At 68.1% G+C, this 41,925-nt stretch carries 40 protein-coding genes and 1 pseudogene; 14 read left to right on the plus strand and 27 right to left on the minus strand.

Annotated features, from left to right (window positions below):
- Positions 1-551: 551 nt before the first annotated feature.
- Genes rpsN through rpmB form a run of 3 tightly spaced genes read right to left on the minus strand, consistent with a single transcriptional unit; the run spans position 552 to position 1,265 of the window.
- Positions 552-857, minus strand: a complete 306-nt coding sequence (gene rpsN / locus AC1DBL_RS16285; RefSeq protein ID WP_043485315.1) for a 30S ribosomal protein S14 — start codon at positions 855-857, stop codon at positions 552-554.
- A 4-nt stretch (positions 858-861) separates the two neighbouring features.
- Positions 862-1,029 carry a 50S ribosomal protein L33 gene (gene rpmG / locus AC1DBL_RS16290; protein ID WP_056737121.1) on the minus strand — a complete coding sequence of 56 codons (168 nt, stop codon included), beginning with the start codon at positions 1,027-1,029 and terminating at the stop codon, positions 862-864.
- Entirely contained in the window at positions 1,029-1,265 is a 237-nt protein-coding gene (gene rpmB, locus AC1DBL_RS16295) for a 50S ribosomal protein L28 (protein ID WP_011693744.1), read from the minus strand. The genes rpmG and rpmB overlap by 1 nt, the downstream gene beginning before the upstream one ends.
- Before the next feature lie 473 nt (positions 1,266-1,738).
- On the opposite strand from rpmB, the gene AC1DBL_RS16300 reads away from it, so the two are divergent.
- Genes AC1DBL_RS16300 through AC1DBL_RS16310 form a run of 3 tightly spaced genes read left to right on the plus strand, consistent with a single transcriptional unit; the run spans position 1,739 to position 4,465 of the window.
- Positions 1,739-3,181 carry a ferredoxin reductase family protein gene (locus AC1DBL_RS16300; RefSeq protein WP_476926479.1) on the plus strand — a complete coding sequence of 481 codons (1,443 nt, stop codon included), beginning with the start codon at positions 1,739-1,741 and terminating at the stop codon, positions 3,179-3,181.
- On the plus strand, positions 3,178-3,675 hold the full coding sequence (locus tag AC1DBL_RS16305; protein ID WP_476926480.1) for an FMN-binding protein: 498 nt from the start codon (positions 3,178-3,180) through the stop codon (positions 3,673-3,675). Before AC1DBL_RS16300 ends, AC1DBL_RS16305 begins: the two co-directional genes overlap by 4 nt.
- A complete protein-coding gene (locus AC1DBL_RS16310; RefSeq protein ID WP_476917595.1) occupies positions 3,659-4,465 on the plus strand; it encodes an FAD:protein FMN transferase in 807 nt (268 codons plus the stop codon). Before AC1DBL_RS16305 ends, AC1DBL_RS16310 begins: the two co-directional genes overlap by 17 nt.
- 51 nt (positions 4,466-4,516) lie before the next feature.
- Here AC1DBL_RS16310 and AC1DBL_RS16315 read toward each other — a convergent pair whose 3' ends face one another.
- Genes AC1DBL_RS16315 through AC1DBL_RS16330 form a run of 4 tightly spaced genes read right to left on the minus strand, consistent with a single transcriptional unit; the run spans position 4,517 to position 9,149 of the window.
- The gene (locus AC1DBL_RS16315; RefSeq protein WP_441419300.1) at positions 4,517-5,929 is read right to left on the minus strand and encodes a GH1 family beta-glucosidase; all 1,413 of its coding nucleotides are present in this window, start codon (positions 5,927-5,929) and stop codon (positions 4,517-4,519) included.
- Between the two features lie 50 nt (positions 5,930-5,979).
- Positions 5,980-6,741, minus strand: coding sequence for an SGNH/GDSL hydrolase family protein (locus AC1DBL_RS16320; RefSeq protein ID WP_476926481.1), 762 nt, complete (start codon positions 6,739-6,741; stop codon positions 5,980-5,982).
- Between the two features lie 56 nt (positions 6,742-6,797).
- Positions 6,798-8,615 carry a glutaminase A gene (gene glsA, locus AC1DBL_RS16325; protein ID WP_476926482.1) on the minus strand — a complete coding sequence of 606 codons (1,818 nt, stop codon included), beginning with the start codon at positions 8,613-8,615 and terminating at the stop codon, positions 6,798-6,800.
- A gap of 45 nt (positions 8,616-8,660) precedes the next feature.
- A complete protein-coding gene (locus tag AC1DBL_RS16330) occupies positions 8,661-9,149 on the minus strand; it encodes a MarR family winged helix-turn-helix transcriptional regulator (protein WP_441419297.1) in 489 nt (162 codons plus the stop codon).
- Between the two features lie 91 nt (positions 9,150-9,240).
- Between AC1DBL_RS16330 and AC1DBL_RS16335 the strand changes: the two genes are divergently transcribed.
- Positions 9,241-9,528, plus strand: a complete 288-nt coding sequence (locus AC1DBL_RS16335) for a YciI family protein (RefSeq protein WP_441419296.1) — start codon at positions 9,241-9,243, stop codon at positions 9,526-9,528.
- A 1-nt stretch (position 9,529) separates the two neighbouring features.
- On the opposite strand, the gene AC1DBL_RS16340 is transcribed toward AC1DBL_RS16335, so the two are convergent.
- The 6 genes from AC1DBL_RS16340 to AC1DBL_RS16365 form a co-directional block, all read right to left on the minus strand.
- Positions 9,530-10,354: an SGNH/GDSL hydrolase family protein gene (locus AC1DBL_RS16340; protein WP_441419295.1), complete on the minus strand. Its 825-nt coding sequence runs from the start codon at positions 10,352-10,354 to the stop codon at positions 9,530-9,532.
- A gap of 78 nt (positions 10,355-10,432) precedes the next feature.
- Positions 10,433-11,503, minus strand: a complete 1,071-nt coding sequence (locus tag AC1DBL_RS16345) for a siderophore-interacting protein (RefSeq protein ID WP_476926483.1) — start codon at positions 11,501-11,503, stop codon at positions 10,433-10,435.
- A complete protein-coding gene (locus AC1DBL_RS16350; protein ID WP_476926484.1) occupies positions 11,500-12,396 on the minus strand; it encodes an ABC transporter ATP-binding protein in 897 nt (298 codons plus the stop codon). Before AC1DBL_RS16350 ends, AC1DBL_RS16345 begins: the two co-directional genes overlap by 4 nt.
- A gap of 1 nt (position 12,397) precedes the next feature.
- Positions 12,398-13,426: a FecCD family ABC transporter permease gene (locus tag AC1DBL_RS16355; RefSeq protein ID WP_476926485.1), complete on the minus strand. Its 1,029-nt coding sequence runs from the start codon at positions 13,424-13,426 to the stop codon at positions 12,398-12,400.
- Positions 13,423-14,499 (minus strand): FecCD family ABC transporter permease, encoded by a 1,077-nt coding sequence (locus AC1DBL_RS16360; RefSeq protein WP_476926486.1) that lies wholly within the window; start codon positions 14,497-14,499, stop codon positions 13,423-13,425. Before AC1DBL_RS16360 ends, AC1DBL_RS16355 begins: the two co-directional genes overlap by 4 nt.
- A gap of 9 nt (positions 14,500-14,508) precedes the next feature.
- Positions 14,509-15,540: an iron-siderophore ABC transporter substrate-binding protein gene (locus AC1DBL_RS16365; protein WP_476909683.1), complete on the minus strand. Its 1,032-nt coding sequence runs from the start codon at positions 15,538-15,540 to the stop codon at positions 14,509-14,511.
- A gap of 524 nt (positions 15,541-16,064) precedes the next feature.
- Between AC1DBL_RS16365 and AC1DBL_RS16370 the strand changes: the two genes are divergently transcribed.
- Positions 16,065-16,559, plus strand: a complete 495-nt coding sequence (locus tag AC1DBL_RS16370; protein ID WP_441419290.1) for an FBP domain-containing protein — start codon at positions 16,065-16,067, stop codon at positions 16,557-16,559.
- Positions 16,560-16,593: 34 nt separating this feature from the next.
- On the opposite strand, the gene AC1DBL_RS16375 is transcribed toward AC1DBL_RS16370, so the two are convergent.
- From AC1DBL_RS16375 to AC1DBL_RS16385, 3 genes are read right to left on the minus strand one after another with little or no spacing between them, the layout of a single operon-like run.
- Positions 16,594-20,079, minus strand: a complete 3,486-nt coding sequence (locus AC1DBL_RS16375) for an ATP-binding protein (RefSeq protein WP_476926487.1) — start codon at positions 20,077-20,079, stop codon at positions 16,594-16,596.
- Positions 20,076-20,981: a DUF4194 domain-containing protein gene (locus tag AC1DBL_RS16380; protein ID WP_476926488.1), complete on the minus strand. Its 906-nt coding sequence runs from the start codon at positions 20,979-20,981 to the stop codon at positions 20,076-20,078. The genes AC1DBL_RS16375 and AC1DBL_RS16380 overlap by 4 nt, the downstream gene beginning before the upstream one ends.
- A gap of 2 nt (positions 20,982-20,983) precedes the next feature.
- Positions 20,984-22,432, minus strand: coding sequence for a DUF3375 family protein (locus tag AC1DBL_RS16385; protein ID WP_175324001.1), 1,449 nt, complete (start codon positions 22,430-22,432; stop codon positions 20,984-20,986).
- 303 nt (positions 22,433-22,735) lie between these two features.
- Here AC1DBL_RS16385 and AC1DBL_RS16390 point away from each other — a divergent pair, with 303 nt between their 5' ends.
- The 3 genes from AC1DBL_RS16390 to AC1DBL_RS16400 all read left to right on the plus strand — a co-directional run bounded on the left by AC1DBL_RS16390 (position 22,736) and on the right by AC1DBL_RS16400 (position 26,218).
- Complete coding sequence (locus AC1DBL_RS16390) at positions 22,736-23,050, plus strand: hypothetical protein (RefSeq protein ID WP_441419286.1); 315 nt, start codon at positions 22,736-22,738, stop codon at positions 23,048-23,050.
- A 64-nt stretch (positions 23,051-23,114) separates the two neighbouring features.
- Complete coding sequence (locus AC1DBL_RS16395) at positions 23,115-25,130, plus strand: acyl-CoA dehydrogenase family protein (protein ID WP_441419285.1); 2,016 nt, start codon at positions 23,115-23,117, stop codon at positions 25,128-25,130.
- A gap of 167 nt (positions 25,131-25,297) precedes the next feature.
- Positions 25,298-26,218, plus strand: a complete 921-nt coding sequence (locus AC1DBL_RS16400; RefSeq protein ID WP_476926489.1) for a YrzE family protein — start codon at positions 25,298-25,300, stop codon at positions 26,216-26,218.
- Here AC1DBL_RS16400 and AC1DBL_RS16405 read toward each other — a convergent pair.
- Positions 26,215-26,643 (minus strand): YchJ family protein, encoded by a 429-nt coding sequence (locus AC1DBL_RS16405; RefSeq protein ID WP_441419283.1) that lies wholly within the window; start codon positions 26,641-26,643, stop codon positions 26,215-26,217. The genes AC1DBL_RS16400 and AC1DBL_RS16405 overlap by 4 nt on opposite strands.
- Before the next feature lie 273 nt (positions 26,644-26,916).
- Between AC1DBL_RS16405 and AC1DBL_RS16410 the strand changes: the two genes are divergently transcribed.
- From AC1DBL_RS16410 to AC1DBL_RS16425, 4 genes are all read left to right on the plus strand, one after another.
- Positions 26,917-27,540, plus strand: coding sequence for a hypothetical protein (locus AC1DBL_RS16410; RefSeq protein WP_476926490.1), 624 nt, complete (start codon positions 26,917-26,919; stop codon positions 27,538-27,540).
- Positions 27,541-27,580: 40 nt separating this feature from the next.
- Entirely contained in the window at positions 27,581-28,585 is a 1,005-nt protein-coding gene (locus AC1DBL_RS16415) for an aldo/keto reductase family protein (protein WP_476926491.1), read from the plus strand.
- A gap of 3 nt (positions 28,586-28,588) precedes the next feature.
- Positions 28,589-29,443, plus strand: a complete 855-nt coding sequence (locus tag AC1DBL_RS16420; protein WP_476893421.1) for an SDR family oxidoreductase — start codon at positions 28,589-28,591, stop codon at positions 29,441-29,443.
- Positions 29,444-29,581: 138 nt separating this feature from the next.
- Positions 29,582-30,679 (plus strand): sulfite oxidase, encoded by a 1,098-nt coding sequence (locus AC1DBL_RS16425; protein WP_476926498.1) that lies wholly within the window; start codon positions 29,582-29,584, stop codon positions 30,677-30,679.
- 46 nt (positions 30,680-30,725) lie between these two features.
- Here the strand turns inward: AC1DBL_RS16425 and AC1DBL_RS16430 are convergent, their stop codons facing one another.
- The 9 genes from AC1DBL_RS16430 to AC1DBL_RS16470 form a co-directional block, all read right to left on the minus strand.
- Positions 30,726-31,505, minus strand: a complete 780-nt coding sequence (locus tag AC1DBL_RS16430) for an SDR family NAD(P)-dependent oxidoreductase (protein ID WP_441419279.1) — start codon at positions 31,503-31,505, stop codon at positions 30,726-30,728.
- Between the two features lie 96 nt (positions 31,506-31,601).
- Positions 31,602-32,411 (minus strand): anti-sigma factor domain-containing protein, encoded by an 810-nt coding sequence (locus AC1DBL_RS16435; RefSeq protein WP_476926492.1) that lies wholly within the window; start codon positions 32,409-32,411, stop codon positions 31,602-31,604.
- Positions 32,398-32,973 carry an RNA polymerase sigma factor gene (locus AC1DBL_RS16440; RefSeq protein ID WP_441419277.1) on the minus strand — a complete coding sequence of 192 codons (576 nt, stop codon included), beginning with the start codon at positions 32,971-32,973 and terminating at the stop codon, positions 32,398-32,400. Before AC1DBL_RS16440 ends, AC1DBL_RS16435 begins: the two co-directional genes overlap by 14 nt.
- A gap of 50 nt (positions 32,974-33,023) precedes the next feature.
- Positions 33,024-33,806, minus strand: a complete 783-nt coding sequence (locus AC1DBL_RS16445) for a class F sortase (RefSeq protein WP_476926493.1) — start codon at positions 33,804-33,806, stop codon at positions 33,024-33,026.
- 76 nt (positions 33,807-33,882) lie between these two features.
- Positions 33,883-34,719, minus strand: coding sequence for a DUF4397 domain-containing protein (locus tag AC1DBL_RS16450; protein WP_476926494.1), 837 nt, complete (start codon positions 34,717-34,719; stop codon positions 33,883-33,885).
- A 194-nt stretch (positions 34,720-34,913) separates the two neighbouring features.
- Positions 34,914-36,617 carry a DUF4389 domain-containing protein gene (locus AC1DBL_RS16455; protein WP_476926495.1) on the minus strand — a complete coding sequence of 568 codons (1,704 nt, stop codon included), beginning with the start codon at positions 36,615-36,617 and terminating at the stop codon, positions 34,914-34,916.
- Positions 36,614-37,063 (minus strand): flavodoxin family protein, encoded by a 450-nt coding sequence (locus AC1DBL_RS16460; protein WP_441419273.1) that lies wholly within the window; start codon positions 37,061-37,063, stop codon positions 36,614-36,616. Before AC1DBL_RS16460 ends, AC1DBL_RS16455 begins: the two co-directional genes overlap by 4 nt.
- A complete protein-coding gene (locus AC1DBL_RS16465) occupies positions 37,060-38,115 on the minus strand; it encodes a zinc-dependent alcohol dehydrogenase family protein (protein ID WP_476926496.1) in 1,056 nt (351 codons plus the stop codon). Before AC1DBL_RS16465 ends, AC1DBL_RS16460 begins: the two co-directional genes overlap by 4 nt.
- Positions 38,112-38,492 carry a DEAD/DEAH box helicase family protein gene (locus AC1DBL_RS16470; RefSeq protein WP_441419271.1) on the minus strand — a complete coding sequence of 127 codons (381 nt, stop codon included), beginning with the start codon at positions 38,490-38,492 and terminating at the stop codon, positions 38,112-38,114. Before AC1DBL_RS16470 ends, AC1DBL_RS16465 begins: the two co-directional genes overlap by 4 nt.
- Before the next feature lie 360 nt (positions 38,493-38,852).
- Between AC1DBL_RS16470 and AC1DBL_RS16475 the strand changes: the two genes are divergently transcribed.
- On the plus strand, positions 38,853-40,403 hold the full coding sequence (locus AC1DBL_RS16475; RefSeq protein WP_476926497.1) for an amidohydrolase: 1,551 nt from the start codon (positions 38,853-38,855) through the stop codon (positions 40,401-40,403).
- 21 nt (positions 40,404-40,424) lie between these two features.
- Here the strand turns inward: AC1DBL_RS16475 and AC1DBL_RS16480 are convergent, their stop codons facing one another.
- Positions 40,425-40,949, minus strand: a complete 525-nt coding sequence (locus AC1DBL_RS16480; RefSeq protein WP_476917615.1) for a hypothetical protein — start codon at positions 40,947-40,949, stop codon at positions 40,425-40,427.
- A 107-nt stretch (positions 40,950-41,056) separates the two neighbouring features.
- Here AC1DBL_RS16480 and AC1DBL_RS16485 point away from each other — a divergent pair.
- Positions 41,057-41,925: pseudogene (locus AC1DBL_RS16485) on the plus strand (13E12 repeat family protein); the annotation flags it as partial.

Below are 41,925 nucleotides of genomic sequence, written 5' to 3' on the forward strand. Positions count from 1 at the left end.
TGGCACACTATTGAGTTCTCAAACAACAGACACACCCGGCACCACCCAAACCCAACGGTCCAGGATCGCTCCGGAGCAACTTTTCAAACTTACCCGAATCCATGAAGCTTTGCAAACCGGCGTTTCCGCCATTCACAATTCCACAGGGGTCCCCACCCTTATAAAGCGCGCAACATTCCGCGCCGTTTTCCAGGCCGTTTATCAGGGGGGTCGGTCGCTATCTTTCCGCTTCAGCGGCGGCGACTCGAACTACTTTACACACCAACCCGACCCCATACAAATCGGACCCCGCAAGCACCTCCCCGCGCCACAAACCCCGGAAATCCGCGCCAAAACGGCCCGCGGGGCGCGGGAAGTCGAGGTCCGGCATCCAAAGTCGTCGGTGTGGGCTCCGTCACCGGGCCACGCGTGGTGCCGACACCGTGGGCGGCGGTGGGCGGAGGCCGAGGGACGAGGAGCCGGCGTGCGCAACACCGGCTTAAACGCAAGAAGGGCCGGCAACCATTTGGTTGCCGGCCCTTCTTCAAGCCACTGGCTTCAGGAGTGCTGAATTACCAGGAAGACTTCGTGATGCCCGGGAGCTCACCGCGGTGAGCCATGTCGCGGAAGCGAACACGGGAGATACCGAACTTCTGGAACGTGCCGCGGGGGCGGCCGTCGATGATGTCGCGGTTACGCAGGCGGACCGGCGAGGCGTTGCGGGGCAGCTTCTGCAGGCCGAGGCGTGCAGCTTCGCGTGCTTCGTCGGTTGAGTTGGGGTCAACCAGAGCCTTCTTCAGTTCGAGGCGCTTTGCAGCGTAACGCTCGACGATGACTTTACGCTGTTCGTTCTTAGCGATCATTGACTTCTTAGCCATGTGTTTAGCGCTCCTCTCGGAATTCGACGTGCTGGCGGATTTTGGGATCGTACTTCCGCAGGACCATGCGGTCCGGGTCGTTACGACGGTTCTTGCGCGTCACGTAGGTGTAACCCGTGCCCGCGGTCGACTTGAGCTTGATGATCGGACGTACGTCCTTGTCCTTTGCCACTAGAGCTTCACTCCTCGTGCCAGGATGGCGGCGACGACTACGTCAATGCCGCGTACGTCGATGGTCTTGATGCCACGTGCAGAGACCTGCAGGGTGACATTACGGCGCAGGGACGGGACCCAGTAGCGCTTCTTCTGGATGTTCGGGTCGAACCGGCGCTTGTTGCGGCGGTGCGAGTGCGAAATGCTGTGTCCAAAGCCCGGCTCGGCTCCGGTCACCTGGCAGTGTGCTGCCATGACGACTCTCCTAATGAAAATAATATGAAACGGCTGGCGGAGTTCCGCATAGCCGTGCGATCGGCGGCGTCCGCAGCCAGCCCCACCTGCGTTCCGCAGCAGTCCGACAGCCGGCTGAACCGGCTGCAGTCCTCACTGCGGCGAAGATTGTGGGTCACAGGCACCGGGCGGCGATAACCAAAAGGAATCACTGCGAAGTGCCGGGATACTGGGCGAATACAGGAGTGCACGCAACTTGAGCCCCTAACTACCGGCCACCGGGAGTGCCTGATTCCTCAGCCATTTCCGCCAACCGGAGCAATTGCACACGCTCCGCGCCACCTAGCGCCTACCAAGTCTACGAGCTTGGCGAATTAAAGACCAATCCGGGCCCGCAGGGTGTATAAGCGGCGGCCGTCCCCGCGCAGGCAAGTCACATCAGCGGCGCAGTCCTTTCACAGCAAAATGAAAGGCAACGGGCAGATTCTGGATTCATGAACACACCAACCCAGACTGCCTTGCAGCCCGCGGCCCGACGGGCGCCTGCCGCCGGCAACCCCTTCAAGGGGCAGTACCGCAAACGGCTGTTCAAGGCAGACCTGCTCACCGTGATCGCATGGGCGTCGGTGGCCGGTGCCGTGGCGTTGTGGCTGGCCGACGGCGGCGTCGCCGGATTCTCAAGCGTCGCCGGAGCGTTCACGGCGATGGGGATCGTCGCGGGGCTCGCCGGGATGGACCTGGTGCTGCTCATGCTGCTCCTCGCCGCACGCCTCCCCGTCATCGACGGGGCTGTTGGCCATGACCGCGCCCTTGAATTCCACCGAAAACTCGGCAAGCCGTCCCTGTACCTACTGCTGGCGCACGGCGTTCTGATCGCGCTCGGCTACGGGCTGGCAGAGGGGCTTGACCCGATCAGCGAGTCAGTGGCCCTGTGGGTCAAGGTCCCCGACATGTGGCTGGCGTTCGTGTCCATGGCACTTTTTATCGCCGTCGTCGTCACCTCCCTGGTCGCCGTCCGCCGTCGGTTTCCCTATGAGTTCTGGTATGTCGTCCATCTGCTGACCTACGCCGCCGTGCTGACCTCACTGCCGCACCAGTTCAGCGTCGGTGGACTCTTCGCCGAAGGCACCTGGCAGCGCTGGTATTGGCTTGCGATCTGCATCGCGACGGGCGCCGCGCTGCTGCATTACCGGGTTCTCGAGCCCATTGTCGCCACGGTCCGGCATCAGCTGCGGGTAAGCCGGGTGGTGGCCGCCGGTCACGGCGTGGTCAGCATCGAAATGACGGGCCGGCATCTCGACGAGCTGGCCGGCAGCGGTGGACGGTTCTTCATCTGGCGCTTTCTCGCCCCGGGGCAGTGGTGGCACCCGCACCCGTTCAGCCTTTCCGCTGAGCCCTTGCAGTTCGACGCCGACGGCGGTGGCCGGCTGCGGATTACGGTCCGGAACCTTGGCAGGGGCTCCGCGAGCCTGGCCCGGCTGAAGCCCGGTACCCGGGTGGCAATCGAAGGCCCGTACGGGCTCTTCAGCACCGCCGCCCGCAGCCGGCAGCACGTTGTGATGATTGGTGCCGGCATCGGCATCACCCCCATCCGCGCGCTGCTGGAGAGCACTCCGTTCGCGCCGGGCGATGCGACCGTGATCCTCCGCGGCCACAGCCGGTCCGGTCTGTACCTCGGCGATGAAATCCTCGAGCTCTGCCAACGCCGTGGCGCGACCTTATTCCATCTGACCGGGCGCCGGCCGCGGGGCGTCCAAACCTGGCAACCGGAAACCGAAGCTCGCTCCGGTTACCGGCTGGCGAGCTACGCACCAAACCTCACCGACGCGGACGTCTACGTCTGCGGCCCCGCGGACTGGGCAAGAAACGTCCTGGATGACGCGCGCCGGGCGGGCGTGCGGGAAGAGCAACTCCACTACGAAAGGTTCGACTGGTGAGAATTCGCGCAGTAGTTTCAGCAACCCTGGCCTCGGTCGGGATCCTTGTGGCCGGCTGGCAGTCGGGAGCGCATGTAGCGAACACGGCCAGCGCCGTCGGCACCACGGCGGGCACCACCGGGTCGGGCTCGAGCGGTTCGGCGGGGAGTTCCGCGCCGTCCTCGGGAGCCACGGGAACCACGGGTTCCTCCAGCTCGACCGGCGCGGCAGCGAAGGCCGGAGGAACCTTTACCGGCGACGTCGTGCAGACCCGCTTCGGTCCGGTCCAGGTGCAAATCACCGTCAGCGGCGGCACCATCTCGGATGTCACCGCACTCCAACTCACCGACGACGGCGGCCGGTCGGTACAGATCAGCGACTACGCCGCACCCCTGCTGCGCGCTGAGGTGCTCCAGGCCCAGTCGGCCAACGTGCAGACCATCAGCGGAGCCACCGTCACCAGTGATGCTTACCTGACCTCGCTCCAGGCGGCCCTCGATGCAGCCCACGTCTGAGCTGGTCCGGCCGGAGCTGAAGGCCAAGACCTTCCGGTGCATGGGGACGGTCGTCAGCCTTACCGTTCCCCTCGGACCAGAGGACTGGACGGCGGACGCCGAAGCGGCGCTGGCGGAGGCCGCCGGCGTCGTCGAACGGCGTTTCGGGGAACTCGACGCCCGCTTCAGCCTTTACCGGCCCGGTTCCGAGGCCAGCAGGCTGGCGGCCGGGGAGCTCTCGCTGCGGGAGGCCTCGCAAGAACTCCGGGACTGCTACGCCGACGCGGCCGAATGGCGCCTCCAGACGGAGGGCGCGTTCACGCCGGAACGTCCGGACGGAGTGCCGGACCTTTCCGGGCTGGTGAAAGGGCTCGCGATCAAGGAAGCGGGGGCCCTCTTGCAGTCACGGGGGCTGGCCGACTGGTGCCTGAACGCCGGCGGTGACGTGTTGGTGGCCGGTTCACCCATCGTGGGCAGCCGGGCGGCGTGGCAGGCCGGCGTCGTGGATCCGCAGGACCGCACGACCCTGATCGCCGCTTACCCGTTGGGCGGCAGCACCGGCATCGGGGCCCTGGCCACCTCCGGCTCCGCCGAACGAGGTGACCACATCTGGACCCGCGGCTCCGGCGTCAGCGAGTTCAGCCAAGTCTCGGTCGCCGCGGCGGACATTCTCACCGCCGATGTGCTCGCGACCGCCATCGTGGCGGGCGGGGTCCGCATGCTCAACCGGGCGACGAGCGGCTGGGACGTTGAGGTGCTCGCCATTCGGACCGACGGGGGCATCCTCGCGACGCCGGGGTTCCGCGCCTGACTTGGGTTCGGCGCGGGCGCTCCCCCCACCCGTCGCTGTTGACCGGGCCGGCTACCCGCCCGCGGCTGGCAGCGCGTTCGACGCCGCAACACGCGAGTACCAAAGACCGCTCGCCTTGGGGATGCGGCGCTGCGTCTCGTAGTCCACCCGGACCAACCCGAAGCGCTGGTGATAGCCGAAGGCCCATTCGAAGTTGTCCAGCAGGGACCATGCGAAATATCCGCGGACGTCCACGCCGTCCGCCAGTGACTCGTGGACTGCCCGCAGATGTTGATCGAAGAACGCCAGCCGTGCCTGGTCATCCACGAAGCCATCTGCGTCCGGAACGTCTTCGAAGGCGGCGCCGTTTTCCGTGATGTAGATCGGGACCCCGGCCGGCCCGGTGTATTCACGCTGCAGCCGGTTCAGCAGCCGGCGGAGGCCCTCGGGCTGTATTTCCCAGCCCATTCCGGTGACGGGCAGTCCGCGGGGCACCTGCCGGACGCCGTCGGCCGCGACCAAGGGCGACGCGGGAGCTCCTCCGGCCGGTCCGGGGTGCGGCGCCGGATCCTTGGTGAATGCGTCCCCGTGGTAGTAGTTGACGCCCAGCAGATCGAGGGGCTGCGAAATGATGTCGAGATCCCCGGGCCGGACGACCTCGGCCATGCCGAGGTGGGCCACGTCGGCAAGCACATCGGCCGGGTATTCACCCCGGAACAGCGGGTCCAGGAACATCCGGTTCGACTGTCCGTCAACTCTCCGGGCGGCGTCGAGGTCCCCATCCCGGCCCGGGTCGGCCGGATCGGCCACCGTCAGGTTCAACGTGATTCCCAGGGTCGCCTCAGGATCCTGCCGGCGGAGCGCGCGGACGGCCAAGCCATGGCCCAGCAGCAGGTGGTGGACCGCCGCGAGCGCCGCGGCGGGGTCCTGCCGTCCGGGGGCGTGGATGCCCGCAGCATAGCCGAGGAAGGCCGAGACCCAGGGCTCGTTGAGCGTGGTCCAGATCCGGACCCGGTCACCGAGGGCCTCGTGCATCACCGCGGCATAGTCGGCAAAGCGCTCAGCCGTTTCCCGCGCGGCCCAGCCGCCCTTGTCCTCCAGCGCCTGCGGCAGGTCCCAGTGGTACAGCGTGATCCAGGGCGTGATGCCCGCAGCGAGCAGTTGATCGACCAGCCGCGAGTAAAACGCGATGCCCTCGGGGTTCGGCGTCACACCGTCGGGCATGCAGCGGGCCCAGGAGATGGAGAAGCGGTAGGCGGCCAGGTTCAGGTCCCGCATGAGCCCGACGTCCTGGGCCGAACGGTGGTAGTGGTCGCAGGCGACATCGCCGTTGTGCGCATCCGCGACCGCCCCGGGCACGCGGCAGAAGACGTCCCAGATGGATTCCCCGCGGCCTCCCTCGTGGGCGGCTCCTTCGATTTGGTAGGCCGCGGTGGCAGCACCCCACAGGAAGCCGGCAGGAAAGGTGAGGGGGCTGCTGTTCATCCTGTTACTGCTCCTTGGGGCGGGAGTGCGTCGGGCCAGAGGGCGTCGTACTAGAGACGGGTGAGCTGAGGATACCGCGGCGAGAGGCCGTCGCCGGAGGACTTGCCGGTGACCCGGCGCACCACCCAGGGCCCGGCGAACTCGCCCACCCAGCGGGCATTCGCACGGAGCGCCTCGGAGCGGCTGAGCTCCGGGACCGGCGTCATCGGCGGCACATCGATCGAGTGGTCGTGCTCCAGCACGGTGAGGACGCGCCTGGCCATGTTGGCATGGCCGGCAGCGGACATGTGCATCCGGTCGGTCGCCCACATGCCCCAGTCGTAGTACTCGTTGAAGCGCCAGTAGTCCACCAGCAGGGCATCGTGGTCTCCGGCGATGCCGCGGACAAGTTCGTTGTAGATGGCGGTCCGCCCCCGCATGGTCCCGAAGACTTTGGAGCCGCGCGCGTCGAAACCGGTAAACATCACCACGGTGGCACCGGTGGCCTTCAGTTTCCGGATGCCGGCGTCGTATTCCACCAGCAGGTCATCGATGTCGATCTTGGGACGGAGGATGTCATTCGCGCCGGCGTAGATGCTCACCAGGGTGGGTTTGAGTGCGACTGCGGCGTCCACCTGTTCGGCCATGATCTGGCGGAGCTTCCTCCCGCGGATGGCGAGGTTGGCGTAGCCGAAGCCCGGGTCGGCCGCGCCCAGCTGCTCTGCCACCCTGTCGGCCCAGCCCCGCACGCCGTTGGGGCGGGCCGGGTGGTCGTCGCCGACGCCTTCGGTAAAGGAGTCTCCGAGTGCAACGTAGCGGGCTGTGAAATCCATGGATTCAGTCTGCCAGAGCCCCCTGGGTGGGTCACACCGGGGAATCGCCGCAGCTGCTACTCGCGGATCCGGACCGCCGTTTCTCGCAGGTACTGCTCCACCCGGGTGTAAGCATCCCGGGTCAGGGCTTTCCACAAGGCAATGGCCAGGTGAGGGTCGGCGGCTTCCAGCTCGGCGATCGCCTCCACACTGAGCACCATGACCTCTACCGGCCCCACTGCCCGGACGGTGGTTTCCTGCCGGTTGCCGCTGCCCAGCGCCAGTTCGCCAAAGGTCATCCCGGCGCTGAGGGTGTTCAGCTTGACCCGGTCCGCGGTGGGCCCGGGCGACGTGCTGCTGACTTTTCCGGAGGTGATGAAGTAGACCCCGCCGAACCGCAAACCTACACGCCGGATTACGTCGCCGTCGCCATAGGATTTCGGCGTCATCAGCGCTTCCAGCGCCGCCGCCTCCGCTTCCTCCAGGGGCGCCAGCGCGGGCGAGGCGGTGACGGGAACGTGGTCCGGGATCAGCAGATGGTCCCCGTGGCGCTCCAGCAGGCGGTTTTCGCAGTATTCGACGGCGGCGCTCCGTGTTGTGAAGGACGGAACCGGGCGCTCGCTTGACGTTGCCAGGGCTTCGGTGACCGACCCGTCCGCCTCAACCAGCACCAGGTCGCGCCCGGCGTCGGCCATCCCCTGCCTCATTCTGGCCAGCGTACGCACTGCAACCTCGCTGACTTGGTCCGTGCGCCGCATGTCCAGGATCACCAGCGCGACGTCGTCGGCCAGGCCGCTGACCTCACGCACCATGGATTCAGTCCCGGCGAAGAGAAGGTCGCCGTTGAGTTCGATCACCCGGGCCCGGTGGCCGTGGGCACGCAGGACATCGGCGGCCTCGTCGTTGCGGCGGATGCCCGAGGGTGTTTCGGTGACGTCGTAGGCGGCGAGGATGGCGGACCGGCCCGCCCGGGCCGCCCGGACGAAGTGGAGTTCCATGTCGCGGGAGAGTCGCTGCGCGGTGGCCAGCCCGCGGACGCTGCTGCCGTGCTCATCCAGCGGCGGTGAGTAGACCGCCAGGCCCACCTGGCCGGGCAGCACGGCGATGATGCCGCCCGCTACCCCGCTCTTGCCCGGCATCCCCACGCTGCTGATCCAGGCGCCGGCGTCGTCGTACATGCCAGAGGTCATCATGACGGACAGCACTCGCTCCACCGGCCCGATCTCAAGCACCTGTTTGCCGCTGAGCGGGTTCCGGCCGCCGTTGGCCAGCGTGGCCGCCATGATCGAGAGGTCGAAGCAGTTGACCAGGACCGAGCACTGCCGGAAGTAGTCCTGCAGAACCGGTGTCGGGTCGTCTTCGATGATGTTGAAGGAGCGAAGCAGGTAGGCGAGGGCTGTATTGCGGTGGCCGTGTTTGAGCTCGGATTCGTAGACCTGCTCGTTGACCGAGAGCTGACGGCCTGCGAACCCGGAGTACGTGCTGAGTATCCGTTTGAACCCGGACTGCCCGCCTGATCCCCTAATCAGGGAGGTGGCGGTGAGGGCCCCGGCGTTGATCATCGCGTTGGCAGGCCGCCCCGTCCCTTCGGCGAGGGAGATCTCGTTGAAGGAATCACCTGACGGTTCCACGTCGACCTTGGCGTCCACGGCCTCGGCGCCAAGGTCCTCGAGTGCCAGTCCGTAGGTGAAGGGCTTGGAGATGGACTGGATAGTGAACTCCTCGCGGGTGTCACCGATTTCGTACACCTTGCCGTCAACGGTCGCGAGGGCGATGCCGAAGTTGTCCGGATCCACGTTGGCCATGGCCGGAATGCTGCTGTAAGGCTTGCCGTCCTTGAGCAGCGAGATCTCGGCGTGGATCTGGCGGAGATAGCTGTCGATCGGCGATTCCATAATGCCAAGACTAGGGGACACCGGGCCGCTGGCCGCCCCCGGGTCTCAGGCCCGTTTGTTCTCCCGCAGGATCCAGTGGCCGGCGTCGAGCCGGGACACGATCTTTTCGCCGATACGGGCCAAGGCCGCGATGTCGTCCGGATCGAGTGCGTCCAGGAACAGTGCGCGGACCGCTTCGACATGACCCGGGGCGAGCCCCTCGATGGTGGCCATGCCGGCCTCGGTGAGGTGTGCCGTGGTCACGCGGGCGTCGCCGGGGTGCGGCCGGCGTTCCAGCCATCCGCGGTTCTGCAGTTTGGTGACCACGTGCGAGAGCCGGGACAGCGAGGCGCTGGTGCGCGCCGCGAGTTCGCTCATCGGCAGGTACCGGCCCTCGGCTTCGGAGAGCATGGCCAGGACGTTGTAGTCGAACAGGGAGAGTTTCCCGGCCGCATGCAGCTGCGTGTCCAGCGCGGCGGGCAACAGCGTGTTGATGCTCAGCTGGGCTAGCCAGGCGCGGCGTTCGTCGGCATTGAGCCAGCGCGGTTCGGTCATGGCTCCATTCTAGGAGCCTCGATGCTTGACGGTTCAACATCGGGCCGGTTTTGGTTCCTGCCTTCTTGCCGCCCGGCGGTAGGCTGGCGCTATGTACGTAGTCTCCCTGACCTACAAGGTGCCCGAAGAGATCGTCGACTTCCACCTGCCGGCGCACGTCGCCTGGCTGCAGGATGCGTTCGACCGCGGCGTCTTTATGGTGGCAGGCCGCAAGATCCCCCGCACCGGCGGCCTCCTGCTGTCCAACGCGGACCGCGCCGACTTGGACGCGGCACTGTCCAAGGACCCCTTCTACGTCAACGGCGTGGCCGACTTCGACGTCGAAGAGTTCCACGCCAGCCGCGTCGCCCCCGGGTACGAAAACCTGCTGGACAGCTAGCTCAGCCGGCCAGCAGCTTTTTCAGCCCGCCTTTGCGCGGGACTCTCACCGGGTCCGGCCAGCGCGGCTTGAGCTCATCCCCCAGCGTGACGCCGCGCAGCTTGCGGCCAAAGAGGGGAAGCACCCAGTCGTGCACCCAGCGGCGCTGCCGGCGTTCCCAGTCCCGGAGCCCGAGCCGGTCCGGCGGCCCCCATTCCTTGGGGCTGATGTTGTGCGGCACGCCGAGCTGGTCCAGGACCTGCGCGGCAAGGTATTTGTGGCCGGCCTTGGACATGTGGAGCCGGTCCGCATCCCACATCCGCGGGTCGTGGAAGGCATCAAAGCACCAGTAGTCCACCAGCACCGCACCGTACCAGGCAGCCAGCTCCCGGACGCGCCGGTTGTATAGGGCGTTGCGCCGCTTCAGCGGCTCCAGCAGCACCGAGACCTTCACGTCAAAGCCCGTGAACAGCACCACCGTGGCTCCACTGGCGGCCAGCTTCGCCACCAGGAATTCGTAATCATCCATCAGGTCTTCGATGTCCGTTCCGAAGTCCAGGATGTCGTTGCCGCCGGCGTACAGGGTCACCAGGGTCGGTTCCATGGCAAGCGCCGGTTCCAGCTGCTCGCCGATGATGTGGCGAAGCCGTTTGCTCCGGATGGCGAGATTGGCGTACTCCCAGCCCGGCTCCGCCTTCGCCAGCTTCTCCGCAACCCGGTCCGCCCAGCCGCGGACCCCGTTGGGCAGGCGCTTGCTGTGGTCCCCCACGCCCTCGGTGAACGAGTCCCCCAGGGCGACGAAGAGCCGCCGTCCATGAGTGCCCGGGGCTGGAAGGTTCTCGGCCATGGCGCCACGGTAGTCCCGCCGGACGACGTCGGGGTTAACGTGGGGGGCACAACGGGTGCGGCGGTCCGGGGAATCGGCCTAGAGTTCCGCTTTCCCCAGCCGCCAGTACCCCATAAACGCGACCTGCTTCCGGTCGATCCCCACGTCCCGCACCAGGTAGCGCCGCAACTCCCTGACGGTGCCCGCCTCACCGGCGATCCACGCGTAGAACGGCAGGGCACCGGCCGGCTTGTCCGGGTTCCGGCCGGTCCTGATGGCCGTCGCGTCCAGCCGTGCCGGGGTTTCCCAGAGGATGTCCCGGTCCACGTTGACGTCCTCGAGGTCCGGTCCGACAGAGCGGGGCTGCGCGGTGGCAGCCACCCAGCCCGGCGGCGGCACGGCCGCACGAACAGCCGCCTGGAGGCGCGCCCCGTGCGGCAGGCGCCCGTGCGCACTCCCGCGGGCCAGCCAGGTGATGGCGACGTCGGCGGGTGAGACGAGGTCCTGGAAGTCGGCGGCGGAGGGCACCTCCAGCAGGGCCTGGCCGCTTAGGTGCGGCGGGAGGCTTTCCAGGATGGCCCCGATCGCCGGAACCGCGGTTTCATCCCCCGCCAACAGCACCCGCTGGGCCAGTCCCGGACGCCATTCAATGCCGGCGTAACTTTCCGCCGTGACACAGTGCGCAGCCCGGTTGTTGGGTCCGATCAGGACCAAGCCGTCACCCGGCCTTGCCCGGGCTGCCCACTCGGCGGCGGGGCCGCCGTGGCCGGACGCGTCGAGGTGCAGCACGAAGTCGACGTCGATCTCGGGGAAGACGGCATCCAGGCGCGCCTGCCGCACGGTGTAGGTGCGCATGGCGCCGCGGACAGCCGGGTCGAGGGCCAGCCATTCGCTGTACCAGGCGGGCTTCTCGGTCCGGAATTCGGGCAGCGGGATGTCGCGGCCGTCGGCGGCCCGGGAGGGAATCATGACCTTGATCCGCAGGTCCAGGGTGTTTCCGTGCACGCCGAAGTGCCGCAGCGAGTAGCCGCCGAAGGTGATCCGGCGGAAGTTCGGGCTGAGCTGTTCCACGGCGGTGACGCGGACGTCGAACGCCGCGGTCATGGGCTCGGCGGCGGGCAGAACTGTCACCGTCGCGGAGGCAGGGGACGGGGAAGGCGTTTCAGTCATGGGATCAGCTCCAGTTGCGGCTTCGGTGCTGCGGCGGAGGGGGCATGGGCGGAGGGGGCATGGGCGGAGGGGGCATGGGCGGAGGGGGCGGGTGCGGTGTGGTGGCGGCCGAGGGGGACGACCAGCGGTGTGCCTGAGGCGGGGTCGGGCACCACCCGGGATTCCAGTCCAAAGACGTCGCGGACTAAGGCCTCCGTGATAACAGCCCCGGAGTCCCCTTCGGCCGCGATCCGGCCGCCCTTCATGGCGATGACGTGGTCCGCGTAGCGTGCTGCGAGGTTGAGGTCATGCAGCACGATCGCCACGGTGGTGCCGCGCCGGCGGTTCAGGTCCGTCAGCAGATCCAGGACTTCCACCTGGTGCGCGAGGTCAAGGTAGGTGGTGGGTTCATCGAGCAACAGAACCTCGGTCTCCTGGGCCAGCGCCATCGCGATCCAAGCACGCTGACGCTGGCCGCCGGAGAGCTGGTCCACGGAGCGGTCCGCCAGGTCCAGGGTGTCAGTGGCGGACATGGCGTTGAGCACCGCGCGCTGATCGTCCGGGGATGCCCCGCCGGACCAGCCGCGGAAGAAGCCCTGATGCGGGAAGCGGCCGCGGCCCACCAGGTCCCGGACCGTGATGCCGTCGGGCGCAGTCGGGTGCTGCGGGAGCAGGCCGAGTACGCGGGCAACCTCGCGGGCCGGCCTCGTGTGGATGTCCTTGCCGCCAAGAGTCACTGTGCCGGACGCGGGTTTGAGCAGCCGGGACAGTGCCCGGAGCAGCGTCGATTTTCCGCAGGCGTTGGCTCCGACGATCATGGTGACTTTGCCCTCGGGAATCTCGGTGCTCAGGTCCTCGATGACGGTCCGCTGATCGTATTTCAGCGTCAGGCCGGAGGCGTTCAGGGTTGCCATCTCAGGCGTCCTTTCGGTTGGCGGTGACCAGGAGCCACAGCAGGAACGGTGCACCCAGGGCGCCGGTAACGACGCCGACGGGCAGTACGGTCCCGCCGAGCACGAGCGGTGCGAGGTTCGCCGCAAGGAAGTCTGCGGCCAGGACGATCAGCGCCCCGGCCAGAGCCGAGGCCGGCAGGCTCGCCTTGCGCACAAAGCGGCGGGAAATCGGACCGGCGAGGAACGCCACGAAGGCGACGGGTCCGGCTGCTGCGGTCGCCACGGCCGACAGGCCAACGGCGGCGACGACGACGGCGAGCCGGGTGCGGCCGACGCGGACGCCCAGGCCCGCAGCGGTGTCCTCGCCGAGTTCCAGGATGCGCAGCGGCCGCGCGAGGACCGCAGCTGCGGGGACCAGCACGAGCAGGGCAAGGCCGAGGACCCCGGCCCGCCCCCAGCTGGCGGCGTTGAGCGATCCGTTGAGCCAGACGAGCGCGTCGGCCGCCGTCCGGATGTCCGCCCGGGTCATGAGGAAACTGACCACGGCCTGCAGTGCGGCGGCAATGCCCACTCCGGCCAGGATCAGCCGGTTGCCTGCCGCGTCCCCGCGGCCTGCCGCGGCGCCGAGTGCCCCGCGCCGGGCGATTGCGTAAATGATGCCGGCAACGGCGAGCGCCCCGGCGAGTGCCGCTCCCGAAACCATGGCCCCGGACGCACTGAAGAGAACGACCGCGGTAACCGCCGCGGCGCTGGCGCCGTAACTGATTCCGATCACGTCCGGACTGGCCAAGGGGTTGCGCAGCATCGTCTGGAAGAGTGCGCCGGATAGGCCAAACGCCGCACCGACCAGGCCGCCCACGACAGCGCGCGGCAGCTTGTGCTCCATCACGATGAAGCTCGCGCCCGGGATCTTGGCTCCGCCGGTGAGGTGGGCGGCCAGAATCCGGAAGAAGTCCGGGACGGTGACGGTGTAGCTGCCCAGCAGGACGGCTGCGGCGAAAATTCCTGCCACGGCGAGGGCCAGGAGGGCCGTGCGTGGTGCGGTCTTCACAGCCCGGCCCCCTTGCTTCGGCGGACCAGCCAGATGAAAACAGGCGTACCAACCAGGGCTGTCATGATCCCGGCTGGAACCTCGCCGGGCAGCAGGACCACCCGGCCGGCGATGTCGGCGGCGAGCAGCAGCACCGGGGCCACAACCAGGGAGAATGGCAGGATCCAGCGGTAGTCGGGTCCGGTCAGGAAGCGGACGGCATGCGGAACCACGAGCCCCACGAAGCCGATGGGCCCCGCCAGGGCCGTTGCCGAACCGCAGAGCAGCACAACACCCAGGGCCGTGATGCCCCGGGTCAGGCCCACCCGCTGGCCGAGGCCGCTCGCGAGGTCCTCGCCCAGGGCCAGCCCGTTGAGGTGCCGGCCAGTCCCCAGCACAATGGCCGTACCGAGCAGCAGGAAGGGCAATCCGGCGTGGATCGCGGACCAGTCACGCCCGGCGATGCTGCCCACCTGCCAGAACCGGAAACGGTCCAGCGTGTCCTGGCTGGAGACCAGGATGACGTTCATGAGCGAATACAGCCCCGCGCTCAGGGCGGCGCCCGCCAGGGCAAGCTTGACCGGCGTCGCGCCGTCCCTACCCAGCGAGGCGATCGCGTACACGAGGGCGGCGGCCGCGGCGGCGCCAAGAAAAGCGAACCAGATGTATCCGGACAGCGTCGAAATCCCAAAGACGTAAATCCCGGTGACGACCGCCAGGGCCGCGCCGGCATTGACGCCGATGATCCCCGGGTCCGCGAGCGGGTTGCGGGCCACCCCCTGCATCGCCGCCCCGGAAAGCCCCAGGGCCCCGCCCGCGAGGAGGCCAAGGACGGTGCGCGGGATGCGGGCATGAACGACCGCGTGGTCGCCGTCCGCTGGATCAAACGCCGTCAGCGCCTCCCACACGGTCCCCAGGCTGAGGCCTCGGGCGCCAATGGCAAGCGATGCGGCGGCCACCATCGCCAGCACGACGACGGCGGCCAGCAGCCACGCGCCCCGGCGGGCACCGGAGCCACCGGACGATGCCGGTGTTTCCGCCCCGGCCGTCGCGGCAGGCGCGTCGGGACGCGCCGTCGTCGTGGGCATGGTCATCGAAGGGACCTATTTCCCCGCGCCGGCGGCTTTGTCCGCTGCGCCGGCCAGCTGCGGCAGGAAGGTGTCCAGCGCCCAGGGCAGGCTCAGTGGAGAGGACGCCGAGATGGACAGTGTGAGCGTGTTGTCCGAGTCGGCGACGAGCGCGCCGTTCTTGATGGCCGGGATCTGGCCCAGCAGGGCGTCGTTCTTGATGGAATCTGCGGTCTTCGCATCCGGGACCCAGCTCACGAAGACGTCCGAGCTGAGCTCGTTGGCCTTCTCGGCCGACCAAGGGATGAAGAATTCCTTGGAGTTCCTGGACTTGTCCGCCACGATGGGCGCCAGCTTCATGCCGATCTCACTGAGGAAGCGCGGGCGGTTGTCATTGGCGGTGTAGACATTGATCCCGTCGCTCTTGGCTGGCTCGAGGTTGCCGTAGATAAAGGTCTTGCCGGCGAGCTGGGGGTACTGCGAGACCTTGTCCTTGATGGTTCCTTCGGTGTCGGCAATGAGCTTGGAGGCCTCCGTCTCCTTGCCGAGCGCCTTGCCGATGATGGCCGTGGAATCCTGCCACGACGTGCCGTAGGCGACCTCGGGCTGGGCCACGACGGGCGCGATCTCGCTGAGCTTCTTGTAGTCCTCCTCCGTCAGGCCCGAATAGGCGCCAAGGATGACGTCCGGGTTGAGCTTGGCGATCTCGGTGAAGTTGATGCCGTCCGCCTCGGAGTACTGGGCCGGGGCTTTCGCCGAGCCGAACCCGGCGCCCAGCCTTTCCAGCGCCGCGTCCTTCCACGGCGTGGACCCCTGGGCGTTGCCGCCCCATTCGTTCTTGGGCACCCCTGCCGGGACCACGCCCAGGGCCAGGGCGACGTCGTCATTGACCCAGGAAACCGTGACGACGCGCTGGGGCTGGTCCTTGATGGTTGTCTCGCCGAAGACGTGCTTGATGGTCACCGGGAACCCCGAGCCGGCGGCCGGAACGGGGGCGGTCGCCGTCGTCGACGCCGGTCCGGTGGAACAGGCCGCCAGGCCCAACCCCACGGCGGCCAGGAGCGCCACGGCCCTGAGTGCTTGGCGGCTTAGGCGACGGAGGGTGGGGCGGCCCGAGGGGCGGGGGAAGTCGGCGGAAGCCACGGAACTCCTTAGGTAAGTGATGCGAACCTAAGTAAGGCTAGCCTATCCTTTGTCTAATTACGCAAGACTTCAGTAACGTAATCACCCTGAGGGCTCGCTGCGCGGGTGTGGCTTGAAACTGGACAGGCGTCAGGGAGGTTTGCAAGGATTGGCCCGACCCGTGAATCCGAACCGGCCGTGGAATTGTGAACTTTGATGGATAGGGGAAGTGAGCATGCGCATCGCAATGATGACTGCTGCCACGGTCAGCGGGGGTGGCCTCTTTGGCCTGCTACGCGGCCGCACAGTTGCCAGCCCTTCCCCGGCAATCCGGTCCCGGCGCGGACTGATTCCGCGGTAACGCCCGGTCCCAACCGGAGTCGAAGGCTGGCAGTCCCCTGCCCACTTACCGGCCCTGGCGCACTTCTTCCCCGCCTGGCTGGAACCATCCGATTCCGAAAGATTCCGTCATGCAAAAACTCACTGCCCAGCAGATCCGCACGTCCTTCATCAATGCGAGCCGGTCAGAAGCCGCCAAACTCAACCTGCCCAAGAACTTCGACATCCTGGACTGGGAAAGCCTGGACTTCCTCGGCTGGCGAGACGGGAAGATGCCGCTGCGCGGCTACCTGGTGCTGCCCGGCGCGAACGGTCCCACCGGAATCATGCTCCGGGCCCCTGAAGGCGGCGCCAAGAAAAACCGCTCGGTCCTGTGCGAGCTGTGCCGCGACATCTTCTCCAAGGACGACGTCCTGCTCTGGGTGGCCAAGCGTGCCGGGCAGTCCGGCCGCAACGGCAACACGGTGGGCACCCTGATCTGCGCCGAATTCGGCTGCTGCCGCAATGTGCGGGTAGAACCTCCGGTGAACGAGATCAACCCGGATCCGGCCGCCGTCGTCCGCCGACAAATCGACGGCCTGGCGGGACGGACCGCGCAGTTCCTGGACCGCGTCCGGGGAACGTAGCGCCGGCAACCGCAGCGCCGGCTGCCCTAACAGGTCAGCGCAGGACGATGTCCACCGGGTTCGCCTCGGAGCGCCATGTGCCCTCCGAGGCGGACCCCGGGGCGATCACCGGGGCCGTCAGGACGCCGGAGCGGTTGGTGCGCTTGTCCCGGAGGATCTCGGTGACCGAGCCGAGGTGCCGGGACAGGTCGATCACGTTTTCCGGCGCGGCCAGGAGCAGCTGGAACCCGAACTCGTGCAGCGCCTTGATGCCGGCGCCGGCGAATTCCTCCGAGGCCAGCACGAAGGCCTCGTCCATCATCACCGTGCCGTACGTGGTGAAGCCCTGCTCCGCGATCCCCAGCTGGTAGCTCAGTGCCGCGGCCATGATGAAAGCCGTGAAGCGCTGCCGCTCGCCGCCGGACATCGAGCCGGTGTCCGCGTGCATGAAGACCTCGGTCTTCTTCTTCCCGCCCTTCGCCGCCGCCTTGGAACCGGACCCCTGCACCTCGCGATGCTCCTTGCACTGGATAAAGAGATGGCCGCGGACGTCCAGCACCTCGGCGCGCCAGCGCCGGTCCTCGGGAGTCTGCGAACCGAGCCGCTTCACGAGCGTTTCGAGTGACTTGTAGCGGCTGGTGAGCTCGGCGTCCTCGTCCGTCTCCGTCCCGGGCGCCCCGGCGGCAGGCACGGCAGCTTTCCCCGTCCGGGTGTGGCGGACCTTCAGCGCGTTTTGGATTGCGTCTTTGAACTGCTTCGCCGTGGCGGGGAGGGTCTGCTTGATGTCGAGTTCCAGGAAACTGCCCTCGTGGAAGTTCACCTCGGAGAGGATGCCGTTCAGCGGCAGGATCCGGCTGGTGATGGAGCGGCGTTCCTCGTCCAGCAGGTGCAGCAGCGTGCTGAAGGATTCGTGCGTGCGCTGGTTGAAGAACTGCCGGAACTCGGCCTCCTGCGCGGGCAGTCCGTCGCTGACAATCGCGTGGTAGCGGGCCTCGAATTCCCCCGCGGCGCCGATCGAAGTGCCGTGGTCCGCGGAGATCGCCGTGCCCCATTCGCGGACAAAGCCCTCGAAGATGCGCGTGAGCCGTTCCGAGGTGGCCTGCCCGCGGGAGTCGGCCGCGTGCAGCTCGGCCAGCAGCCGGGTCCGGACCTGGTTGGCCAAGTTGTCCAGTTCGTGCATCTCCAGCACCTCGCCGAAGTCCGTGAAGTACGGCGCCAGCGCCTCGACCGTGGCGTCCGACGGCGGTTGCTGGGCCAGGCGCTGCCGTGCGGCGTCCAGCAGGGAGTCAGCCGAGGTGAGCTGCGCATCGAGGGCCTTGTACTCGCTTTGCAGCACGGCGGCGGCCTCGGTGCTGGACTGGTGCTTCTGCCGGGCGGCCTCGATGTTGGCACGCAGCGGTTCGAGATCGGCCTGCGCGGCCAGGGCGTCCTTGAGCCGCTGCTCGATCCGGGCGAGCTCGTCGGCTGCGACCGCTGCCGAAACCTGCTCCCAGGTCCGGTGGTCATCCGCCACACGGCGCAGCGCGTCGAGCTGTCGGGTCATGCCCTGGTGGGATTCTTCCCGGCTTTGGGCCAGTTCGGCCGCCTTGGCGAGTTCCTGCTGCAGGTCCTCGACCTGCGCCGCGACAAGTTCGAGCTTGGAGGCGTTGTCGAAGCCGAGGACGTAGTCCTGCCGGGAGGTGAAGCGGTCATCCTTTTCCACCGTGTGGCGGTTGCGCTTGACCACTCCGCCTAGGCTCAGTCCCTTGTCCAGCCGGGCCAGCTCGTCCGGGTCCTCGACGCAGGGGTAGGCGAAATCGAGGGCGATCCGCTCCCGGATCCATTCGCCCGGCTCGGCGGCCGGCCCGGCGGTAAGGATGTCCAGTTTGGTCAGCAGCTCGCCGTCGGCGGCGTCCTGCACGGCCAGCGCACCGCCGGCGAGCGGCTTCGAGACGTCCACGGCGCGCAGCGCGCCGCGGACCGGGTGGTCGTTGAGGTAGCGGGTGACGGCGGCGAAGTGCTCGCCCGGAACCAGCAGCGTGGTGGCCAGGCTGCGCAACGCGCGCTCGGCCGCCGGACGCCACTGCTCTTGGCCGTCGGCGAGGTCGATCAACTCGCCGCCGAAGGGCATCTGCTCCTCGGGAACACCGGTGGCGGCCGCGATGGCGCTGCGGTTTTCGATGCTCGACGGCGGCAGCAGGGACTTGCGCGTCTTGAGCGAGACCAGTTCCTGCTGGGCCGCGGCGAGTTCCCGCTTCCTGGTCGCGTGGCCGTCGAAGGCCTCGAAGCGCAGCTCCTTGAGCGCTTCCGAGTCGTCCTTGAGCTCGGCCGAGCGGGCGGCGGCGTGCTCGTGCGCCTGCTCCCAGCCGGCGGCGGTCCATTCGAGCTCCAGGCCGGCGTCGGTCAGGGCCTTGCGGGCGGATTCCTCCACCTGCTGGCGGAGTTTGAGGCCCACCCGGGCGTTCTCCAGCGACTGCTCGATCGCGGAGATCGCGTTGCCGCCCTGGTTGTTGTAGTCCGCCTCGAGCTGGCGCAGTTCCTTGGCCAGGCCGTCGCGGACGCCGCGTTCAGCCCCCAGTTCCTTTGCTTTCGCCTGGGCCAGGTCCTTGAACCGGGCGAGCGTCTTCTCGTGCACGGTGACGGCGAGTTGCTGCTTATAGGCCTCGAATTCCTCGCCTGCGAGCTCCCGGAGCCGGTTCGCGTCGAGCAGCGACTGCGCATACTCCTTGTTCAGTCCGGGGACCGGAGCGAGCTGGTCGCGCTGCTGCCGGACGTCCTCGAGCCGCTGCCGGATGGACATCAGGTTGCTGAATTCCTCGACGACGTCGTCCGCGGCGGCCAGCGTGGCGGGCGCATCCAGGACCTGGTCGCGGAAGAAGGTGTTGACGCTACCGCCAAGGCCCTTTCCGGCCTGGATGACGCGCAGCAGCGGGAGCGCCTGGTCCGAGTTGATCCCCAGCAGGCGGCGGAAGCGCTCCGCGAAGGCCTTGTGGACGTCGAAGATCTGCGCCTCCGGGAAGAGCGCGTCCAGCGCCGACCTGGTGAACCGCTTCTCCGCGATGCCCTCAAGCGCGGCCAGGTCCAGCGGCCTGTTATCGATCAGGTAGTACCGGCCCACACTGGACTCGGTGCCGTTCTTCGGCAGGTCGAACAGCGCGGAGATGGTCACGCGGGTGCCCGCGGCATTGTCGAAGGTCAGTGCGACGGCGGACCAGGTGGCCCCGGGGCGCTGGAAGGCACTCGCCGAGCCCTCGCCGACGGCCTTGTCCCCCACCTTGCCGCGCATGTACGTGAACGTGGTCCGCTTGTCCTCGACCGCGCCGCCGGCACGCTGGGCGGCGGCCTCGTTGGAGCGCGGCCGGGCGTCGAAGACCCGCAGCATGGCGTCGAACAGCGTGGACTTGCCGACGCCGGAGTTGCCGGTCAGCAGGGTGCCGTTGCGGTCCACATGCATCGTGTGGGCGCCATGGAACGTGCCCCAGTTGACGACCTGGACGAGGGCGAGGCGCATCTGGCCGGGGTTGGTGAGCTCACCCATTGGCAGCATGGTCGCGATGCTCACTTGACTTCCTCCGCTTCTTCAGTGTGGTCGCCTTGCGCGGCCCCACCGGCGACATGCTCTGCATGCTCGCTCGTTCCTCGCTTAGACGCATGCTGCCGCATGTCCCCGGCGTCGCCGTCGTCGTCCGAGTCGTCCTCCTCCGGATGCTCGCCGTCGAGTTCCAGAAGGGGTTCGGTGCCGGAGGGGTCGGTGGAGGCGGCGATCAGGGCCTCGATCTGGGCCGGGATGTCGCCGATGTTTTCGAAGGGGAGGGCGAGCGGGAGGGCGCTGGAGATGGTGTAGACCTCGTCCAGGCCGGTGGTGAGGAGGAGCTGGCGGGCCAGGAGCTTGGTGATGGCGCGATTGACGACGTCGGAATCGCGCAGGGCGTCCTGCTGGCCGGAGGGCTGGTAGTGGGCCACGAGGTCGGCGATTTCCTCCCGCGTGATCGTGGGGTCGGTCTGGGCCGTGACATGGCGGTCCAGCAGCAAGCGCAGGCGGAGCAGCACGATGGTTTCGACCCGGCTCAGGGCCCGCTGTTGGCGCAGGATGCTGGAACGGGTGCTGCCGCCGATCGCCTCGGGGTCCACCGGGCGCAGCACCGCGACCTTGCGTTCGTGGTCCAGCTGAAGCGTCAGGAAGAGCTCGGAGAGCCGGCTGCGCAGGATCAGCTGGTTGTCCAGCAAGGTGGTCCACAGCTTCTCGTCCCGGCCGCCGTCGATGTACGGGCCTTTGAGGAGCTTCACGAGGGCCTGGCGGACCTTCATCGGGAGCACACCGGTGTCCCCCGGGAAGAGGGCGGCGCCGTCGACGAAAGTGTCCCGCGGGGTGACGGTGAAGGGGTCGGCGGGCACGTGCTGAGGCTCCTGCTGCGGCTCCTGGTCCGGCTCCAGCTCGTGCACTTCCTGGGAAAGTTCGGTCATCTTCAATCCTTCTTGAGCGTGACGACGGGCAGGTAGGCGGTGCGGGTGGAGCCGTCGATTTGTTCGAAGTCCAGCGGCTCCCAGGCCTCGCGGTCGAAGCCCGCGCCCTGGTGCAGGGCGTGCGAGAGCAGGGCCCGGATGGAGTTGATGTGGCGTTCCCCCTCCGGCAGCTGCGCCCAGGCCTCGGCCAGCGTGGAGGCGCCGGCGGACGCGGCGCGGATCGCCTCGGGGCTGGCCTTGCCGGTCCGCGGCGAGCGCACCCGGTCCGAGTCGCTGAACGCGATCGGGTCGGCCAGCTTCGGCGGCGCGGCAAACTCGTCCGGGTCGAAGAGCTTGACCATGGCCAGGGATTCGAAGCCGGCGTTGAAGAGCACCGGGCCGCGGACCAGGCCGGGTCGTTCGCGCTCGTAGGGCAGCGATCGGATTGCCTGCTCGGCCTCCCGCAGCACTTTTCGGAGCCGGACGGACTGGCGGTAGTCGTCGCTCTGGACATAGGTATTGAGGCTTTCGCTGAGCTTGCCGTAAATCCGCTGGATCTGGCTGTGCTGGCTGCGCAGTTCGGCCACCAGGTTCTTCAGCGTCTCGCGCTCGTCCTGGCTGAGTTCGTCCGCGAACTGCCGGCTGAGCACCTCCCCGATCGCGGAACGGAAGCGAAGCTGCTGCTGCGGGTCCTCGAGGAAGGCGGTGAAGGACCGGAACGTCCTGCCCTCCGGGCTCTGCCGGAGCCGCTTGTCAGCCTCCAGCACCTGCGCCATGGTGGCGCCCTTGCTGAGGGATTCTTCGATGATCTGGTTCCGGAGCTCGCCCACCAGCTCCTCGATCCGGTCACGCATCTTCTTGTAGTCCGCCGGCAGGCTCGCGGCGAGGTCCAGGATGTTGCCGGCCGCTTCGACGGCCTCCTCGTCGTCGAGCAGTCCGTCGAACTCGCCGGAACTGATCTCCTCGATCAGTTGGCGGCGTTCGCCGATCTCCTCCTCCAACGATTCCAGCCGGGCGCTCTGGTCCGGGTTGGTCTCGTTGGCGAGCTTCTCGACGTCGCCCAGCAGCGTGCCGAGCCGGGAGCCGTTGAGCGTGGAGCGTTCACTGGACAGGCTGTCCAGGAAGGCAAGGACGCGGGCGGCGGGCTCGGTGACTTCGTACACGATCTGGCCCGACTGGTTCCGCCGGGTCAGGAAGTTCTTGCGGGTCCACTCGTCGCCAAAGCCTTTGCCGTTGGCGGATCCGCCCAGACCCGGCTCCTGGCGCCGGAGCTGCTCAAGGAAAGCGTCGACGTCGGCGTGGAACTGTTCCAGCGGCAGCTGCGGCCGGGTGCGGGTGAAGGATGCCTGCAACACGGCGATCACCCACGGCGCCGACCGGGTCAGCGCCCAGGCCGGCCCCTTCGTAAGGAGTTCGAGGTCCCGGAGCCGGGCGCTGATGGCGTCGGCGGAGGACACAGCGGAACGGGACACGCAATTCTCCAATCGCTGCCGAGGGTGGGGTCGGGCAGCGGATCTAAGAAAACTGCCAACTACAAGGTTAACGCAGGGCCTCCCAATCCCTGATCCCTGCTGAACCGCTCGCGCAGCGGGTCAGCAGGCGCGAGGACCGGGCTGCGGGTGAGGTTTCCGCGACCACTCCGTGACCTACGCCCGGGTAGCATTTCGATCCCGTATCAAGGCCTCACGACGCGCCTCAAGACTCTGGCTGGGTTCCCCTCCGGCACCCTACGCTCGGGCTACTGGTTCAGCCGGAGCGTCGGTGCAGGAGGAAGAATGCAGTTCGATTTAAGCGCAGTGGAAACGGCCACCATGGTGTTCGTCGGGACGCTGGTTTTCGCCCTCGTGATAGCCCTCTTCATCATGGCCGCGGCCTTCGCGGCCCTGATGCTGGTGGGTGCAGCCCGGCTGTCCTGGTTCGTGGCTGCCAGTGTGCTGCTCGGCCTGGTCCACGGCATCAACGCCGGCTGGGACCGGCTGCTGCACCACGCCGCCACGGTGGAGCTCCCGGGAGAATTCCCCGGCGAACTAATAGGGCAGTCCTCCCCTAGTACGGGCACCTACCCGCGGGTAGTATTGCGGGACAGCTGAAGGGTCCTCCACCCGCGGCGGATCCAGGGCTCGAGCCGGACAACCCGGTCAGAGGAGATGCCCAATGAGCTCCGCCGTCGACAACCCAGCCACCGAAGATCCGGCCACCGACAGCCCCGCCGCCGAAGTTCCGGTGGCCGCGCAAAAGATCGGTCCCGAGGCCACCGCGGCAGATGCCCGGGCCATCGCCGAAGCCGCCCGCGAAACCAGTTGGGACCGCCCCAGCTTCGCCAAGGGTCTCTACCTCGGCAGCTTCGACCTCAGTCTCATCCACCCCTGGCCGCAGGCGCCGGCGGACGACGTCGAACGCGGCGAAGCGTTCATGGAGCGGCTCACCACATTCTGCCGGACCATGTCCGGCCGAACTATCGAGCGCGACGCCAAGATCCCCGACGAATACCTCTCCGGGCTGGCGGCCCTGGGCGTCTTTGGCATGAAGATCCCCCGCGAATACGGCGGCCTGGGCCTTTCCCTCGTGTACTACGGCCGGGCGCTGGCCCTGCTGGGTTCGGTCCACCCCAGCCTCGGTGCCCTCCTGTCCGCGCACCAGTCGATCGGTGTCCCGGAACCGGTCAAGGTGTTCGGCACGCCGGAGCAAAAGCGCGAGTACCTGCCGCGTTGCGCTTCCGGCGCTGTGACGGCGTTCCTGCTCACCGAGCCCGACGTCGGCAGCGATCCGGCCCGGATGGGCAGCACCGCCGTCCCCTCCGAGGACGGCCGGTCGTACACGCTGGACGGCGTGAAGCTCTGGACCACCAACGGCGTGATCGCCGAACTCGTGGTGGTGATGGCGCTCGTCCCCGCGCACACCGACGCGGACGGAACCGCGCACAAGGGCGGCATCAGCGCCTTCGTGGTGGAAATGGACTCTCCCGGCATCACGGTGGAGAACCGCAACGCGTTTATGGGCCTGCGCGGCATCGAAAACGGCGTCACCCGCTTCCACCAGGTCCAGGTGCCGGCCGCCAACCGGCTGGGGCGTGTTGGACAGGGCTTGAAAATCGCCCTCACCACGCTCAACACCGGACGCCTCTCCATTCCCGCACTCTGTGTTGCCTCCGGCCGCTGGAGCCTGAAAATCGCCAGGGAATGGTCCAACGCCCGCACCCAGTGGGGCCGCCCGGTGGGCGAGCACGAGGCGGTGGGCAAGAAGATCGCCTTCATCGCCGCCAGCGCCTTCGCGCTGGACGCCGTGTTCGAGCTGTCCGCGGAGCTGGCCGACGCCGGGCAGAAGGACGTCCGGATCGAAGCCGCCCTCGCCAAGCTGTGGTCCACCGAAATCAGCTGCCGGATCGCCGACGAACTGGTGCAGATACGCGGCGGTCGAGGCTTCGAAACCGCCGATTCGCTGGAGGCGCGCGGCGAGCGCGCCGTACCGGCCGAACAGCAGCTGCGGGACCTGCGGATCAACCGGATCTTCGAGGGCTCCTCGGAAATCATGCGGCTCCTGATCGCACGTGAGGCCGTGGACGCCCATCTGGCCGCCGCGGGTGCGCTCGCCTCCGAGGACGCCAGTCTGTCCGAAAAGGCGAAGGCCGCGGTGGGCGCCTCCGGCTTCTACGCCCGCTGGCTGCCGAAGCTGGTGGCCGGTACCGGGATGGATCCGCGCTCCTACGGCGACTTCGGCCGGCTCGCCAGGCAGCTGCGCTTCGTGGAACGCGCGTCGCGGCGGCTGGCGCGGCAGACCTTCTACGGAATGGGCCGCTGGCAGGCAAAGCTGGAACACAAGCAGGCGTTCCTGGGCCGGATCGTGGACATCGGAGCGGAGCTGTTCGCGATGGCCGCCTGCTGCTCGCGGGCGGAGATGCTGCTCCGGACCTCCCCGGAACGAGGCGCCTCGGCCTACGAGCTCGCCGACGCCTATTGCGAGCAGGCGCGGGTCCGCGTCGAGGAGTATTTCGACCAACTCTGGCGCAACACCGACGACGGCGACCGCGCCCTTACGCGCCAGGTCCTCGCCGGGGACTTCGAATGGCTTGAGGCGGGCGTGCTGGACCAGTCGGAGGGGACCGGCCCCTGGATTGCGGATGCCAGCCCGCGCGCCTCGGTGAAGGAGAACCTGCACCGAAAGTACCGCTGACGTGGGGCGATGCCGGTGCGGCCACGCTCTGGCATGAATAGTAAGCATCCTTGCTATTGGCGCGGCTGCCGTGGTTAGGTGGAATCAAGACCTGATGACGGTCGAAGCATTGCAGTGCCCGGTTCAAATTATGGGTTCGGGTCAACCAATGAAAGCGAGCAGCCATCATGAGCAGCACAGCAGGCCCCGAAGACCGCCTTCCCCGCCGCGCACGCGAGGAAGACGCAATCGTTGACCGGGATCCCCGGATCCACGACGCCCGCCAGGACGGCGTGACTGCGGAACAGCCCGTCACGGCCGACCAGCAGGCGGAACGCCGCGCCGAGGACCGGGCGGAGGCACGGGCCGAGCGCGCGAACGACACCCGCGCCTTCCCCGCCGCTCCGCTCGCGGGCACCGCTACTACCGGCGCCGCCGCAGCGGGCACAGCCAGCCGCGACGACCGGGTGGTCCACGGGACCCGCGATGACCGCCTCGCAGACGACACCGTCGTTGAAGAGGTGCCCACCCGCGAAACCGTGGTGGCCCGCGAGAAGGAGCAGTTCGGCGGCGTCAAGATCGGCTCCGCGTTCTTCGGCTGGCTTGCCGCCACCGGCATGGCCGTGCTGCTCACCGCCCTGGTCGCCGCCGCCGGCACCGCTGTCGGCCTGGCCACCAACACCAACGTCAACGAGGCGGTCAACCAGGCCTCGCAGAACCAGAGTGTGGGAATCGCAGGCATCATCGCCCTGCTCGTGATCCTCTTTGTGTCCTACTACTGCGGCGGCTACGTGGCCGGCCGGATGGCCCGCTTCAACGGCGCCCGCCAGGGCCTGATGGTGTGGATCTGGGCACTGATCGCGGCCATCGTCGTCGCCATCCTTGCCATGACCGCCGGACAGCAGTTCAACGTCCTCGCAAACCTGAACAGCTTCCCGCGCATCCCGGTCAACGAGGGCGACCTCACCGCCACGAGCATGATCGCCGCGGTCGTCATTGCCGTGGTGGCCCTCATCGGCGCGATGCTCGGCGGCCTTGCCGGCATGCGCTTCCACCGCAAGGTGGACCGCGCAGGCTTCGCCCCGATAGAAACCGTCGAGGAGCGCTAGGCGAGAGTGACCGCGCCGACGTAGTACCAGCGTCGGTCCTCGCGCAGGAAACGGCTCGTTTCGTGCTGGACCCCGCGTTCGCCGTCGTGCCGGTAATACGCTTTGAACTCGACGGTCCCCTCGGTGTCCAGCGGGCCGCCGCGGCCCGTCGACACGATGTCCAGGCGCCGCCACCCCACGGCCGGATCCAGCTCCAGCTGGGCCGGCCGTGTGTCCGGATGCCAGGTCCGCAGCAGGTAGGCCGCATCAAGCACCACGAACGCGCTGTAGCGGGAACGCATCAGCTGCTCCGCGGTGGGGGCCTCCGCGTCGCCGCGGTGGAACCGGCCGCAGCAGTCGCCATACTGCTCGCCGGATAGGCACGGGCAGTTGCCCTGGTACGGGGCGTCGTGGGGCTCCGAACTGGCGGCCTGGGCGTGCGTCAAAGGGATCCTTCCGGCGGGCCGGGCGGGTCCGGCGTGGTCTGTTTCCGACTATAGACGCCCGGCCGGATTTGAGATTCCGACGGCGGCATTCGCAGCGGCGGGGACGCGGGAGTCCCCGTGCGGGTTGCCGAAGGTATCAGCTTGGACACATAGTGCCCGGTAAGGCCATTACCTGCGTGTCAGTTCGAAATTGTCCGTATGGTTAAGAAGGGCTGTTGCCCGGCGGAACGATTGCGGCACGGACCTCACTGCAGGCTGGATTGGAGAGGCGAAGTGGAAGACCCGACAACGATCGCCATGAACCTGACCTTCTTCGGCACCCTTGGTGTTGCCCTCGTCATGTTCTTCGGCCTCTTCCTTGCCCTCGTCATCACCTTGCTGCTTGCCGGAATCGGCCGGTTGCTGGCCATCGCCGTCGCGGCCCTCGCCAGCGGCCTGAAGTCAGCACGCGAACCGGCCGGCCATACGATCGCCGTCGAACCTAGTGCCGCCGCCGGCAAGGCCGCGAGGCCGGCTAAGCCAGCCAAACCGGCCCGCAAGGAGCCCCAGCTGTCCCCGGAGTGGGCCGCCGCCGTCGAGCGTGCCGATGCCCGTGCCAGGGCGCGGGCCAAGGCCGAAGCCGCTCCGGAAATCAAGGTCTCAGTCCGCGAGCTCCCGAGCCCCAAGGCCCCGGCGCGCGACATCAAGGAAGTGGGACCCCTGGTCGAGTCCGCGATGGACCGGAACAGCGTCCCGGCTGCCGCGCCACTGGCCCTAAAGAAGCCCCCGGTTCCGGCCACGAGCCCAATCCTGGACACCGGCTCGCTCGCCATGCTCAAACACCAGCCGGCCGAGCCGGGCCAGCGGCAAAGCCCGCGGCCGGCCCAGGGGCAGAACACAGAACGCAAGGCCAGCTGAACCCTTACCCCTGGCAGGCATCTGGGCTACGTTGGAACCCATGGAATTCAGATACCTCGGGCACAGCGGCTTCAAGATTTCGGAAATCACCTTCGGCAACTGGCTCACCCACGGCTCGCAAGTGGAGAACGACGTCTCGACCCAGTGCGTGCGGGCAGCGCTCGACGCCGGGATCAGCACCTTTGACACGGCGGATGTCTACGCCAACACCGCAGCCGAGACGGTTCTGGGTGCGGCGCTCAAGGACGAGCGCCGGGAGTCGCTGGAAATCTTCACGAAGGTATTCGGTCCCACCGGGCCCAAGGGCCATAACGATCTTGGACTTTCCCGCAAGCACATCATGGAATCCATCAACGGCTCGCTGTCCCGGCTGCAGACGGACTACGTGGACCTCTACCAGGCCCACCGCTATGACTACGAGACGCCGCTGGAAGAAACCATGCAGGCCTTCGCCGACATCGTGCGGCAGGGCAAGGCGCTGTACATCGGCGTCAGTGAGTGGACGGCCAACCAGATCCGCGACGGCCATGCCCTCGCCAAGGACCTTGGCTTCCAGCTGATCTCCAACCAGCCGCAGTACTCCATGCTGTGGCGGGTCATCGAGGCCGAGGTGGTCCCGACGTCGGAGGAGCTGGGCCTGTCCCAGATCGTCTGGTCCCCCATGGCCCAGGGCGTGCTCAGTGGCAAGTACCACCCCGGCAAACCCGCGCCCGAGGGCAGCCGCGCCACGGACGCCAAGGGCGGCGCCCGGATGATCGAGCGCTGGATGTCCGACGAGGTGCTGACCGGAGTGCAGCAGCTCAAGCCGATCGCGGAGGAGGCCGGGCTGACCATGGCACAGCTGAGCATCGCGTGGGTGCTGCAGAACAAGAATGTGGCATCCGCCATCATGGGCGCGTCCCGGCCGGAGCAGATCGCCGGAAACGTGGCCGCCGCCGGCGTGAAACTGGACCCGGCCATCATGGACAAGATCGACGCCGCCATCGGTTCCCTCGCCGAACGGGACCCGGCGCAGACCAAGTCGCCGGCCTCCCGCGAGGCCTAGCCCGTGCAGACTCTGCCGGATCTCGCTGTCACCGGTGCCACCGGCCACCTCGGCGGCCAGGTGGCCCGGCTGCTGGCCGCCGCGGGAAGCGCCCAGCGGCTGCTCGTGCGCGACCTCGGCCGGGCACCGGAACTGGACGGCGCCGTTCCCGTCCTCGCCAGCTACGCGGACGCCGCACAGGCACGAACCGCCCTGGCCGGGGTGAAGACCCTCTTCATGGTCTCCGCGGCGGAGGCCGAGGACAGGCTCCAGCAGCACTACACCTTCGTCGACGCGGCGGCTGAGGCCGGCGTGCAGCACATCGTGTACACCTCGTTCTTCGGCGCCGCCCCGGACTGCACCTTCACGCTGGGACGGGACCACTATGCCACCGAGGAGCGGATCAAGGCCTCCGGAATGGACTACACGATCCTGCGGGACAACTTCTACCTGGACTTCCTGCCGCTGCTGGCCGGCGCGGACGGTGTGATCCGCGGCCCCGCCGGGGACGGCGTGATGGCAGCCGTGGCCCGGGCGGACGTTGCCCGTTCCGCGCTGGCTGTGCTGCGGGACCCAGCGCTGCACGTGGGCCGGAGCTATGACCTGACCGGCCCGAAGGACCTTTCGCTGACCGCGGCCGCCGTCCTGCTGACCGCCGGCACCGGCCGCACCATCAGGTACCACAACGAGACCCTCGAAGAGGCGTACGCCTCCCGGGAACCCTATGGAGCGCCGCCCTGGCAAGTGGACGCCTGGGTCAGCACCTACACCGCCATCGCCGCCGGCGAGCTCGCGGGGCCGACGTCGGCCGTGCACGAACTGACCGGGCGGGAGCCGCTGGGACTGGCGGACTTCCTCGCCGAAGCGCACTCACTCTAGGCGGCAGGCCCTAGGCGGGCCGGCGCGCGGCCCGGTATTGACGCCTACCGGGCGGCGGCGTAGACCTGAAGGAACGCGAAGAGCACACAGAATCGCAGTCCCATGCCCAAACAACTGTCCAAGCACACTTCACCGGTCATGGCACGGCGCCGGCAAACGCAAAAGCTGGCGGCGCACCCCGGTGAGCCCAGCCATGGGCCGCTCACGGCCGAAGAGCTGCAGCTTGCAGTGCGGAACCACTCGATGCCGTTGGAGGCCCTCCGGAACGACGTGACACCGCCCGGGCTGCACTACCTGCTGGACCACTTCGACATCCCGGCCATCGACGCGGACAGCTGGCACCTGAGGATTGGCGGCGCGGTGCAGCGGTCGCTGGAACTGAACCTCCGGGCACTGCGCCGAGCACCGAGCATCAGCGTCCCGGTCACGCTGGAGTGCGCCGGCAACGGCCGGGCCCTGCTCAAACCGCGGCCGCTGAGCCAGCCCTGGATGATGGAGGGCGTCGGCACCGCCGTCTGGACCGGGGTGCCGCTGGCCTACCTGCTGACCCAGGCCGGCGTGGACGAGGACGCCGTCGAGGTCGCGTTCACCGGGGCCGACGCCGGGATCCAGGGCGGCGTGCGCCAGCAGTACGCGCGCAGCCTGCCGGTCAGCGAAGCGCTGCGGCCCGACGTCGTGCTGGCGTACCGGATGAACGGCGCCGAGCTGCCGCCGCAGCACGGCTACCCGCTGCGGCTCGTCGTCCCCGGCTGGTACGGCATGGCCAGCGTCAAGTGGCTGTCTGCTATCAAGGTGCTGACCAAGCCCTTCGACGGGTTCCAGCAGTCCGTCGCGTACCGCTACCAGCAGGACGCGGACGACGCCGGCACTCCGGTCAGGTGGATCAAGGTGCGTTCGCTCATGGTTCCGCCGGGCATCCCGGACTTCTTCACCCGGCAGCGGTTCCTGCCCGCGGGCCCGGTGATGCTGACCGGACGGGCCTGGTCCGGCCACGGCGCCGTCCAGCGGGTGGAGGTGGGAATCGACGGTAAATGGGCCCCCGCGCAGCTGGAACATCCCGCGGCGCCATTCGCCTGGTCCGCATGGTCGATGCCGTGGGTGGCGGATCCCGGACAGCACGAACTTTCCTGCCGCGCGACGGACTCCAGCGGCGCCACCCAGCCGCTCGAGCCGGTCTGGAACTACCAGGGCATGGGCAACAATGTGGTCCAGCGGGTCAAAGTCACGGTGGAATAGCCGCCGGACGAGTCCGCACCGATCCTGACGATCGGGACGGGAACCGCTAGTAGTCCACGATCGCGCCGCTAGAGATGTTGATGGTGGCATCGGTGATGGCGCCGGCCTTGTCCGAGGCGATGAAGCTCGCCACGTTGCCGACGTCCACCAGGGTGGCGGTGCGGTTCAGGTGCGCGGCCTTGGCGATCTCCACCACGATCTCCTCGCGCTCCTCCACCTGCCAGGGAATGGTCTCGATGATGCCGCCGGTGACCATGGTGACGACGCGCACCCCTGACTTCCCCAGTTCCAGGGCCCATTGCCGCCGCTGGCCCTCCATCGCATCCAAGGCCACCTTGAATCCGCCGAGGCCGGCGAGGGTCTGCGGGCCCGAGCCGCCGAACATCAGCACGACGCCAGACTTTTGCTTGATCATGTAGCTCGCTGCGGCCCTGGTGGTGAGGAAGTGGGTGCGGGTGGCCAGTGTGATGGGCTGGGCAAAGTCATTGACGTCGATTTCCATCAGGGGCTGCTGGATATCGCCGAAGGAAATGACGTTGAACGAGATGTCGATCCGTTTGGACTTTTTCGCCACGAAGTCCACAAAGGCGTCCACTTGCTCCTCGTCCAGGGCATCGACGACGGCGGTTTCCGCCGTTCCACCTTGCTCCCTGATGTCCCGCGCGACTTTCTCCAGCCTGGATTCCGTGCGGCCTGCGAGATACACCGTCGCGCCCTCGCCCGCAAAGGCCCGTGCCACCGCTCCGCCGATCGCACCGCCGGCGCCGTAGATCAGCGCGGTCTTGCCCTGCAGTAGGCCGCCAGCCGGCACTTGGTTAGTGAGCATCGTTCCCTGCCTCCCGCCGCGGAGTGGTGAATTCCCTCAACTATGTTCTCGCTGGGGTCAGGTGACAAGGGGTCAGGTGGCAACGGGACGAACGGCTCAGGACACGAGGGTTCCGCGCACGATGCTCACGCTGGAGTGCGCGGGATTGCCGTCGACCGGTTCGTCGGACACGTCCACGATCGGGTACTCGCTCAGGTTCAGGCCCGCCGGCACCGGGAAGGTGCCCGAATCAGAGGTCATGACCCCAAGGCTCACCAGCCGGGACAGGTCCGGCGCTATCAGCCAGACCTCCTGGTACCCGCGGGCCTCATTCTTGTTGACCTGAACTTCCAGGGTGCGCTGACCGTCCTTGGCCTCGACGACGCGGGCCGATCCGGTGGCCGAGTGCTGATCGACCGGGGCGAGCTCGGCGCGGGCCAACGGGGTCACCTGCGCCTGGTTCTGCTGTACGGACCAGAAGACTCCCGCCGCCAGAAGGACTGTGGCGGCGGCGGCCGCCAGCCACACCCCGGGGCGGCGCATCCAGCCCGCGCCCCCGCCGGGCTTCCGTTTCCGGGCGGCGCGCTCTTCCGTGGAGGGCAGCGGCGCCGGTGACGGTGACACCGGCGACTCCGACGACGCCGACGGTGACGGAGCCGTCGGCGCCGGCGAATCGGAAGCCGCGAGCGGGTTTGCGGCGACGGCGGGGGAAAGCCCCAGCGCGCTGTGAATTCCTGCCCACACCTGCGGTCCCGGCGCTTCGAGCGCGACGGCGTCCGGTCCCGGCTTGGCCGCGACCACGGCACGGCGGAGCCCCGCAAAGTCCGCTGCGCAGCCGGCGCAGGAGCGGAGGTGGTCCGCGGCGTCGTCCCCGAGCTCCTCGCCAAGTGCCAGCAGGCTCAGGGACTCCGGATCAAGATGTTGCACGGTCTACCTCCAATCGGCTTCTGAGCACGGACAGGCTGCGGCGGATGTGGCTCTTGACGGTACCAAGCGGCAGGTCCAGTTTCTGTGAGATCTGCGAGTGCGTCAGGTCGTCGTAAAAAGCGAGCTTGAGGATGGATCCTTGCGGTTCGCCCAGCCGCTCGAGTTCCCCATCCAGCAGCAGCCGGTCGGCGAGCAGCTCGGCCGCCGCGTGCCCGGCGGCCTGGCCCGGGTCCGGTGAGTGTTCGACGGCGGCCAGGACCTTCCGGGTTTCCCGCGTTGTAGCCGCCTGGGCGTCCGCAATGACATTCCGCGTGATGCCGACGATCCACGCCGGCAGCCGCGCCTTCGAGGGATCGAACGCGGACCGCGAGCGCCAGACCCGGATAAAGACTTCCTGGGTGGCATCGTCGGCCGCGGCGCTGTCGCGCAGCGAGCGCAAGGCCAGGGTGTGCACCAGGGGTGAGAATTGCCGGTACGCCTCTGCCAGCGCGGTTTCGTCTCCGGCAGCGAACGCCTCGTTCAGTCGCGCGTCCCAGGCGGAGGGGGACTCGAAAGGTGCCAAGCCCGGCTCCTTCCCCCTGCTGGCGGCGACAATGAGCGCTGCGTCCTGGATCACGCCGGCACCGCCGTGACAATCACATTGTCGCCGTAGTCCTGTTGTTCGTCCAGCCATCTGCCCCCGCAGGTCACGAGCTTCAGCTGCGGCGGCCCGTCGCGCCGAAACACGGAGGCGCCGTCGAACGCGTCCTTGGCCATCAGCTCCACCCGGATCACCCGGTAGGCCAGGGGCGCGGCACCGTGCCGCTGGACCGTGACGATGGAGCCGGCCGGCAACGACTTGAGCTGGGAGAACGGCGCCGACTCGGAGGTGGTATCGACGTGCGCCGCCACCACGGCAGTGCCGGCGGCGGCCCCGGGAGCAGGCCCGAAGCGGTACCAGCCGGCCTGGTTGAAGGGCTCCGGGATCTCCATGGCCCCGTCGGGGCTGACCCCCACCTCCACAATGGGCATGTTGATGGTGGTTCCAGCGACAGTCAGGAAGCGCGGGGCGGGGTCCTTGGCCGGGCTGGCCACCGGGGCCGCCGGCCGGACCGGGATGGGTGACTTCGGGACCGCTGACTTTGGGGCGGGAGCCGGCGCGACCTGCACAGTCCGCGTGGGCTGGGTTTGCGGCGGTATTTCGACGCCGGGTTGGCCGGCGCCGGGGGCTGCAGTCCCCAGGCCGGCTGTCTCCGAAGGCAGCGGAGCGGAGCTCAACCGGGGGGCGGCGCAACCGGCGATCAGCAGCGCCACCGTGGCGGCGGATGCCGCGATCCGCGCGGCGGAGCGCTGGGCGGACCTTTGCGGAACATCGGCGTGGAGACGCCAGGTGGCCTTCGCCGTCTTGCGCAGCATGTTCTTCCTCCTCCCGTAGTGAGCCCAAGGGCCGGCCGCCCGGGGTGTCCGGGCGGCCGGCGTGGGCGTTCGCGTCCTAGCGGGTGCGGCGGAACGCCGGCTGCCTGCGGGCCACAGCAACACCGCCGACAAGCAGCAGCATCACTGCGGCACCGATGCCTACAGTCGCGGCTGTCTGACCGAAGGGTGCGGTGCCGGCGTCGGCGGCGCCGGAGCGTCCGCCCGGAACGCCGCCGGGAGCGGAGTGCAGCCCCTCGATCTTCTGTACGGCCAGTTTCAGGTTCTTGTCCGCGAGGCTGCCCCATGCGTAGACCACGGTGTGGGTGCCTTCGGCGACAGTCACGTTGGCCGGGCCGATCACCGGAGCCGTGGTGCCGGCGGCGGCGACGGCAACGGACAGGGTCCCGGGGTCAAGGGTGAGCGTCTTCTCCTTGGGATTGGCCAGGTTTGAGATGACGGGGGCGCCGCCTGCAAGGATGTCCACGGCCGGCGCCGCCGCCGTATGGCGGACAGTGAGCTTGCCCTTGCCGGGACCGATTTGCGAAACGTCGTTGGTGAAGAAGTTGGCCGTCGGTTTGCCCGCAGCGTCGAGGTTAGCAACGGCCGTGTAGTTGCCGCTGGCGGCGAGGTTGACCTTCACGGGACCGATTACGGGGGCAGAGGCGTCCTTGGCATTTGCGGCGGTGATGGCAAGTTCATAGGCCCCGGCAGGAAGGGCCAGCGGACCGGCCAGGGTCCCCGGGGCGAAGTCATCCAAGGTGCGTTCGCCGTTGACCCATACGTCAACGGTCAACCCCGGCACTCCGTGGAGGACGGAAAGCTGGGCGTCGGGCTCGGCTGCCTGGGCGGGGCCGGCAAGGGTGAGTGCTGCCGCGATTGCCACGGCGCCTGCACTGAAAAGGCTGGTACGCATTTACATCTCCTTCAACGGCCCGGGGAGCGGGCGATTATTTGCTTACACCCCTACTACCGGCGCGTGGGGCCGTTTGGATGCAGATGCATGTAGAAATGTTTTGCAGGAGGATTGTGCATGCCCAGCGGACGTAGTCCAGCAGCCGGGTTCCTCGGTGAGGTGCCCGGCTGCCGCAGGAGACGATCTGGGGTGGCCTAGGGACGCGGAGGGACCTCCGGGCCGCCTCTCCCCTCGTGAACTTCCGGAGGAACAGACGCGGACGGGCCGCCGATCCCATAGAAGCCCGGCGGCCCGGGTTGCTCGGGCGTTCCGGCCTGGGCCGCAGTCTGGCCCGGGCCGGGTGCCGGCTGGCCGTACGCGGGGGCTGGCGGAGGGCCGGCGGTCGGCACCGGCTGGAGGTCGCCCGGGTCGGTGGGCCCCATGTCCAGATGGAACGGCGGGTATTCGTCCCGCATGAGGGCCACGTAGGTGATGACGCGGTAGATCCAGCGGTTCAGGCCCATCAGCAGGTCGAACAGCCCGCGCCAGTACTGGCCGGTGAACAACAGGATGACGCCCGCGATGAGCACCAGCAGCCCGATCAGCGAGATGCCGGCGTTCTGCTGGACCCACTGCCCGTCGTCCCAGTAACCCTCGCGGCTGCCCCAGACCCTCGTGGTGCCGGTAAGGACCCCCACGATGAGCAGATGTGGGATGGCCAGCAGCCATGACTTCACCAGCACCAAGCCGTGGGACAGTTTCTCCGGGTAGTCGACGTCGAAGTCCGCCGGATAGCCGGTGCGCGCCAGCGTGAATGGCGGGTACTGGTCCGTGCCGATCGCCGCGTAGGAGTAGAACGCCACCCGCCAGCTCCAGCGGATCACGCCCACGTTGAAGTTGAACAGCGAGCGCGGATAGCGGCCGGTGAAAAGGATCGCGAAGCCGGCCACGATTGTGGTGACGACGAAGGCGAACCAAAGGAAGAACAGCACGATGTAGTGCGGGATGGCCAGGAACCACTTGACCAGCCACAGCCAGCGGGACAGTTGCGGGTCCAGATAGCCACTGAGCCGGGCCGGATAGACATAACCCCCGGGAGGGGCGCCGGACGGCAGCGGTCCCGCCGGATACGGGGCACCTGCGTAGGGAGCGCCGGCGTAGGAAGCACCTGTGTAAGGAGCCGGGGCGTGTGGAGCGCCGGCGTAAGGAGCCCCAGGCTGCTGCCCGGGACCCTGCGGCGGCCTGCCGCGTCCCAGCCCGGCTGCGCCGGCCACAATCAGCGGGACACCCACGGCCAGCAACACAATGCCGCCGATCAGTAGCCCGAGGAAGATTGGCCAGAGGAGGTCCGAGCGGGCACCGCCGCGGAGGTCGACAGAAACCGGGCTGCTCGCGTCGGCGTTCATGATCACGACCGCCCAGTTCCCGGAGCGCAGGTCCCACTTGAGTTCCTGGCTGCCGGCCCCGGTGGCGGACGCCGTCCAAAATTTCTGATCCGCAGGCCGGGCCGGAGGCTTGGTTCCGGACACATCACGGTACTCGGCCCGGAAAGGCGAGAAGCGGACCTCGGTCAGCTCGGAATGTTTGACGCCGCTCAAATAGGCGGCCACATCTGCCTGCGGAGCAATGCCGATGAAGATCTGCTGCGCCGAGTCCGCAGCGGAGCCGCGCAGCATCACGCTGCCGGCCGCCGCGGCCGGGTCGACTCCGGCGGGTCCGGCGTCGGTCATGACATTCAGCCGCGGCGAGGTCAACGCGTAAGAGTCCACCGTGTAGCGCTCGGACGGGGTGGTGAAATAGCCGCCGTCGCGCTGCTGGTAATTGGCCCAACCGGTGAAGCCGGCCCCGGCGAGAAGTCCCAGTCCCAGCAGCGCCGCAAGCGTGCCGAGCACCAGCATGACAATCCGGCCCGGTTTCATGGCCGTTCCAACGCCTCCAGCAGTGACTTGCCCCATCGTGCGGCCTTCTCGATTTCGCCGGGCCGCAACGGCCCCTCGCTGCCCTGGACGTAAAAGGGCATAGGCTCGGAAATGATGTCGGCGCCGTTGTCCCGGAGCGCGTGCGCCATCTTCTTCGCCGCGTCGCCGTGGACGAACATCCGGACACGGGTGTCGAACGCTGCCGCTTTGACCCCGTTAAGATGGCCGTCCCCAAGCGTCGAGAGCAACTCCGTGATCTTCGGCGTCGGACGCCAGCCGTTGATGGGGCTTCCAAGCACGAGCAGGTCCCCCGCAGCCAGGTCGTCGGGGGAAAACTCGTTGACCGGCACGGGTGTGGCGTGGAGTTCGCCGAGCGAGCCGGCAACGGCTTCCGCCACGGATTTGGTGTTGCCGAACGCCGAATCGTAGACAACGTGGGCTTTCATGCGGTGATCACCACTTTCAGGGCCTTCGTTTCCGCGGCTCTGGCGAAGGTGTCGTAGGCGTCCATGAACTGGTCGAAACTGAAGTGGTGGGTGGCGAACTTGTCTGCCGGCACCTTGTCCTGGGCTACCAGCTTGAGCAACATCGGGGTGGTGATGGCATTGACCAGACCCATGCTGATGTTGATGTTCCGGATCCAGAGGTCCTCCACGTGAAGTTCCACGGATTTTCCGTGCACTCCCACGTTGGCCACGTTGCCGCCCGGACGGACAATGTCGGTGCACATGCTGAAGGTTGCCGGGATACCGACAGCCTCGATCGCCACGTCCACGCCCTGCCCGTCGGTGAGCACCATGACCTGGTCCTTCCAGTCGGCGTCCCCGGAAAGCACGACGTCAGTGGCGCCAAACTCGCGTGATTTTTCCAGCCGGTTCGCGTCGAGGTCGATGGCGATGATGGTGGCGGCGCCATAGAGGCCCGCGGTGGCGATTGCTGCAAGCCCGACCGGGCCGGCACCCACCACGGCCACGGTGTCGCCGGGCTTGACCCGGCCGTACTGCACCCCGATCTCAAACCCGGTGGGCAGGATGTCGGACAGCATCACTGCCTGCTCGTCGCTCACACCCTCCGGCAGTAGATGGAGCGAGTTTTCGGCGTAGGGGACGCGGACGTATTCGGCCTGTGTGCCGTCAATCAGGTGTCCAAAGATCCAGCCGATCCCGGACTGCCCTTCCTCGCCCATGCAGTGCGAGTAGAGCCCGGTCTTGCAGTTGGCGCAGTGCCCGCAGGACTTGATGCAGGAAATAATGACGCGGTCCCCCACCTTCAGTCCGGTCACGGAGGACCCGGTCTCGGTGATGGTTCCTACGCCCTCGTGGCCGAGGATCCGGCCCTTGGTTACGGCGGGCACGTCGCCCTTGAGGATGTGGAGATCCGTGCCGCAGATGGTGGTGGTATCCACCTTGACGATCACGTCGCTGGGATTCTGGATCTTCGGATCCGGGACGTCCGTCCAGGACTTCTGGCCGGGGCCGCCGTACACGAGGGCTTTCATGCGAGCTCCTTGGTTCTGAGGATGACGTGCGGATCGACGATCCGCAGGCGGCAGGGGGTGACAGACGAGTCAATGCCGGAAGAAACGATGGACTGGCGGGCGTGCTCGCGGAGTTCCTCGAAAGCTGCCGCGGTGACCCGGGCGTGCGCCAGGTCCACGATGATCTCGTAGCCTGCGAGTCTGGAAGTCACTCGGCGGCACACCACGTAGAGAGCCCGGATGTTGGCGGTCGTGACGACGCCGCGCACCTCGACGCGCGCGGACTCCTCCGCGGGGTCGATCCGGATGACCACCTTAATCCGCGGATCGCCGTGGGAGGGGTGTGCGTGGAAAGACCGGGCGCGGCTGGCTTGGTTCAAGTGTCGCAGCGGGCTCATGCGTTCTCAGAGCTCCCCCGCTGCGCAGCCGTGGTGGCGGTCGTCGTGTGCGCATCGGCTGCGACAGAATATTGACTAGACATGTTGGATGGTCTCCTGCCTTTCCTGCCCAAGCTGGAAAGTGCAAATGCCATTTCCTCACCCCAGGGTCCTAGCGAGACCGAAAATGCTTGCAGGCGGTTCATCCCCCATGGCCGTGCAGGAACCGCCCCAATTCCAGAATGACCTCCGTGCTGTTCGCGGGCAAGGGGGCGAAAGTCCCTTGCACGCGCCGGGGCTCGGGCGACTGGGAGGCGTGTGTTGGCAGTGACCAGTGGTGCGCGAATTGTTGCCACCCCCAGGTGGCCCTAGCCTGTTCCTATGCCGAAAAAAGCCGTTTCCGCCGCTCAGCCGGGTCTTGCCCTCACCTCGGTCCGGCAGCCGGGGGAAATGACGCTGTGTGACATTTTCATTACGGACGGCATTGTTGCTCGGATTGTGCCCGCGGGCTCGCGGGGTCCGTCGTCGGAGGCTTCGGCGGGCGGTCTCGACGTAGTGGACCTGGACGGGCGCTTCGTGATGCCGGGGCTGTGGGACGAGCATGTCCACATGACCCAGTGGGCCCTGGCCGCGGGCCGGATCGATCTTTCCGGCGCAGGCTCCGCTCGGGAAGCGGCCGCCGTCGTGCAATCCCAGCTGAATGAAAAGCGTTCCGGGGCGGCCGAAGGTAGAGGCTCCGGCGGCGCCGCGGCCGGCGGCCGGACGCTCGTCGGCGTCGGATTCCGCGACGCTGTCTGGGCGGACATGCCCAGTCTTGAACTGCTCGACGGCGCAACCGCCGGCGTCCCCACGGCGCTGATCAGCCACGATCTGCACTGCGTGTGGCTCAACACCGCGGCCGCCGGGCGCTACGGCGTGGCCGTGGGTGCGGACGGGCTGCTCCGCGAGGATCCGGCCTTTGAACTCACCAGGGAGTTGGGCCGACTGCCCGACGCCGCGGTCGACGCCATGGTCCGCGACGCCGGGAAGGCAGCCGCTGCGCGGGGCATCGTGGGGATTGTCGACTTCGAGATGGTCTGGAACCGGGATACGTGGCTGCGGCGGATCGCGGCGGGGTTCGATTCCTTCCGCGTTGATGCGGGGGTCTATCCGCAGGATCTGGACCGAGCCGTCGGCGCGGGGATGCGGACCGGCCAGCAGGTTCCGGAGGGCGGCGGACTCCTTCAGGTGGGTCCGCTGAAGGTCTTGATCGACGGCTCACTGAACACGCGCACGGCGTACTGCGTGGACCCCTACCCGCACGGCGGCCGCGGCCTGCTCACGGTCAGCGAGCCGGAGTTGCTGGAGCTGCTGGTGCGGGCCCGCGACACCGGGTTCGTCCCCGCGGTACACGCGATCGGCGACGGCGCCAACGAGGTGGCTTTGAACGCCTTCGAGGCGGCCGGAGTACGGGGCCGGATTGAGCATGCCCAGTTTGTCCGGCAGCAAGACTTCGCACGGTTCGGCGAACTGGGCCTGACCGCCAGCGTGCAGCCCGCCCACGCCCTCGATGACCGCGACGCGGCCGACTCCAACTGGGCCGGCCGGACGGAGCGGGCGTTCCCGCTGCGCTCCCTGCTCGACGCCGGGGCCACGCTGGCACTTGGCTCCGACGCTCCGGTCGCGGCGCTGGAACCCTGGACGGCCATGTCTGCCGCCACCACCCGGACCCGGCAGGACGGCCGCGGTCCGTGGCACCCGGAGCAGGCGCTGACCCGGCAGGAGGCGCTGGCTGCGTCGTCGCGCGGACGGCGCCGGATCAGCGTCGGCGACCCGGCCGACGTCGTCGTGCTCGACGCCGACCCGCTGGCCGCCTCCGACGCCGAGTTTGCCGCGATGCCGGTGGCCGCGACGCTGGTGGCGGGGCGGTTCACGCACCGCGGCGGGTTTTAGCTGGGCGCGCGGCGCAACCGGCTAGGCGCCCTTGACGCGGGCCTGGACCAGGTTGGCATAAGGCAGCCTGCCGTGGTCCGCAATGAACGCGGCGTGGTAGCCGGCTTCGGCCGCGGCGAGCTGGTCCACGGGTAGCTCCTTCCACGCGATGATCAGCTTGTTGGCGGCGGCGAGCTGCCAGATCAGCCGCCCGTCCCAGTGGCCCGGCGGCTTGCCCTTGCCGAAGTCCACGAACTCCTGGATCTGCCGGCGCAGCCCCCGGTTGCCTTTGCTGCCCGGTCCGGCCTTGCCCACGTAGAGAACGTCGGCACCGTCGACCCATTCGACGTCGAGCGCCTCGGGCTTCAGGGTTGGATCCTTTTTCTTGAAGATGCCAGCCGTGCTCTTGGCGAGGAACTGAGGCCGGGCGCTACCCGGCCCGGGGCTCTCGGGCAGCAGCACGGCGAAGATGCCGGGTTTCTGGGGGATCCGGTTGATGTCCAACTCCGTTAGCGCCCGGAACCCGGTGAAGCCGTCCTGCTTCAGTGACTGTCTGTTGATCGGCATGGGTTCCTTGGCTTGGGCTTTTAGGCGTGGCGGTGCTCTTGGTGCCTACGGAGGCGGCGGTTTCTCGGCCGCCTTAATTGTCACAGGTGCCTGATTGACTGGATTCCATGGACGGCAAGCAAGGGCCCGACGTGGCTCCGACGGACAGCGTAACGGTCGCGGACCTTGCGCGGATCCTGGCCGGAATCCCCGCCCCGGCCAGCGCAGCGGCCCTCATCGACGAAACGCGCGAGCTGGAGGACCTGAAGTCAGCCCTGGCCGCCCGGCAGGCCCGGGACGCCGTCGCCTTCGACCTGTCCCAGCGCCGCGAACAATCCCTGGCCGGCGTTCCCGCCGACCAGCTCGGCACCGGCGTCGGCGCGCAGCTCGCCCTCGCCCGCCACGAACCCCCCGGCCAAAGGCGGGAGACTCCTGGGCCTCGCCAAAGCCCTCGTCACCGAAATGCCGCACACCCTCACCGCCCTGGAAACCGGCCAGCTCAACGAATGGCGCGCCACCCTCCTGGCCCGCGAAACCGCCGGCCTCTCCCCAGCCGACCGGGCCGCCGTCGACGAAGAACTCGCCCCCGACGCCGGGACCTTCACCGGCGCGGGCGACCGCGCCATCATCGCCGCGGCCCGCGCCGCGGCGTACCGGCGGGACCCGCGCTCCATCACCGGGCGCGCCGGCCGCGCCGAAACCGAACGCCACGTCAGCCTCCGCCCGGCACCGGACACCATGTGCTACTCACTGCCCTGCTGCCCGTCGCGGAGGGCGTGGCCGTGCACGCCGCCCTCACCCGGCACGCAGACGCTGCCCGCGCCGCCGGGGATCCCCGTTCCCGGGGCCAGCTGATGGCCGACGCCCTGGTCGAACGCACCACCGGCAAAGCCGGCGGGATCAGCGGCATCGACATCCAGCTCATCATGACCGACCGCACCCTCTTCCAGGCCGACAGCGAACCCGCCCGCCTCCCCGGCTACGGCATCGTCCCCGC

The organism is Arthrobacter sp. 10T44, assembly GCF_056393885.1.

Excerpts from the sequence above, each read along its gene's own strand:
- rpsN (WP_043485315.1), bottom strand. The coding sequence starts at position 857 with ATGGCTAAGAAGTCAATGATCGCTAAGAACGAACAGCGTAAAGTCATC.
- rpmB (WP_011693744.1), bottom strand. The coding sequence starts at position 1,265 with ATGGCAGCACACTGCCAGGTGACCGGAGCCGAGCCGGGCTTTGGACAC.
- AC1DBL_RS16300 (WP_476926479.1), top strand. The coding sequence starts at position 1,739 with ATGAACACACCAACCCAGACTGCCTTGCAGCCCGCGGCCCGACGGGCG.
- AC1DBL_RS16310 (WP_476917595.1), top strand. The coding sequence starts at position 3,659 with ATGCAGCCCACGTCTGAGCTGGTCCGGCCGGAGCTGAAGGCCAAGACC.
- AC1DBL_RS16315 (WP_441419300.1), bottom strand. The coding sequence starts at position 5,929 with ATGAACAGCAGCCCCCTCACCTTTCCTGCCGGCTTCCTGTGGGGTGCT.
- AC1DBL_RS16320 (WP_476926481.1), bottom strand. The coding sequence starts at position 6,741 with ATGGATTTCACAGCCCGCTACGTTGCACTCGGAGACTCCTTTACCGAA.
- glsA (WP_476926482.1), bottom strand. The coding sequence starts at position 8,615 with ATGGAATCGCCGATCGACAGCTATCTCCGCCAGATCCACGCCGAGATC.
- AC1DBL_RS16330 (WP_441419297.1), bottom strand. The coding sequence starts at position 9,149 with ATGACCGAACCGCGCTGGCTCAATGCCGACGAACGCCGCGCCTGGCTA.
- AC1DBL_RS16335 (WP_441419296.1), top strand. The coding sequence starts at position 9,241 with ATGTACGTAGTCTCCCTGACCTACAAGGTGCCCGAAGAGATCGTCGAC.
- AC1DBL_RS16340 (WP_441419295.1), bottom strand. The coding sequence starts at position 10,354 with ATGGCCGAGAACCTTCCAGCCCCGGGCACTCATGGACGGCGGCTCTTC.
- AC1DBL_RS16345 (WP_476926483.1), bottom strand. The coding sequence starts at position 11,503 with ATGACTGAAACGCCTTCCCCGTCCCCTGCCTCCGCGACGGTGACAGTT.
- AC1DBL_RS16350 (WP_476926484.1), bottom strand. The coding sequence starts at position 12,396 with ATGGCAACCCTGAACGCCTCCGGCCTGACGCTGAAATACGATCAGCGG.
- AC1DBL_RS16360 (WP_476926486.1), bottom strand. The coding sequence starts at position 14,499 with ATGACCATGCCCACGACGACGGCGCGTCCCGACGCGCCTGCCGCGACG.
- AC1DBL_RS16370 (WP_441419290.1), top strand. The coding sequence starts at position 16,065 with ATGCAAAAACTCACTGCCCAGCAGATCCGCACGTCCTTCATCAATGCG.
- AC1DBL_RS16380 (WP_476926488.1), bottom strand. The coding sequence starts at position 20,981 with ATGACCGAACTTTCCCAGGAAGTGCACGAGCTGGAGCCGGACCAGGAG.
- AC1DBL_RS16390 (WP_441419286.1), top strand. The coding sequence starts at position 22,736 with ATGCAGTTCGATTTAAGCGCAGTGGAAACGGCCACCATGGTGTTCGTC.
- AC1DBL_RS16395 (WP_441419285.1), top strand. The coding sequence starts at position 23,115 with ATGAGCTCCGCCGTCGACAACCCAGCCACCGAAGATCCGGCCACCGAC.
- AC1DBL_RS16400 (WP_476926489.1), top strand. The coding sequence starts at position 25,298 with ATGAGCAGCACAGCAGGCCCCGAAGACCGCCTTCCCCGCCGCGCACGC.
- AC1DBL_RS16415 (WP_476926491.1), top strand. The coding sequence starts at position 27,581 with ATGGAATTCAGATACCTCGGGCACAGCGGCTTCAAGATTTCGGAAATC.
- AC1DBL_RS16425 (WP_476926498.1), top strand. The coding sequence starts at position 29,582 with ATGGCACGGCGCCGGCAAACGCAAAAGCTGGCGGCGCACCCCGGTGAG.
- AC1DBL_RS16430 (WP_441419279.1), bottom strand. The coding sequence starts at position 31,505 with ATGCTCACTAACCAAGTGCCGGCTGGCGGCCTACTGCAGGGCAAGACC.
- AC1DBL_RS16445 (WP_476926493.1), bottom strand. The coding sequence starts at position 33,806 with ATGCTGCGCAAGACGGCGAAGGCCACCTGGCGTCTCCACGCCGATGTT.
- AC1DBL_RS16450 (WP_476926494.1), bottom strand. The coding sequence starts at position 34,719 with ATGCGTACCAGCCTTTTCAGTGCAGGCGCCGTGGCAATCGCGGCAGCA.
- AC1DBL_RS16455 (WP_476926495.1), bottom strand. The coding sequence starts at position 36,617 with ATGAAACCGGGCCGGATTGTCATGCTGGTGCTCGGCACGCTTGCGGCG.
- AC1DBL_RS16460 (WP_441419273.1), bottom strand. The coding sequence starts at position 37,063 with ATGAAAGCCCACGTTGTCTACGATTCGGCGTTCGGCAACACCAAATCC.
- AC1DBL_RS16465 (WP_476926496.1), bottom strand. The coding sequence starts at position 38,115 with ATGAAAGCCCTCGTGTACGGCGGCCCCGGCCAGAAGTCCTGGACGGAC.
- AC1DBL_RS16470 (WP_441419271.1), bottom strand. The coding sequence starts at position 38,492 with ATGAGCCCGCTGCGACACTTGAACCAAGCCAGCCGCGCCCGGTCTTTC.
- AC1DBL_RS16475 (WP_476926497.1), top strand. The coding sequence starts at position 38,853 with ATGCCGAAAAAAGCCGTTTCCGCCGCTCAGCCGGGTCTTGCCCTCACC.
- AC1DBL_RS16480 (WP_476917615.1), bottom strand. The coding sequence starts at position 40,949 with ATGCCGATCAACAGACAGTCACTGAAGCAGGACGGCTTCACCGGGTTC.